This is a genomic window from Herbihabitans rhizosphaerae, assembly GCF_004216555.1.
Classification (GTDB): domain Bacteria; phylum Actinomycetota; class Actinomycetes; order Mycobacteriales; family Pseudonocardiaceae; genus Herbihabitans; species Herbihabitans rhizosphaerae.
This window is the reverse complement of sequence record NZ_SGWQ01000008.1, coordinates 226665-283999: the sequence shown is the minus strand read 5'-3', so window position 1 is coordinate 283999 and position 57335 is coordinate 226665. Positions and strand designations below refer to the sequence as shown.

General features: G+C 69.5%; 55 protein-coding genes (2 of these 55 cut by a window edge). 21 read left to right on the top strand and 34 right to left on the bottom strand.

Annotated features, from left to right (window positions below; all coding sequences use genetic code 11):
- Positions 1-1245: the 5' portion of an amino acid permease gene (locus EV193_RS23455; protein ID WP_165401473.1), read on the bottom strand. 279 nt of this gene lie to the left of the window's left edge; 1245 of the gene's 1524 nt are visible here — the first part of the coding sequence; its start codon is at positions 1243-1245; its stop codon lies off the left edge, out of view.
- A 242-nt stretch (positions 1246-1487) separates the two neighbouring features.
- Between EV193_RS23455 and EV193_RS23450 the strand changes: the two genes are divergently transcribed.
- The 5 genes from EV193_RS23450 to EV193_RS23430 are packed head-to-tail and all read left to right on the top strand — an operon-like array spanning position 1488 to position 6405.
- The gene (locus EV193_RS23450) at positions 1488-2864 is read left to right on the top strand and encodes a glutamine synthetase family protein (RefSeq protein ID WP_130346411.1); all 1377 of its coding nucleotides are present in this window, start codon (positions 1488-1490) and stop codon (positions 2862-2864) included.
- A complete protein-coding gene (locus EV193_RS23445) occupies positions 2845-3570 on the top strand; it encodes a gamma-glutamyl-gamma-aminobutyrate hydrolase family protein (RefSeq protein WP_130346409.1) in 726 nt (241 codons plus the stop codon). The genes EV193_RS23450 and EV193_RS23445 overlap by 20 nt, the downstream gene beginning before the upstream one ends.
- Positions 3567-4922 carry an aldehyde dehydrogenase family protein gene (locus EV193_RS23440; protein ID WP_130346407.1) on the top strand — a complete coding sequence of 452 codons (1356 nt, stop codon included), beginning with the start codon at positions 3567-3569 and terminating at the stop codon, positions 4920-4922. Before EV193_RS23445 ends, EV193_RS23440 begins: the two co-directional genes overlap by 4 nt.
- Before the next feature lie 3 nt (positions 4923-4925).
- Positions 4926-5690 carry a 3-oxoacyl-ACP reductase gene (locus EV193_RS23435; RefSeq protein WP_130346405.1) on the top strand — a complete coding sequence of 255 codons (765 nt, stop codon included), beginning with the start codon at positions 4926-4928 and terminating at the stop codon, positions 5688-5690.
- On the top strand, positions 5668-6405 hold the full coding sequence (locus tag EV193_RS23430) for a FadR/GntR family transcriptional regulator (protein ID WP_242613602.1): 738 nt from the start codon (positions 5668-5670) through the stop codon (positions 6403-6405). Before EV193_RS23435 ends, EV193_RS23430 begins: the two co-directional genes overlap by 23 nt.
- A 73-nt stretch (positions 6406-6478) precedes the next feature.
- On the opposite strand, the gene EV193_RS23425 is transcribed toward EV193_RS23430, so the two are convergent.
- On the bottom strand, positions 6479-7000 hold the full coding sequence (locus EV193_RS23425) for an NUDIX domain-containing protein (RefSeq protein WP_130346403.1): 522 nt from the start codon (positions 6998-7000) through the stop codon (positions 6479-6481).
- 68 nt (positions 7001-7068) lie between these two features.
- Positions 7069-8568 carry a 30S ribosomal protein S1 gene (rpsA, locus tag EV193_RS23420; protein ID WP_130346401.1) on the bottom strand — a complete coding sequence of 500 codons (1500 nt, stop codon included), beginning with the start codon at positions 8566-8568 and terminating at the stop codon, positions 7069-7071.
- 316 nt (positions 8569-8884) lie between these two features.
- Here rpsA and EV193_RS23415 point away from each other — a divergent pair, with 316 nt between their 5' ends.
- The 7 genes from EV193_RS23415 (at position 8885) to EV193_RS23380 (ending at position 16838) form a co-directional block, all read left to right on the top strand.
- Positions 8885-9682 (top strand): class I SAM-dependent methyltransferase, encoded by a 798-nt coding sequence (locus EV193_RS23415; protein ID WP_242613612.1) that lies wholly within the window; start codon positions 8885-8887, stop codon positions 9680-9682.
- The gene (locus EV193_RS23410; protein ID WP_341273189.1) at positions 9613-10602 is read left to right on the top strand and encodes a GNAT family N-acetyltransferase; all 990 of its coding nucleotides are present in this window, start codon (positions 9613-9615) and stop codon (positions 10600-10602) included. Before EV193_RS23415 ends, EV193_RS23410 begins: the two co-directional genes overlap by 70 nt.
- A gap of 183 nt (positions 10603-10785) precedes the next feature.
- Positions 10786-11424: a hypothetical protein gene (locus EV193_RS23405; RefSeq protein WP_130346397.1), complete on the top strand. Its 639-nt coding sequence runs from the start codon at positions 10786-10788 to the stop codon at positions 11422-11424.
- Positions 11421-13415, top strand: a complete 1995-nt coding sequence (locus EV193_RS23400; RefSeq protein ID WP_130346395.1) for a YhgE/Pip domain-containing protein — start codon at positions 11421-11423, stop codon at positions 13413-13415. Before EV193_RS23405 ends, EV193_RS23400 begins: the two co-directional genes overlap by 4 nt.
- Positions 13412-14005, top strand: a complete 594-nt coding sequence (locus EV193_RS23395; protein WP_242613601.1) for a TetR/AcrR family transcriptional regulator — start codon at positions 13412-13414, stop codon at positions 14003-14005. Before EV193_RS23400 ends, EV193_RS23395 begins: the two co-directional genes overlap by 4 nt.
- A 54-nt stretch (positions 14006-14059) precedes the next feature.
- The gene (locus tag EV193_RS23390; protein ID WP_130346391.1) at positions 14060-15730 is read left to right on the top strand and encodes a sigma factor-like helix-turn-helix DNA-binding protein; all 1671 of its coding nucleotides are present in this window, start codon (positions 14060-14062) and stop codon (positions 15728-15730) included.
- A 382-nt stretch (positions 15731-16112) separates the two neighbouring features.
- Entirely contained in the window at positions 16113-16838 is a 726-nt protein-coding gene (locus tag EV193_RS23380) for a hypothetical protein (RefSeq protein ID WP_130346389.1), read from the top strand.
- 1 nt (position 16839) lies between these two features.
- On the opposite strand, the gene EV193_RS23375 is transcribed toward EV193_RS23380, so the two are convergent.
- The 8 genes from EV193_RS23375 to polA all read right to left on the bottom strand — a co-directional run bounded on the left by EV193_RS23375 (position 16840) and on the right by polA (position 23993).
- On the bottom strand, positions 16840-17388 hold the full coding sequence (locus EV193_RS23375; RefSeq protein WP_242613600.1) for a Rossmann-fold NAD(P)-binding domain-containing protein: 549 nt from the start codon (positions 17386-17388) through the stop codon (positions 16840-16842).
- Positions 17389-17427: 39 nt separating this feature from the next.
- A complete protein-coding gene (gene bluB, locus EV193_RS23370) occupies positions 17428-18063 on the bottom strand; it encodes a 5,6-dimethylbenzimidazole synthase (RefSeq protein WP_130346496.1) in 636 nt (211 codons plus the stop codon).
- Positions 18064-18083: 20 nt separating this feature from the next.
- Positions 18084-18500, bottom strand: coding sequence for a rhodanese-like domain-containing protein (locus tag EV193_RS23365; protein WP_242613599.1), 417 nt, complete (start codon positions 18498-18500; stop codon positions 18084-18086).
- A 39-nt stretch (positions 18501-18539) separates the two neighbouring features.
- Entirely contained in the window at positions 18540-19040 is a 501-nt protein-coding gene (locus EV193_RS23360) for a cysteine dioxygenase family protein (RefSeq protein ID WP_130346387.1), read from the bottom strand.
- Between the two features lie 80 nt (positions 19041-19120).
- A complete protein-coding gene (locus EV193_RS23355; protein WP_130346385.1) occupies positions 19121-19693 on the bottom strand; it encodes an SMI1/KNR4 family protein in 573 nt (190 codons plus the stop codon).
- Positions 19690-20271 (bottom strand): hypothetical protein, encoded by a 582-nt coding sequence (locus tag EV193_RS23350; protein WP_130346383.1) that lies wholly within the window; start codon positions 20269-20271, stop codon positions 19690-19692. The genes EV193_RS23355 and EV193_RS23350 overlap by 4 nt, the downstream gene beginning before the upstream one ends.
- Positions 20272-20340: 69 nt before the next feature.
- The gene (locus EV193_RS23345) at positions 20341-21237 is read right to left on the bottom strand and encodes a helix-turn-helix domain-containing protein (RefSeq protein ID WP_130346381.1); all 897 of its coding nucleotides are present in this window, start codon (positions 21235-21237) and stop codon (positions 20341-20343) included.
- Positions 21238-21338: 101 nt separating this feature from the next.
- Complete coding sequence (gene polA / locus EV193_RS23340) at positions 21339-23993, bottom strand: DNA polymerase I (protein ID WP_242613611.1); 2655 nt, start codon at positions 23991-23993, stop codon at positions 21339-21341.
- Positions 23994-24097: 104 nt separating this feature from the next.
- Between polA and EV193_RS23335 the strand changes: the two genes are divergently transcribed.
- A complete protein-coding gene (locus EV193_RS23335; protein ID WP_242613598.1) occupies positions 24098-24523 on the top strand; it encodes a hotdog fold thioesterase in 426 nt (141 codons plus the stop codon).
- Between the two features lie 7 nt (positions 24524-24530).
- On the opposite strand, the gene EV193_RS23330 is transcribed toward EV193_RS23335, so the two are convergent.
- Both EV193_RS23330 and EV193_RS23325 read right to left on the bottom strand, forming a co-directional pair.
- On the bottom strand, positions 24531-25763 hold the full coding sequence (locus EV193_RS23330) for a hypothetical protein (RefSeq protein WP_130346377.1): 1233 nt from the start codon (positions 25761-25763) through the stop codon (positions 24531-24533).
- A 14-nt stretch (positions 25764-25777) separates the two neighbouring features.
- The gene (locus tag EV193_RS23325; RefSeq protein ID WP_130346375.1) at positions 25778-26917 is read right to left on the bottom strand and encodes a hypothetical protein; all 1140 of its coding nucleotides are present in this window, start codon (positions 26915-26917) and stop codon (positions 25778-25780) included.
- A 147-nt stretch (positions 26918-27064) separates the two neighbouring features.
- Between EV193_RS23325 and EV193_RS23320 the strand changes: the two genes are divergently transcribed.
- Positions 27065-27601: a hypothetical protein gene (locus tag EV193_RS23320; RefSeq protein WP_242613597.1), complete on the top strand. Its 537-nt coding sequence runs from the start codon at positions 27065-27067 to the stop codon at positions 27599-27601.
- A gap of 130 nt (positions 27602-27731) precedes the next feature.
- Here the strand turns inward: EV193_RS23320 and EV193_RS23315 are convergent, their stop codons facing one another.
- The 17 genes from EV193_RS23315 to EV193_RS23240 all read right to left on the bottom strand — a co-directional run bounded on the left by EV193_RS23315 (position 27732) and on the right by EV193_RS23240 (position 46739).
- Positions 27732-28448: an ABC transporter ATP-binding protein gene (locus EV193_RS23315; RefSeq protein ID WP_130346373.1), complete on the bottom strand. Its 717-nt coding sequence runs from the start codon at positions 28446-28448 to the stop codon at positions 27732-27734.
- A complete protein-coding gene (locus EV193_RS23310; protein WP_130346371.1) occupies positions 28438-29262 on the bottom strand; it encodes an ABC transporter ATP-binding protein in 825 nt (274 codons plus the stop codon). Before EV193_RS23310 ends, EV193_RS23315 begins: the two co-directional genes overlap by 11 nt.
- Entirely contained in the window at positions 29259-30383 is a 1125-nt protein-coding gene (locus EV193_RS23305) for a branched-chain amino acid ABC transporter permease (protein ID WP_130346369.1), read from the bottom strand. Before EV193_RS23305 ends, EV193_RS23310 begins: the two co-directional genes overlap by 4 nt.
- Before the next feature lie 10 nt (positions 30384-30393).
- Entirely contained in the window at positions 30394-31359 is a 966-nt protein-coding gene (locus EV193_RS23300) for a branched-chain amino acid ABC transporter permease (RefSeq protein ID WP_130346367.1), read from the bottom strand.
- Positions 31360-31472: 113 nt separating this feature from the next.
- Entirely contained in the window at positions 31473-32678 is a 1206-nt protein-coding gene (locus EV193_RS23295; protein WP_130346365.1) for a branched-chain amino acid ABC transporter substrate-binding protein, read from the bottom strand.
- Between the two features lie 268 nt (positions 32679-32946).
- Positions 32947-33564 (bottom strand): ANTAR domain-containing response regulator, encoded by a 618-nt coding sequence (locus tag EV193_RS23290; RefSeq protein ID WP_130346363.1) that lies wholly within the window; start codon positions 33562-33564, stop codon positions 32947-32949.
- Positions 33565-33673: 109 nt separating this feature from the next.
- Positions 33674-33832, bottom strand: coding sequence for a hypothetical protein (locus EV193_RS33480; RefSeq protein ID WP_165401472.1), 159 nt, complete (start codon positions 33830-33832; stop codon positions 33674-33676).
- A gap of 467 nt (positions 33833-34299) precedes the next feature.
- Positions 34300-35022 carry a sirohydrochlorin chelatase gene (locus tag EV193_RS23285; RefSeq protein WP_130346361.1) on the bottom strand — a complete coding sequence of 241 codons (723 nt, stop codon included), beginning with the start codon at positions 35020-35022 and terminating at the stop codon, positions 34300-34302.
- A 5-nt stretch (positions 35023-35027) separates the two neighbouring features.
- Positions 35028-36149, bottom strand: coding sequence for a uroporphyrinogen-III synthase (locus EV193_RS23280; RefSeq protein WP_130346359.1), 1122 nt, complete (start codon positions 36147-36149; stop codon positions 35028-35030).
- Positions 36146-36487: a nitrite reductase small subunit NirD gene (gene nirD / locus EV193_RS23275; RefSeq protein ID WP_130346357.1), complete on the bottom strand. Its 342-nt coding sequence runs from the start codon at positions 36485-36487 to the stop codon at positions 36146-36148. Before nirD ends, EV193_RS23280 begins: the two co-directional genes overlap by 4 nt.
- A gap of 5 nt (positions 36488-36492) precedes the next feature.
- On the bottom strand, positions 36493-39012 hold the full coding sequence (gene nirB / locus EV193_RS23270; protein WP_130346355.1) for a nitrite reductase large subunit NirB: 2520 nt from the start codon (positions 39010-39012) through the stop codon (positions 36493-36495).
- A gap of 128 nt (positions 39013-39140) precedes the next feature.
- Complete coding sequence (locus tag EV193_RS23265) at positions 39141-40298, bottom strand: GDSL-type esterase/lipase family protein (protein ID WP_130346353.1); 1158 nt, start codon at positions 40296-40298, stop codon at positions 39141-39143.
- Between the two features lie 94 nt (positions 40299-40392).
- On the bottom strand, positions 40393-40821 hold the full coding sequence (locus tag EV193_RS23260; RefSeq protein ID WP_130346351.1) for a peptidase inhibitor family I36 protein: 429 nt from the start codon (positions 40819-40821) through the stop codon (positions 40393-40395).
- Between the two features lie 223 nt (positions 40822-41044).
- Positions 41045-41548 carry an SRPBCC family protein gene (locus tag EV193_RS23255; RefSeq protein ID WP_242613596.1) on the bottom strand — a complete coding sequence of 168 codons (504 nt, stop codon included), beginning with the start codon at positions 41546-41548 and terminating at the stop codon, positions 41045-41047.
- A gap of 46 nt (positions 41549-41594) precedes the next feature.
- Positions 41595-43106, bottom strand: a complete 1512-nt coding sequence (locus EV193_RS23250; RefSeq protein WP_130346347.1) for an MFS transporter — start codon at positions 43104-43106, stop codon at positions 41595-41597.
- Between the two features lie 115 nt (positions 43107-43221).
- Positions 43222-44664 (bottom strand): FAD-dependent oxidoreductase, encoded by a 1443-nt coding sequence (locus tag EV193_RS23245; protein WP_130346345.1) that lies wholly within the window; start codon positions 44662-44664, stop codon positions 43222-43224.
- Positions 44661-46739, bottom strand: coding sequence for a molybdopterin oxidoreductase family protein (locus EV193_RS23240; protein ID WP_130346343.1), 2079 nt, complete (start codon positions 46737-46739; stop codon positions 44661-44663). Before EV193_RS23240 ends, EV193_RS23245 begins: the two co-directional genes overlap by 4 nt.
- 138 nt (positions 46740-46877) lie before the next feature.
- Here EV193_RS23240 and EV193_RS23235 point away from each other — a divergent pair, with 138 nt between their 5' ends.
- A complete protein-coding gene (locus EV193_RS23235) occupies positions 46878-47684 on the top strand; it encodes a pentapeptide repeat-containing protein (RefSeq protein ID WP_207222762.1) in 807 nt (268 codons plus the stop codon).
- A 306-nt stretch (positions 47685-47990) separates the two neighbouring features.
- Positions 47991-48185 (top strand): hypothetical protein, encoded by a 195-nt coding sequence (locus tag EV193_RS23230; RefSeq protein WP_130346339.1) that lies wholly within the window; start codon positions 47991-47993, stop codon positions 48183-48185.
- A gap of 9 nt (positions 48186-48194) precedes the next feature.
- Here EV193_RS23230 and priA read toward each other — a convergent pair whose 3' ends face one another.
- Both priA and hisH read right to left on the bottom strand, forming a co-directional pair.
- Entirely contained in the window at positions 48195-48926 is a 732-nt protein-coding gene (gene priA / locus EV193_RS23225) for a bifunctional 1-(5-phosphoribosyl)-5-((5-phosphoribosylamino)methylideneamino)imidazole-4-carboxamide isomerase/phosphoribosylanthranilate isomerase PriA (RefSeq protein ID WP_130346337.1), read from the bottom strand.
- Between the two features lie 10 nt (positions 48927-48936).
- Entirely contained in the window at positions 48937-49569 is a 633-nt protein-coding gene (gene hisH / locus EV193_RS23220; protein WP_130346335.1) for an imidazole glycerol phosphate synthase subunit HisH, read from the bottom strand.
- Positions 49570-49621: 52 nt separating this feature from the next.
- On the opposite strand from hisH, the gene EV193_RS23215 reads away from it, so the two are divergent.
- The 5 genes from EV193_RS23215 to soxR all read left to right on the top strand — a co-directional run bounded on the left by EV193_RS23215 (position 49622) and on the right by soxR (position 54050).
- On the top strand, positions 49622-50167 hold the full coding sequence (locus EV193_RS23215) for an RNA 2'-phosphotransferase (RefSeq protein ID WP_130346333.1): 546 nt from the start codon (positions 49622-49624) through the stop codon (positions 50165-50167).
- A gap of 108 nt (positions 50168-50275) precedes the next feature.
- Positions 50276-51967 carry a glycosyl transferase gene (locus EV193_RS23210; RefSeq protein WP_242613595.1) on the top strand — a complete coding sequence of 564 codons (1692 nt, stop codon included), beginning with the start codon at positions 50276-50278 and terminating at the stop codon, positions 51965-51967.
- 32 nt (positions 51968-51999) lie between these two features.
- On the top strand, positions 52000-52554 hold the full coding sequence (locus tag EV193_RS23205; protein ID WP_242613594.1) for a SigE family RNA polymerase sigma factor: 555 nt from the start codon (positions 52000-52002) through the stop codon (positions 52552-52554).
- Entirely contained in the window at positions 52551-53543 is a 993-nt protein-coding gene (locus EV193_RS23200; RefSeq protein WP_130346329.1) for a hypothetical protein, read from the top strand. The genes EV193_RS23205 and EV193_RS23200 overlap by 4 nt, the downstream gene beginning before the upstream one ends.
- A gap of 45 nt (positions 53544-53588) precedes the next feature.
- Positions 53589-54050, top strand: a complete 462-nt coding sequence (gene soxR, locus EV193_RS23195; protein ID WP_130346327.1) for a redox-sensitive transcriptional activator SoxR — start codon at positions 53589-53591, stop codon at positions 54048-54050.
- A gap of 34 nt (positions 54051-54084) precedes the next feature.
- On the opposite strand, the gene EV193_RS23190 is transcribed toward soxR, so the two are convergent.
- Together EV193_RS23190 and EV193_RS23185 are read right to left on the bottom strand one after the other, a co-directional pair.
- Positions 54085-56169, bottom strand: a complete 2085-nt coding sequence (locus EV193_RS23190) for an ArnT family glycosyltransferase (RefSeq protein ID WP_130346325.1) — start codon at positions 56167-56169, stop codon at positions 54085-54087.
- A gap of 219 nt (positions 56170-56388) precedes the next feature.
- Positions 56389-57335, bottom strand: the 3' portion of a protein-coding gene (locus EV193_RS23185; RefSeq protein WP_130346323.1) for a bifunctional glycosyltransferase family 2/GtrA family protein. Its footprint extends 274 nt past the window's final position; only the last 947 of its 1221 coding nucleotides appear in the window; its start codon lies off the right edge, out of view; the stop codon is at positions 56389-56391.

Genomic DNA, 57335 nt, shown 5'->3' with positions numbered 1-57335 from the left:
ACCCCGCCGCACCCGCAGGAAGACCGGGATCACGTAGGCGACGTACAGCCCGACCACGGCGATCGAGGTGACGGCCGCGTAGGCGGTGCTGCTCCACAGGTACGGCAGCGCCAGCAGGAACGCGCCGCCGGCGGCGAGCCACACCGAGTTGGTCGGCGTCCTGGTCCGCTTGTTGATCCGGTGCCAGAAGCTCGATCCCGGCAGGGCGCCGTCCCTGGCGAAGGCGTAGATCATCCGCGAGTTCGCGGTCACCGAGGCCATGCCGCAGAACAGTTGCGCGCCGATGCAGATCAGCAGCAGGAGCTTGCCGGTGGTGGCACCGGTCGCGTCGATGAAGATCTGCGCGGGTGGCACGCCGGTCTCCGAGCCGACCGTGCCGTCGTAGTCCTGGATGGCGAACGTCAAGCCCAGCAACAGGATCCAGCCCGCGACGAGCGACACCACGATCGACCGGACGATGCCGCGCGGGCCGGCGATCGCCGCGTTGCGGGTCTCCTCGGTCATGTGCGCCGAGGCGTCGTAGCCGGTGAGCGTGTACTGCGCGAGCAGCAGACCGAGCGCGAACACGTACACCGACGAGCCCCAGCCGGTGTTGTTCACGAACTCGCCGAACACGAACGACGCGTCCTGGTGCTTGTCCGGCACGACCGCCAGCACCGTCACGATCAGCGCCACGCCGATCAGGTGCCACCACACGCTGATCGAGTTGAGCAGCGCGACCAGCCGCACGCCGAAGGTGTTCAGCAGCCCGTGCAGCACCAGGATCGCGCCGAGCAGCATGATCGTGTTGCCCGGTGTGGCCGCCATGCCGAACTGCAGGTTGAGGAACGCGTTCAGGAACAGCGCCGCGCCGAAGTCGATGCCGGCGGTCACCGCGACCTGGCCGATCAGGTTGAACCAGCCGGTGAACCAGGACCAGGCGGCCCCGTTGCGCCTGGCGAGCTTGGCCGCCCAGTAGTACAGCCCGCCGGCCGTCGGATAGCTGGAGCACACCTCGGCCATGCCGAGCCCGACGAGCACCACGAACACACCGACCAGCGGCCAACCCCAGATCATCGCGGCCGGGCCGCCGGTGGCCAGCCCGAACCCGTACAGCGTGAGGCAGCCGGACAGGATCGAGATGATCGTGAACGAGACGGCGAAGTTGGCGAAGCCGGACATCGACCTCCGCAACTCCTGGGCGTAGCCGAGGGCGTGCAGGCGGGCTTCGTCGTCGTCCGGGCGCTCGGTGGTCTCGGCTGCCATGCTCAGCTCCTCAAAGGTCTGAATGGGATCCTTTGAACCCGTAGAGTCTGCTCGGGTCCACAAAGCTCCGTCTATCCACCATTCGAGGTAACCCCAAAGTCGCACGACCGGACGATCGACACCTCCAGCCAATGGGACTAGTTTGACCCTTTGAATCCGCCGCGCCGGACTTTAGCGGGCTAAAGTACGCGAAACATGAACGAAGCGATCGATAAGTTTCGGCCACTGAAAGGGAGCGCCAGATGCCGGACGCCGAAGGCCCGCTCACCGTCGAGCGGCTCCGGGAGCTGGTCGACGCCGGCACGGTGGACACCGTGCTGATCGCCCTCACCGACATGCAGGGCCGGCTGCAGGGCAAGCGCTGCTCGGCACGGTACTTCCTCAACGAGGTGCTCGACCACGCCGCCGAGGCGTGCAACTACCTGCTCGCGGTGGACGTCGAGATGAATACCGTCGGCGGGTACCGCATGTCCTCCTGGGACACCGGCTACGGCGACTTCGTGCTGCGCCCCGACCTCGCCACGCTGCGCCTGGTCCCCTGGCACGACGGGACCGCGCTGGTGCTGGCCGACCTGGAGCGGACCGACGGCGGCCCGGTCCTCGCCTCACCCCGCCAGGTGCTGCGCGCCCAACTCGACCGGCTCACCGACCGGGGGCTCGGCGCGTTCGTCGGCACCGAGCTGGAGTTCATCGTGTTCGACGACAGCTACGAGCAGGGCTGGCGGCGGGCCTACCACGAGCTGACCCCGGCCAACCAGTACAACGTGGACTACTCCCTGCTCGGCACCGCGCGGATCGAGCCGTTATTGCGCGACATCCGCAACGGCATGGAGGGCGCCGGGCTGTACGTCGAGTCGGCCAAGGGCGAGTGTGCGCCCGGCCAGCACGAGATCGCGTTCCGGTACGCCGACGCACTGTCCACATGCGACAACCACAGCGTGTACAAGACCGGCTCGAAGGAGATCGCCGCCAAGCACGGCAAGAGCATCACGTTCATGGCGAAGTTCAACGAGCGTGAGGGCAACTCCTGCCACATCCACCTCAGCCTGCGCGGCACCGACGGCTCGCTGGTGCTCGCCGGCGACCGGCCGGGCGGCTTCTCCACCATGATGGAGCACTTCCTGGCCGGCCAGATCGCCTGCATGCGAGAGCTGACCTACTTCTTCGCGCCGAACATCAACTCCTACAAGCGTTACGTGCCAGGGAGTTTCGCGCCGACGGCGATCGCGTGGGGCGTGGACAACCGCACCTGCGCGCTGCGCACCGTCGGGCACGGCGAGTCACTGCGGCTGGAGAACCGCACACCAGGCGGCGACGTGAACCCGTACCTCGCGGTGGCCGCGATGATCGCCGCCGGCCTGCACGGGATCGACAACGAGCTGCCGCTGGAGCCCGAGTTCACCGGCAACGCGTACGCGGCCGGGGAAAGCGGGGACAAGCCGACCGTGCCGACCACGCTGCGCGAGGCCGCCGAGCTGTTCGAGGCGAGCACGGTGGCGCGCACGGCGTTCGGCGACGAGGTGGTCGACCACTACGCCAACGCGGCACGGGTCGAGCTGGCCGCCTTCGACGCGGCGGTGACCGACTGGGAGCGGATCCGTGGTTTCGAACGGCTCTGAACGCCCGGTCATCGGCGTCACCACGTACCTGGAGCGGGCCCGGTTCGGGCTCTGGGACACCGACGCGGCCGTACTGCACAAGTCCTATGTGGACTGTGTGTACGCGGCGGGCGGGAACCCGGTGCTGCTGTCCCCGGTGGGTGACTGGCGCGCGGAGACGATCGGCTGGCTGGACGGCCTGGTGCTGGCCGGCGGCGCCGACATCGACCCCGTCCGGTACGGACAACTCCCCCATCCGACGACCGGAAACCCCAGTACGGCAAGGGATTCCGCCGAGTTGGCGCTGATCGACGCGGCACGGCGACTGGATCTGCCGGTGCTCGCCGTGTGTCGCGGCGCGCAGCTGCTCAACGTCGCACTCGGCGGCACGCTGCACCAGCACACCCCGGACGTGGTGGGCACCGTGGAGCATCTCCCCTCTCTCGGTGTGTTCGGCGACGTCGAGATCACGGTGGAGCCCGGCAGCCGGCTCGCGGAGATCGTCGGCGAGTCCGCGGTCGTGCGCTGTCACCACCACCAGTCGCTCGACCAACTCGGCGACGGGCTGCGCGTCACCGCACGAGCCGCCGACGGAACCGTGGAGGGCGTCGAGCTGGACGGCGCCCGGTTCTGCCTCGGCGTGCAGGCACATCCGGAACAGAACACCGACGACGTCCGGCTGTTCGCCGCCCTGGTGCGCGCGGCCGGTCAGGGAGGAACACCGTGACCACCTTCCAGGTGATCAACCCGGCGACCGAGCAGCCGGTGGGCGAGGTCGAGTCGGCCGACGTCGAGCGGACCGACGAGGCGATCGCCCGTGCGGAAGCCGCCCTGCCGGCGTGGCGGGACGTCGCGCCAAGCGACCGGGCTCGGCTGCTGCGCCGGTTCGCCGACGCGGTGGACGCCGATCTGGAGAACCTCGCCCAACTGGAGGTGGCCAACTCCGGCCACACGATCGGCAACGCGCGCTGGGAAGCGGGCAACGTCCGGGACGTGCTGCACTACTACGCCGCCGCGCCGGAACGCCTTCACGGCAAGCAGATCCCGGTCCCCGGCGGGGTGAATCTCACCTTCGCCGAGCCGCTCGGTGTGGTGGGCGTGATCGTGCCGTGGAACTTCCCGATGCCGATCGCCGGCTGGGGGTTCGCACCGGCGCTGGCCACCGGCAACACCGTGGTGGTCAAGCCGGCCGAGCTGACCCCGCTGACCGCGATCCGGCTCGGCGAGCTGGCCAGGGACGCCGGCATCCCCGAGGACGTATTCCAGGTGCTGCCGGGCAAGGGATCCGTTGTGGGACAACGGTTCGTCACCCATCCGGCGGTGCGCAAGGTCGTGTTCACCGGGTCCACCGAGGTCGGCAAGCAGATCATGGCCGGGTGCGCCGAGCAGGTGAAGCGGGTGACCCTGGAGCTGGGCGGCAACAACGCCAACATCGTGTTCGCCGACGCCGATCTGGAACGCGCCGCGGCCACCGCGCCGTACGGCGTGTTCGACAACGCCGGGCAGGACTGCTGCGCCCGCTCGCGGATCCTGGTGCAGCGCGAGGTGTTCGACCGTTTCATGGAGCTGCTCGAACCGGCCGTGCGCGGAGTGGTCGTCGGCGACCCGGCGGACGAGCGGACCGAGATGGGTCCGCTGATCTCCGCGGCGCACCGGGAGCACGTCGAGTCCTATGTGGACGGCGATGTGGCATTCCGTGGAAGCGCGCCGGACGGGCCGGGTTTCTGGTTCCCGCCAACGGTTCTGACCCCGCCGGCGAATCACCCGGCGGTGACCGACGAGGTGTTCGGACCGGTCGTCGCGGTGCTGCCGTTCGACGACGAGGCCGACGCAGTCCGACTCGCCAACGACACCGAGTACGGGCTGTCCGGCTCGATCTGGACCCGCGACGTCGGACGCGCGCTGCGGGTGTCCCGCGGTGTCGAGGCCGGCAACCTGTCGGTCAACTCGCACTCGTCGGTCCGCTACTGGACCCCGTTCGGCGGGTTCAAGCAGTCCGGGCTCGGCCGCGAGCTCGGCCCGGACGCCGTCGATGCCTTCACCGAAACCAAGAACGTCTTCATCAGCACGGAGGAGTAGCACATGCAGCGCTTGCAGGACCGGGTCGCCGTGATCACCGGCGGTGCCAGCGGAATCGGGCTCGCCTCAGCGCGCCGCCTGGCCAGTGAGGGCGCGCGCGTGGTGATCGCCGACATCGACCCGGAGGCGGGCCAGGCGGCGGCCGACGAGGTGGACGGGCTGTTCACTCGCGCCGACGTCACCAGCGAGGCCGACGTCACCGCGCTGTTCCAGTCCACAGTGGACACCTACGGGCGGCTGGACATCGCGTTCAACAACGCCGGTATCTCGCCACCCGAGGACGACTCGATCCTCACCACCGGGATCGACGTGTGGCAGAAACTGCAGCAGGTGAACCTCACCTCGGTGTACCTGTGCTGCCGGGCGGCCCTGCCACACATGCGCGCCGCCGGCCGCGGCTCGATCATCAACACCGCGTCGTTCGTGGCCGTCATGGGTGCCGCCACGTCCCAGATCGCTTACACCGCAAGCAAAGGCGGCGTGCTGGCGATGTCCCGTGAGCTGGGCGTGCAGTTCGCGCGCGAAGGCATCCGGGTCAACGCGCTGTGCCCCGGCCCGGTGAACACTCCCCTGCTGCGGGAGCTGTTCGCGGCCGACTCGGAACGCGCCAACCGCCGGCTCGTGCACGTGCCGATGGGACGGTTCGCCGAGCCGGAGGAGATCGCCGGCGCGGTGGCCTTCCTCGCCTCCGACGACTCCTCGTACATCACCGCGTCGCAGTTCCTGGTGGACGGCGGGATCTCCGGTGCCTACGTCACTCCCCTCTGACGGTATCGACAAAGGGGGCGCCGACGCCGCGTTGTTCCGCCCGGTACGGGCGGGCAACGCGTTCGAGGAGACCGTCGAGCGGGTGCTGCAGGCGATCCGGCTCGGCGTGGTCCGCGCCGGTGAGCGGCTGCCGTCCGAGCGGGAGCTGGCGGTGCGGCTCGGCGTCAGCCGGATGACGCTGCGCGAGGCGATCAGGTCGCTGCAGGAGGCCGGGTACGTCGAGTCGAGGCGCGGGCGTTACGGCGGGACGTTCGTCAGCGAGCCGGCGCGGTCGGCGCGACCGGTCGGTGCGGCACCGTCCGCTGAGGAGTTGGACGACGTGCTGTGCCTGCGCACCGTCCTGGAGACGGGCGCCGCCGAAGCCGCCGCGAACCGCACGCTCGCCCCGCAGGCGCGCCGGCACCTGCGGGCGTGTCTGGACGAGTGCGCCGGCAGCCCGGGCGACGCCTACCGGCGCACGGACTCCCGGCTGCACCTGGCCATCGCGGAGGCGACCGCCGCGCCGTCACTGATCGCCGCGGTCGCCGACGTGCGCACCCGGCTGAACGCGATGCTCGACGCGATCCCTTTGCTGCCACCGAATATCGAGCACTCGAACGCGCAGCACACCATGATCGTGAACGCCATCCTGGACGGCGATCCGACCGTGGCCCGGCGCGCGATGGCCGAGCACGTGGACGGCACGGCGGCGCTCCTGCGAGGATTCCTCCGCTGATCGCGCGAGTCCCACCCTCAGCGCCCCGAGTTCCACCCTGACGCAGACACGCGTGTCTACACGAGGGTGGGACTCACCGTCCTGGGGGTGGGACTCGCGATCGGACCGCGAGCGTGATCAGGTCCGGGTACCAGTCGGCGTTGGTGAGCAACAACTTTCCTGCCTCTGCCGGCTCGACGGCGCGCACCTCCAACACGGTCTCGCCGTCCTCGGGTGCCGCGGGCGGACCGTCGATCACCACGTCGGCGGCGCACCACAGCCACGCCTTCTCCGGGTGCGGCTGGTGCGGGCGGTACGGCTCGGGATGGTCGGTCACCGTGTGGTGCGCGCCGAGCGGGCGCACCGGGCCGGCCAGCCGCGCGCCCGCCTCCTCGTGCAGCTCGCGGGCGAGGCACTGCTCGACGGTCTCCCCCGGCTCGCGGGTCCCGCCAGGCAGGAACCACACGTCGCGGTCGTCGCGGCACACCACGACCCGATCACCGGCGAACCCGACCACGTGCACGTTGGTCACCAACTCGTCGGGCGGCAGCACGGTGGAGAACCGCGCATCGATGCCGCCCCACTCCCACCGCTGCGGCTCGAACAGCTTCTCCATCACTACCTCCCCAATGAGAAAGCCCCGCACCACAAGGGGTGCGGGGCTTCCACGTTGTTGCTAGGCGATCACGCGCCGCCGGACAGCTTCTCGCGGAGCGCCGCGAGCTGCTCGTCGCTGGCCAGCGTGCCACCGCTCTTGGCCGGGGTGTCCGGAGTCGACTTGTACTCCTTCTCGCCACCGCCACCCTCGGCTTCGGCACCCTCGCCGTTGGCGGCGGCCTCGGCCTCCGCCTCCGCGGCCTTGGTGACCTGCTTCATGTGAGCCTCGTAGCGGGTGTGCGCCTCGGCGTACTGGCGCTCCCACTCCTCGCGCTGCGTGTCGAAGCCGTCCTGCCACTCCTGGGTCTCCGGGTCGAAGCCCTCGGGGTAGATGTAGTTGCCCTCGGCGTCGTACTCGGCGGCCATGCCGTACTGCGTCGGGTCGAACTCCGTGTCCGGGGTGACGCCCTCGTTGGCCTGCTTGAGCGACAGCGAGATCCGCCGGCGCTCCAGGTCGATGTCGATCACCTTGACCAGGACCTCGGTACCGACCTGCACGACCTGCTCCGGGATCTCCACGTGCCGCTCGGCCAGCTCGGAGATGTGCACCAGGCCCTCGATGCCCTCGTCCACGCGGACGAACGCGCCGAACGGAACCAGCTTGGTGACCTTGCCCGGCACGATCTGGCCGATCGCGTGGGTGCGGGCGAACTGGCGCCACGGGTCTTCCTGCGTCGCCTTGAGCGACAGGGACACGCGCTCGCGGTCCATCTCCACGGAGAGGACCTCGACGGTGACCTCCTGGCCGACCTCGACGACCTCGGACGGGTGGTCGATGTGCTTCCAGGACAGCTCGGACACGTGCACGAGGCCGTCGACGCCGCCGAGGTCCACGAACGCACCGAAGTTGACGATGCTGGACACGACGCCCTTGCGGACCTGGCCCTGCTGCAGCTTGGTGAGGAACTCGGTGCGCACCTCGGACTGCGTCTGCTCCAGCCAGGCGCGGCGGGACAGGACCACGTTGTTGCGGTTCTTGTCCAGCTCGATGATCTTCGCCTCGAGCTCGCGGCCGACGTAGGGCTGCAGGTCGCGCACGCGGCGCATCTCGACCAGCGAGGCCGGGAGGAAGCCGCGCAACCCGATGTCCAGGATCAGACCACCCTTGACCACCTCGATCACGGTGCCCTTGACCGGCTCGTCGGACTCCTTGAGCGCCTCGATCGTGCCCCAGGCGCGCTCGTACTGAGCACGCTTCTTGGACAGGATCAGCCGGCCCTCCTTGTCCTCCTTCTGGAGAACGAGGGCTTCGACCTCATCGCCGACGGTGACGACCTCGTTGGGGTCGACGTCGTGCTTGATCGACAGCTCACGCGAGGGGATGACACCCTCGGTCTTGTAGCCGATGTCGAGCAGGACCTCGTCCCGGTCGACCTTGACGATGGTTCCCTCAACGATGTCGCCGTCGTTGAAGTACTTGATCGTCGCGTCGATGGCGGCGAGGAAGTCCTCCTCCGTCCCGATATCGTTGATCGCGACCTGCTGCGCCTTGGCTGGCGTCGGGACGGTGGTGGTGTCGGTGGACATTAGGTAGGTGGCTCCGGTACGGATTGGGGTTAGTTGGGTGTGTAGTTCTGGCGCGCGTGGCGAGGACGCGCGCGACCCGTTCCGCCTTCTAGCATCGAGCTCAGAGCCAGGATGAACAGCGGGCAGCGCTAATCCACTGCGCGGGCGGTATCCTACGCGGCCGCGCGATCGTCGGGCAAACCCGGGGCCCCATATCGGGCGCGAAAGGACCAGCATGCACGCCGAGTCCGAAGCTGACAATACCGAGCAGACTCGGTCGAACACTCCTGATCACGTCAGCGATCAACGGCACGCGGCCACCGAGGCGGCGCTCGGCATGGTCGGCACGGCCCAACGCGAGGTCGGCTCGCTGGAGGCACAGGCGGCGAGTATTACCTGGTGGGACGCGGATGCCGACGCCTATCACGGCGAGCACGGCGAGTTCCTGGGCACGGCCGACTTCGTCTGGTGCCCGGAGGCGCTGCGCGAGCAGGACGCGCGCCTGCTCGGCGAGGTGCGCGGGCGGGACGTGCTGGAGGTCGGCTGCGGCTCGGCGCCGTGCTCGCGATGGCTGGCCGGCCAGGGCGCGCGGCCGGTGGCGTTCGACCTGTCGGCTGGCATGCTGCGCTACGCCCGCGCCGGCAACGCGAGCAGCGGGATCGAGGTGCCCCTGGTGCGCGCGAACGCGGAGCGGATCCCGTTCGCCGACGCGTCGTTCGACCTCGCGTGCTCGGCGTTCGGCGCGGTGCCGTTCGTGTCGGACCTGCACCGGCTGCACCGCGAGGTGGCGCGCGTGCTGCGGCCGGGCGGAACCTGGACCTTCGCCGTGAATCACCCGATGCGGTGGATTTTCCCGGACGTACCCGGCCCGGTCGGGATGACCGTCACCTCGTCGTACTTCGACCGCACGCCCTATCTGGAGGTCGACGCCGACGGGCGGGCCACCTACGTGGAGTACCACCGCACGATGGGCGACCACGTCGAGGCGATCACCTCGGCCGGCCTCGCGCTGGAGCGGCTGATCGAACCGGAGTGGCCCGACGGCCTCACCCGGGAGTGGGGACAGTGGACGCCGGAACGCGGCGCGATGTTTCCTGGCACGGTGATCTTCTTGTGCCGCAAGGGAAGGACGTGACCAGGCTCGCCTCGCTGACCGCGGCGCAGACCGCGCGGCTGACCGGCATGGACCCGTTGCTGCCGCCGGTCGCGCACCCGCCCGACGGTGAGGTGATCACGGCGGCGTTGCCGTCCGGCGAGCGGGTGGCCGGCGTGCTGGCGCGCACCCACCTCACGCCGGAACTGCCGCCGAGCCTGTGGTCCGCGCTGGACGTGTTCGAGCTGCATCCGCTGCTCGGCGCGCACGGCGGTGACGCGTTCGACGCGCTGGTCCCCCGCTGGCGCAACCTGGTCGAGATGATGCGACCGGGGGCCGACTCGTCGTGCGTGGTGTTCTGGCCGAGCCGGGACGCCGAGGTCACGAAGTCGTTGCTGCACCACGGTTTCGTGCCACTGTCGGTGATCGCGGTGCGCGGCCGCGAACCCGGTGACGAGCCGCCGCCGGGCGTGACGATCAGGCGGGCGACCGAGCGCGACATCGACACGGTCCTCCACCTGGCGATGGTGGAGCTGGCGTACTCCGCGCAGGTCGGCGGCACGGTGCTGCGTCCCGGGGCGGCGCGGATCAAGCGTGACGCCCTGATCCCCCGGCTGGCCGCGGGCGATCCGATGTGGCTGGCCGAGCGGGACGGCGTGGCCATCGGGCTGGCCGAGTGCTGGCTGACCGAATCCGAGCCGGGATCGTGGACCGCGACCCGGTTGCCGGTGGGCAGCTGGGGCTATGTGAACTGCCTGTCGGTGCTGCCCGACGCGCGTGGCGCGGGTGTCGGGCAGGCGCTGATGTCGGTGGCGCACAACGAGATGCACCGCCGCGGCGTGCGCGGCACGTTCCTGTACTACAACCCGCCGAACCCGCTGTCCTCGGTGTTCTGGGCGCGTCAGGGCTACCGTCCACTGTGGACTGTCTGGGAGGTCCGGCCGGCCACGGCGTTGCGCTGAAGCCGGCCCGTCCAACGTTTGCCGGTCTTCAAGACCCACAAACCCGGGGCACGGGTGTCCGTAAGAGCCGCAAACCGGTGCGGCGGGCGACGCTGAGTGGCGGATCACAAGGGTGTGCGGTTGCGTTTGGGCAGTCGTCGGACGACTATTTGTACTGACCAGTCAGTTTAAAGGAGTACACGAATGCGGATCGACGCCGAGCGGGTGGCGGTGGACTGCGCGCACGGGCCGCTGCTCGAGCCCACGTCGCTGCGGATCGCGGCCGGTCAGCTCGCCGTGGTCGCCGGAGAGCCGGCACACGCCCGCACCGCGTTCGGGCTGGCGCTGACCGGGCGCATCAAGCCCGCGTCCGGGACGGTGGACCGGGACGCCAAGACCTTGCGGGCGGCGAGCACACTGGTCGACTCCCCCGAGGTCACCGCACCCGAGGACGGCCTGCGCACCGCCGACGTGATCGCCGAGCAACTCGTCCTCAGTGGACAGCGGGCCGGGCGCGCCGCCGTGCGGGACTGGCTCGACGGGCTGGACGGCCGGACGCGGTTCGAGTCCGTACCGGGCGGCACCCGGACGCGACTGCTCACCGACATCGCCGCGGCCCGGCCGGCCGTGCGGCTGCTGGTGATCGACTCACCGGACCGGCACTCCCCCGATGCCGGCGCCTGGTGGCCACTCGCGCGGACGCACGCCCTACGCAACCGCGCGGTCGTCGTGCTGTGCGGGCTCGCCACCGCGCGCGCCCTGCCGGTCGAGGCCGCCCGGCTCGGCGCGCACCAGCAACCTGATCCCCTGGATCTCCTTGCCCCACAAGAGGAATCGTCATGAGCACGGTCCGACTCGCGATCACCGAGCTGCGCCGGGTCACCTCCGGCACGTTGCCCAAGCTGGCCGTACTGGCACTGGTGATCGTCCCGCTGCTGTACGGCTCGCTGTACCTGTACGCCAACGCCGACCCGTACGGCCGGCTGGACAAGATCCCCGCCGCCGTGGTCGTCGCCGACACCGGCGACAACGGGCGACAGGTGGCCGACAAGCTGCGCGAATCGGGCGCGTTCGAGTGGCACGAGGTGGACGCCGCCGAGGCCGAGTCGGGCGTTCGGGACGGGCGCTACACCTTCTCGCTGACGCTCCCCCAAGACTTCTCCGCCGCACTGGCTTCCAGCGGGAACTTCCAGCCGCGCCAAGGGTTTCTCACCGTCACCACGAACGACGCGAACAACTACCTGGTCGGCACGATCGCCGACAAGGTGATCTCCGAGGTGCGCAAGTCGATCACCTCCGAGGTGGGCTCCGAGGCCGCGGAGCGCTTCCTGGTCGGGTTCGCCACGATCTACGACAAGACCCGCGAGGCCGCCGACGGCGCGACCAAGCTCGCCGACGGTGCCGTCAAGGCTCGTGACGGCGCCGGCCAACTCGCCGGCGGCGGGCACGAACTGGCCGCCGGACAACGTCAGCTCTACGACGGGTCGAAGCGGCTCGCGGACGGCGCGACCCGTGCCGCTGCCGGCGCCGGCGAACTGTCCGGCGGGCTGAACACGTTGCGGGACAAGACGAAGCCGCTGCCCGAGCAGACCGCCAAGCTCGCCGACGGCGCACGGCAGGTGGCCGCCGGCAACGAGCGGGTCGCCCAGACCGGCGAGCAGGTGGCCGGCGCGGCACAGACGTTCGTGGACCACATCGGCGTACTCGACGCGAAGATCGCCGACGCACTGCGCAAGGCCGGGCTGCCCGAGGCCGAGGTGCAGCGGGTGCTCGCCCAGATCCGGCCGCTGCGCGGACCCGTGGACGAGGCCAACGGCAAGGTGCAGGGCGTGGCGAAGGATCTGCGCAAGCTGGCCGACGGGGCACACCAGGTGTCCGACGGCGCCGGCAAGCTGGCCGCCGCGACACCCGCGCTGACCGGCGGCATCGGCCAGGCCGCGGACGGCGCGCGGCAGCTCGGGTCCGGCACGGTCGAGCTGCGCGACGGTGCGGTGAAACTGCGTGACGGCGAGAAGGACGCGGTCACCGGCGCGGACAAGCTGGCCGGCGGTGCGGACGCGCTGCGCGACGGCACGGTACAGCTCGCCGGTGGCTCCACACAGTTGCGCGACGGGCTCGCCGGCGGGCTCGACCAGATCCCGCACCCGGACCCGGCCGCCCGCGACGCCACCGCCAAGACGATCGCCGATCCCGTTGCGGTGCAACAGGTCTCCGACGCCAAGGCCGGCTCGTACGGCGCCGGGCTCGCCCCGTTCTTCCTCGGCCTTGCCACCTGGATCGGCGCGTTCGTGCTGTTTCTGCTGCTGCGGCCGCTCTCCGCGCGGGCACTCGCGGCCGGCCACTCGGCGGTGCGCACCGCGATCGCCGGCTGGCTGCCCCCTGCCGTGCTCGGGCTCGCCCAGGTGACGATCATGTACGCCGTGGTGACACTCGTGGTCGGCGTGGACGTGGCGCACCCGGTCGCCACGCTCGGGTTCCTGGCGCTCACCTCATTGGCGTTCGTGGCGATCGTGCAGGCGCTCGGCGCGGCACTCGGCTCGGTCGGCAAGTTCGTCGCGCTGGTGGTGCTGATCCTGCAGTTGATCAGCGCCGGCGGCACGTTCCCGTGGCAGACGCTGCCCGATCCGCTGTACCCGCTGCACGCCGTGCTGCCCATGGGCTACGTCGTGGACGGGCTGCGGCACCTGCTCTACGGCGGCTCGCTGTCGAGCCTCGGGCTGGACGTCGGTGTGCTGCTCGCCTGGCTCGTCGGCGCGCTCGCGGTCACCGTGCTGGCCGCCCGCCGCGACCGGGTGTGGACGCCGTCGCGGCTCAAGCCGGAGCTGGTCCTGTGAACGGCGCGCCAAGACCGTCCCGCACGTCGGTCACCAAGCAGAAGCTGTTCGACGCCACGCTGCGGCTGGTCGCCACGCGCGGGTTGGCCGGGCTCACCGTGGACGACATCGCGGCCGAGGCCGGTGTCGCCAAGGGCACCGTGTACTACAACTTCGGCAGCAAGGACGCGTTGATCGAGGCGCTGTTCCGGTACGGCGTTTCCCTTCTAGCACAACAGATCCGGCCGCGCGAGACGGTCGACCCGAGGCAGGCCGTCGAGCAGCTCGTGGACGGGATGCTGGTGTTCCTCGGCGAGTACCCGTCGTTCGCGCAGTTGCTCGTCAGCGAGATGTGGCGCACTCCCGGCCAGTGGCACCAGACGCTGTCGGTGCTGCGCGAGGACATCACGTCGATCTTCCGCGAGCAGGTGGCACTGGCGGCCGACGCCGGCCTGCTGCCGGACGGTGTGGACGTCCCGACCGCGTCCGCCGGCCTGTTCGGCACGGTGCTCGTGGTGACGCTGGACTGGCAGGTGTTCCACCCCGAGCGCTCGCGCGCCGAGGTGCGCGAGTCGGTGCTGGCGCTCGTGCGAGGGCTGATCCACCGCTGACGGTGGTTTCCGGCCCCGCCACGTGGGAGCCTGGATGGTGGACGGGAGCCCACCGTGACCGACCAGGACGCCTACGAAGTGCTGTACCGGGCCAGTTATCGAAGACTGGTCCTGGTCGCGTTCGCGTTCACCGACGACCTGCATGCCGCCGAGACGGTGGTCAGCAAGGCGTTCGTCGAGCACTACCGGGCGCGCGACGGGCTCACCGAGGGTGATCTTGTGCGCGCGGTCGCCGGCCGGGCACGCCCCACGGCCGAGCCCGAGCCGCTCGACGAGATCCACGCGCTGCTGCTGGCGCTCCCCCGCGACCAGCGATCCACGCTGCTGCTCGCCCGGCTGGCCGGCCTCGCCCCCGAGGAGATCGCGTCCATTGTGGACAGTCCACTCGAGACGGTGGACGCGCTGATCGCCGACGCGGAGCTGACCCTCGCGGTGCGCGGCACGCCTCCAGGTGACGTCGTCGCGCTGCGCGACCGGATCTACCGCGAGGCGCACCGGCCGGACCTCGCGCCGCTGCTGCTGCACCACCGCCAGCGCGCCGCCCGCCGCCGGGTGCGGATCGGCGCCGCGCTCGCCGTCCTCACGGTGCTCGCCGTGGTCCCGGCCCTGCGCCCGGGTGACACCGGCGAGGACGAGTACCAGGCGCGCGCCGACTCCGGCCCGACCACCACGACGACGACGCCGTACCGCCCGTACTACCCGCGCTCCCGGGTGTTCACCGCGGAATTCGTCGACGCCGACCACGGGTTCGCCCTGCGCGCCCGCTGCGACGCAACACCCCGGTGCAGCCGGACCCTGCTGGTGACCGAGGACGGCGAACACTGGAGCGCGCGGGCGGTGCCGTCACCGTCGGGACTGGCCAGCGACGGCCAGTCGGCCACCCTGCACGTACTCGGACCGACCCGGCTCGTCGTCGGCGACGTGTATCTGAACCGGCCGGACACCATCCGGTACTTCAGCGACGACTCCGGCGTGTCGTGGCACAAGGTCACCATGGCAGTCGAGCGGATCGTGACCGCGATCCCGCCGGACGCGCTGCTGGAGGCCGGGTGTGGCGACGTGACCAGGGACGCGCGGTGCGAGCAGCGGCACGTCACCGTGCTGCTGCCGGAGACCGGCACCCGGGCCGCCCTGGCCAACCCGCCGCCGCTGGACCAGCCCGCGCCGGAGACCTACCCCGCGCCGGACGGCTCGTGGTGGGTGTCCGGCCGGCAGCACGGCACCGGGCGCTGGGCCACCGCGGTGAGCCGGGACGCCGGCCGCACCTGGCAGGTCGCCGTACTGCCCGAGTTCAGCGGTGTCGCGTACAGCCCGCTGCGGATCACCGCGGCGCACGGCGTGACCTACCTGACCGCGGTCGGCGCGCGGCCGGACAGTCGCAACGGGCTGCTCGCCGTGTTCCGCAGCGACAACGGCGGGCGTTCGTGGCGGCGCACCTGGCACGCGCAGCAGGCCGGCGTGACACTGCCCGTACTCGGCTACCCGATCGTCGCGGTGGACGGCAGCGTGACGGTCACCGGCAGCCAGTCCGGCGACGTGTACCGCAGCGTCGATCGTGGTGTCTCCTTCAACCGCGTGGACTCCAGCCAGGTGCGCGCGCCGGCCCGCCCGACCCGGATCGGCTACGTCACCACGACCACGCCGTCCTACCGCCCGCGCGGCTCCAACGTGGTGCGGCTGTCCACCGACGGCCTCACCTGGTGGGACCTGATCGTCCGGGAGTGATCAGTACGGGCGCCGCTCGGTGAGCTGAACCAGTTGCCGGAGTCGTCACGGAACACCACTCCGCGCTCGGACAGTTCCTCGAACGTCGTGCGGCAGTCGTCGGTCTCGTACGCCCCGCGCCGAGCGCGCCCTTGGCGACCAGCCGGCGTAGTTCCTCGGCGGTCTCCTCGTCGTGGCCCATACGGCAGTCGGCCAGAATGATCTCGATGCCCGGCTGTCCCGGTGGGCCGACGGTGAGCCACCGGGAACCCTTGCCGGCACCCTCGAATCCGGCACCTATTGCGCAACTGGATCAGAACGCCGGTCGACACCATGAGAAGGTTCGGTCCTTAGACGGTGGTCGTAGCAGGAACGACATGACCTGGAAGGGTGTCCAAGCAGCATGACCGAGATGCCGAACGCCCCGCAGTACGCCCCGGAACAGTTCACAGTGCCGCCGAAGAAGCGGCGCACCGCGCTGTGGATCTCCATCGCCGCGGTGGTGGTCGTCGCGGCGGTGGTCACCACCATCCTTCTGATCAGCAACAGCTCCAGCGCCACGCTCACCGTCGACAAGGCGCTCGAGAAGGCGCTGCTGACCAGTAGCGACTTTCCGAGTGGCTACGACGTGTCGGTCCTGACGCAGGACGAGATCGACAAGCTCAACCAGCAGCAGCAACTGCCGGACGACATCCAGCCGGCCGAATGCTCCGATCTGATGCGCTCGCAGCCGAAGCCGACCGGGGACTACTCGGTCGGCGGGATGAAGGCGACGAACGCCGGCGAGCGGACCGGCTACTCCGAGATCGTCACCCCGGTCGGCGGGTACGGCGAGTGGAACCCGTCACGGATCGACGAGGTCATCGGCAAGTGCGGCACGACGACCTTCAGTCAGGACGGACAGTCCGGCACGGTCAGCTTCGCGAAGCTCACCGGGGTCAACGGTGACGGGTTCGCGCTGCGGACCAGGATCGAAGGCGGCGGCGTCAAGCTCACCCTGGGTGTGGCCATCACCAAGGTCGGCGAGCACGTCGTCGTGTTCACCGGCGCCTACGGCCGCACGTTCGACGAAGCCTCGTTCGTTCGGCTCGCCAACGCGGCCAACGAGAAAGCGCGTGCCACGCTGTAGCTCACTGGTGCGTGGACCAGGGGCGCGGTTCACCGACCTGGTGCACGGCGGGTTGCCGTCCGTCGAGCGCGCGGCGGACGGCGGACAGCACACCCTCGGCGATCTCGTCGTGGGTGAGCCAGCGGGCCCGTCCGCCGTGGTGCACGAACCCGAGCACCACCTGCTGGGTCGGATGGTCGGCGAGCACCGGCTCCGGGCAGCCGCCGACCGGATCGGCGGACGCGCTGCCGTGCACCTCGACGACCGGCGCGCCCTCGGCCAGCAGGGGCGCGATCGTGTCGAGCACCGCCGGCCGCGCCTCGGAGTACACCCACGCGACGAGCAGATCCGCCCGACCGCCGAGTGCCTTCTTCGCCCGGGTGGCAAGGGTTTCCGGATCGGACCAGTCCGCGGCCACCCAGAGCACCCGGCCATTGGGATCGGCCTTGTCGGACACCGGGATCGGCGCGTAGCGACGACTGGGCAACACCACGTGCCAACCGTCGTCGACGAGCGCGCCGACGCACCCGGCGAGCATTCCGGTGCCGCCGAGAACCAGCGCCCGTCTCACCGTCGGACCTCCTCCGCCATACCCGACCCGTCAGCCAGGCTACCGCCGTTCGGCCGAGAACCGCTCGTTGTGGATCACCGCGTCCAGCGGCATCCGTGATCTCCAACCGTGTCGTTCCAGATCCGGCGTTCGTTGCAGCCCTGCCACCGGACCAACGCACAACCACGCGATCGGGCGAATCTTGTCCGGAATACCCAGCAGATCGCGGAGATACTCCTCGCGGTAGAAGCTGACCCAGCCGACGCCGAGATCCTCGGCGGTCGCGGCCAGCCACAGGTTCTGGATCGCCAGGCACACCGAGTACAGCCCGGCGTCGGCGATCGCATGCCGGCCGAGCACGGCGGGCGATCCCCGCTCCGGGTCGTAGGTGACCACGACCGACAGCGTGGAGTCGAGCACGCCGTCGATCTTGATGCGGCTGAACGTGTCCGCCCGCTCACCGTCCAATGTGGACGCGAACGTGTCCCGCTCCTCCTGGACGTGCGCGTGGAATCTCTTGCGGGTCAACGGATCCCGCACGATCACGAAGTCCCACGGCTGGCTCATTCCGACACTGGGGGCGGCGTGCGCGGCGGCCAGGACGCGGCGCAGCACCTCGTCGTCCACCGGTTCGCCGGTGAACTCGGCCCGCACGTCGCGCCGGCGGTTGATGACCTCGTACAACCCAGGATCGATCACCCGCCGAGGGTAACCGCTCAGCCCTTCTCGGTCGGGAGTCCGTTCCGCGCCCAGTCCTGGATGCCCTCGGCGTACTTGTACACGTTCTTGTAGCCGAGCCTGATCAGTTGCCGGCCGACGTACTCGCTGTTCCGGCAGGGCACGTTGATGCAGTACAGGGCGATCTTCGCGGACTTGTCCGGCAGCAGCTTCGGCGCGGCCTCGCCGGTGCGCGCGGTCGCCTCCTCGTACGGGAAGCCGACGATGCTCAGCGAGCCGGGCAGGTGCTGCCGGACGTGCATGTCCACGGGCAGCGTGTCCACGACCGTGACGGTCTTGTTCTGTATGCCCTGCAACAGATCCGTGCGACTGATGTGCGGCACCGCGTCGGTGGTCATCGGGTCGGTGCCGTCCAGGTCGGTCACCTTCGGATAGGCCGGCTCCTGCTGGGCCACGGGTGCCTTCCGAGAACCAGCCGTAAGTAGGGACCGTCGTCAGTCGTAGTAGCGGCGGGCGCTCGAGCCGATGCGGGTGACGTCGGTTCCGTAGATGTGGATGGTGATCGCCGTCGTCTCGCTGTCGTTGCGCACCCGGTGGATGTCGCCGGGTGGCGCGAAACCGCTGACATCGCCGACCTGGTTCTCGTTGCGGCAGAGCAGGTTCAGGTCGGCGTCGAACAGCTCCTCCTGCTCGACACCGTGGATGACGCCGAGCACGCACCAGGTGACGTGGTCGTGGATCCGGGTGATCCGCCCCGGTAGCCAGACCAGGGCGACGATCGAGAACGAGCCGTCCGGCTCGACGTGCAAGGTGTGGCTACCCGAGTCGAGGCGCTGCTCGGCGGTCAGCACATCCGGGCCGGGCAGGTGTGCGCGCAGTTGCTCGGCGACGAGCTGAGCGGTGTCGGCCCAGTCGGCGTGCGCGGCGACGGCGGTGCGGACGCCGTCGATCAAGTCGGTCAGGTTGTCAACGCGGTGCGGCAGTGTCGTGGTCATGCCACTGAGCGTGGGCCGGATTGACTCATACGTCCAATGTCAATACGCATGCAGTCTCATAGAGAGAGTTGATGCATGCCTCAGAGATCCGCGCTCCACGCGCCTTCGGCGAGGTCGGTCCAGAACGGGATGCGGGCCAGCTCCCCGCCCAGCGGCGTAGACTTGTCGCCGAGTGTGCGCTCCAGAAAGTTCGCGATGTCCGAGCCCCGGTACTCCACCGTCTGGAACGCCTTGACCACCGGCGCGCCCGGCTCGGCCCACCCGGCAGGGACGCAGCCCTCCATGTAGAACGGCACCAGCGTCGGCACCGACTGCAGGTTCTTCCGCGCCAGGATCAGCTTCTCGTCGAGGTCCTCCGGCTTCGCCACGCCCCAGGATTTCGGCCAGAAGTCGTTGCGCTCCACGTCGTACAGCACACCGTCGATCGCCCAGCCGAGCGCCGCTTTCAGGTGATCATCGGTGTCCAGCCGCCAGTCCATCCACCCCGGGCCGACCGGCAGAACCATGGTCAACAGGGCGCGGTGATCGGCGGCGAAGGTGAACCCGAGCCGCTTCTCCACGTGGTCCAACTCGTCGTCGGACATGCCGCCCCGCAGTTCGACACCCGCCTTGCGAAGCACGCGCACGGCACGGCGCGCGAGGAACGACGTCACTCGTCGTCCTCCCCCAAGTTGTCCCACGTGCCTTCGGCGAGATCGGACCAGAACGGAACCCACTCCTGGGTCTGCCCGTGCGCCGGCGAGTTGGCGAACTCGCGCGCGACGTAGTTCTCCAGATCGAAGCCGTAATAGATCACGTCGGTCTGGTACACCGAGAACACCGGCGAGCCCGGGTTCGTGCTGCCGGCCGGCATGTACCGGTGCGCGTAGAGCGGCACCAGAGTCGGCGCCGCCTCCAGCTTGCGCCGCGCCACGGCGAGCCGTTCGGCAAGATCAGCGGGCCGTTCACCCCACGGCGGCGCCCAGAAATCGTTGGTGTCCACGTCGAACAGCGCGCTCTCGATCGGCCACGCCAGCGCGCCACGAAGCGATTGCTCGTCGTCGCGCCGCCAGTCGTGCCAGCGCTCGCCGACCGGAACGGCGGTCGCCAGCAGCTCGCGGTGATCACGGCAAAACCGGAAGCCGAACTTTTCCTGTACGGCGTCCAACTCGGCATCGCTCATGCCGGAGTCGAGCCGCACTCCGGCCTGTTCGAGCGTGTGCAGCGCGTTCGTGATGATCGAAGAACTCACACGCCACCCAAGAAACGACGCCAGTCGCACACAGCGAAGGTCAACATCGACCCAGGATAGCCCGCCGGTTCATCGGCGTGGTCGACCTTCCTCCCGATGGCGCGGCGCGGCTCGAACGCCGAGGTCGGCGGCACCTTCCGGTCGGTCGTACTCATTGGCCATGTGCGCGAGGAACGCGCGCGATTGCGTCTCGCTGAGCGCGTCCTCCTCGACCCGAGTGAACTGTGTCCGGCTGTCACCGACGTCCTGTGGCTTCTCCATGAACACCCAGGCCTTGAACGCCTCCGTATAGGCGACCGGCCCGAATTTCTCGAAATCCAGGAGCTGGAGGTGACCTACAGATGCCACGCGCCTGCCCGACTCGAACGGCACCACTCTGATGCTGATGTGCGGGTCGTTCGCGGCGAACAGCAGATGCAGCATCTGTTCGTGCATCATCCGTGCACTACCCATCGGGCAACGCAAGGCCGCCTCGTACAAGTAGAAGCTGAACCGCTGCTCGGCGGCACTGTTCAGTACAGCTTGACGACACAGACGCTCACGGGTACGAAGTTCCACCTGCTCGCCGGAAAGCCTCCCGCTCTCTGTCATCACCGCGCGGATGTAGTCCTCGGTCTGGAGTTGGCCGGGCACAAGCGTCGCGTGCATGCAGTTCATGTGCGACGCCCTTCCTTCGTGATATGTCAGCGTGGCGACCGCTTCCGTGCGGACCAGGTAGCCGTCCTCACCGTCATGGTGGCGGCGGTTCACCTCGTGCACCTGCGGCAAAGTGGCGCCGCAGGAGGCCATGTAGGCGGCGACGTCCGCACTGGACGGCAGCCGCGTGCCAAGCTCCATGAAGGTGATCTTGGTTCGGTGCCAGGCCAGTTGGTTGGCCAGTTGCGCGGCGGTCAGGCGCGCTCGCTTACGCCACCCGAGCAGCACTTGGCCCAGTTCGCGGCTGTTCACTGTGGACGTATCCGCCATGGGAGTGACGCTAACCCGATCGGACACCGCGTCCACACTCGAACGCGCGGAGTCCACTACAACGGACGATCCTCCGGCGAAATGTTCGGGGTGCGCACCACTCAGTGGGCGGCGTCGTTCCAGGATCGGCCGAACCCAACGGACACGTCCAGAGGCACCGCCAGGTCGTAGGCGCCGCCCATTTCCTTGCGCACCAACGCTTCCACGTCCTGGTGCTCGCCGTCGGACACCTCGAGCACCAGTTCGTCGTGCACCTGGAGCAGCATGCGGCTGCGCGACCCGGCCTTCTTCAATCCATTGTGGACACCAAGCATCGCGACCTTGATGATGTCCGCCGCACTCCCCTGGATCGGCGCGTTGAGCGCCATCCGCTCGGCCATCTCGCGGCGTTGACGGTTGCTGCTGCCGAGGTCGGGCAGGTACCGCCGGCGGCCGAAGATCGTCTCCGTGTAGCCGGACTTGCGCGCCTCGTCGACCACCGCGTGCAGGTAGTCGCGCACCCCGCCGAACCGGGCGAAGTACTCGTCCATCAGCTCGCGCGCCTCGTCGGTGCCGATGCGCAACTGCTGGGACAGCCCGTACGCGGAAAGCCCGTACGCCAGGCCGTAGTTCATCGCCTTGATCTTGGCGCGCTGCTCCGGGGTGACCTCGGTCGGCTCGACCGAGAACACCCGCGACGCGGTCGCCGCGTGGAAGTCGAAGCCGGACTGGAACGCCTCGATCAGCGCCGCGTCCTCGGACAGGTGCGCCATGATCCGCATCTCGATCTGGCTGTAGTCCGCGGTCATCAGCTCCGAGTAGTCCGGACCCACGATGAACGCGTCGCGGATCCGCCTGCCCTCGTCGGTGCGGATCGGGATGTTCTGCAGGTTCGGCTCGGTGGACGACAGCCGCCCGGTCGCCGCGATCGTCTGGTTGAACGTGGTGTGGATGCGGCCGTCCTCGGCCACCGACTTGATCAACCCGTCCACGGTGACCTTGAGCCGGGTGGCGTCCCGGTGCTCGAGCAGGTGCTGCAGGAATGGGTGCTCGGTCTGGGCGTACAAGCTGGTCAGCGCGTCGGCGTCGGTGGTGTAGCCGGTCTTGGTGCGCTTGGTCTTCGGCATGTCCAGCTCCTCGAACAGCACCACCTGGAGCTGCTTCGGCGAGCCGAGGTTGATCTCCTTGCCGATCACCGCGAACGCCTCCTGCGCGGCCTGCTTCACCCGGCCGCCGTAGTGCGCCTCCAGCGAGGCGAGCAGGTCGGTGTCCGCGTGGATGCCGATCCCCTCGGCCTCGGCGAGCACCTCCAGCAGCGGCAGCTCGATCTTGCCGAGCAGGTCGGCTCCACCCAGCTTGGCGAGTTCTTGTTGCAGCGCCTCGGTCAATTCGGCGATCGCGGCCGCGCGCAGGATCTCCGAATCGGCGAGCTTGGCGTCGTCGCCCTCCGCACCGTCCAACAGGGACAGTTGACGCTCCTCGGGCTGGTCCTCCACCCGCAGTTCGCGCTTGAGATAGCGCAGCACCAGATCGTCCAGACTGAACGAGCGCTGGCCGGGGCGCGCCAGGTAGGCGGCCAATTCGGTGTCGATGGCCAGGCCGCGCAGCGTCCAGCCCCGGTGCCGCAGCGCGTGCAGCGACCGCTTCACGTCGTGGGTGAGCTTCGGGACGTCCGGGTCGGCCAGCCAGGCGGTGAGGGCCTTCTCGTCCGCCTCGGTGATCGTGGTGACGTCGATGAACACGCCGTGCCCGCCCGCCGTGGCGAGCGTGAGCGTACGCAACTCGACCGCCTCACGAGCCACGCCGGTCGGGGTGTACCGACAGGCGATGCCGAGCCGACTCCCTTGTCCCCCATGGGTTTCCAGCCACTCGGCGAGCGTGCCCGGCTCCAGCGCGCCGCCGCTGATCTCGAAGCCGGACTCGGCCTCCGGCTCGGCCGCGGACAGCTCGGAGAACAGACGGTCGCGCAGTACCCGGAACTCCAGCTCGTCGAACAGCCGGTGCACCGCGTCGCGGTCCCACTGCTGCACGACCAGCTCGCCGGGCGTGACGTCCAGCGCGACGTCCCGCACGAGTTCGGTGAGCTGCCGGTTGAGCAGCACGTTGGACAGGTTGTCGCGCAACGCGTTGCCCGCCTTGCCCTTCACCTCATCCACCCGGTCCACGATGTCGTTGAGCGAGCCGAACTCCTGCAGCCACTTGGTGATCGTCTTCTCGCCGACGCCCGGGATCTTCGGCAGGTTGTCCGACGGGTCGCCCCGCAGCGCGGCGAAATCCGGGTACTGGGTCGGCGTGACGCCGTACTTCGTCAGCACGGTCGCCGGGTCCAGCCGCCACATCTCCGACACGCCGCGGCTCGGGTACAGCAGCATCACCTGGTCGTTGACGAGCTGGATCGCGTCCCGGTCACCGGTACAGATCATCACCTCGTAGCCCTCGGCGGCGGCCTGTGTGGTGAGCGTGGCGATCAGGTCGTCGGCCTCGAAGTTCTCCTTGGCGAAGAACGGGATCTTGAGCGCGCGCAGCACCTCTTCGATGAGGCTGACCTGGCCCTTGAACTCGTCCGGGCTCTTGCTGCGGTTCGCCTTGTAGTCGGCGAAGGCCTCGCTGCGGAACGTCTTGCGTGAGACGTCGAAGGCGACCGCGACGTGCGTCGGCTTCTCGTCACGCAGGAGGTTGATGAGCATGGACGTGAAGCCGTACACGGCGTTGGTGTGCTGCCCGGTCTGGGTGGCGAAGTTCTCCTTCGGCAGCGCGTAGAACGCGCGGTAGGCCATGGAGTGGCCGTCGATCAGCAGCAGCCTGTTCGTACCGGTAGTGCTCACGTCCTCAGTCACGTGCCGAGTCTAGGGTGGAGCACCGACACCACCATGGAGGTACCGTGAGTGACACACCGCAGCCGTTTCCGGGGATCGATCCCGCCATCGCCGATCAGGTGCTGCCCGATCGGATGGGCATCGAGGTCACCGACTGGAATCCGCAGCGGATGGTCGCCACCATGCCGGTGAAGGGCAACCTGCAGCCGTACGGTCTGCTGCACGGCGGGGCGAACGCGGTGCTGGCCGAGACGGTCGGCTCCATGGCCGCGGTGCTGAACGCGCCGGAGGGCAAGATCGCCGTCGGGCTGGAGATCTCGTGCACGCATCACCGCGCCGCGCGCACCGGGACCGTCACGGCGGTGTGCACTCCCCTGCACGTCGGCCGCAGCACGTCGACCTTCGAGATCGTGATCACCGACGACGAGGGCAAGCGCACCTGCACGTCCCGCCTCACCTGCCTCACCCGCGACCAACCCCCCGGCGCGTAGCGGGCGCTTAGCACACACCCCGCCTTCGGCAGAAGTCGCGAAGCCCGTCGACCACGTCTCTGATCACGGCATCCGCGTCCCACACCGCGCGGGCGGTGACCTCACCATCGGCCCGAATGACCTGGGGCACCTTGGCCGACTTGGCGATCTCGGACAGGTAGTAGACAGCCGACCACTTGTCGCCCTTGTGCTCGCAGGTCATCGGCGCGGAACCGGGCGCGGGCAGTCGAGCTGACGCCCGGCAGGTACCAGCGTCAGATCCGTTGATGCTCATCTCCAGCCGAAGGTCGGCCCCCACCGTGCCGCCCGCCACCTTGCCTGGCGGCGCGAACGTGCTGACCTGCACCCGCACCGGGCACTTCGAGGCGCCGCAGTCGATCGGATCGATCATGCCGGCGGCATCCACCTCGAACCAGAGGCTGACATCGATCGCCTCCCGGAGCCCGCCGGCCTCGGTGATCAAGACGCGGATCGTCTCCTCTGCTTGCGATCGCGTCACGTACGACACGTCGATGCGGATCGACGCCGTCGGAGAGTCGCGAACGCCCGGCATTTCCGGAATCGGCGGGAGGCTGGGCATGCTGGGCATCGACGGCATGCTTGGCAGCTTCGGCATCGACGGGAGCGGTGGTACCGCGGGCGAGCCCGTGGAAACGGCGCCGCCGAATCGGAGCACCCTGTGCGGCGCGTCCTTGGTGATGAACAGATCGCCGTCCGGGGTGGTCACCTTCAACGCCGCCGCGCCGTTGACCGGCTCCTCGCTGTCCGGGAATTCCGACGTGCGATCCAGCGCGGCACGAATTCGATCGGCCAGCTTGCCCGGCGACATCACGTCACCCAACGCCGCGCCGAGCGGGCCCTCGGTGCCCGTGATCCACTTGCCGCGCAGGTCGGCCGGCGACTGCTTGGGCGCCACCGTCTCGAGCATGAAGTCCGGCACTCGGAGGTAGGACTTGCCCCCGACGGACATCAGTTTGGCGCGCTGGCCGGCGAGCGTGATGCCGCCGAGGGCCGCGCCATCGGCCGTCGCCTCGACGTCCAGTTCGGCGCCGGCGAGCGATGCCTTGTAGTGGACCATCGGCTGACCGGCGAGATCGGCGACCGCAGCGTAGAACTTGTCGCGGTGATCGGACTCGCCTGTCACCACCAACACGGTGATCAGTCCGGCGACCAGCACCACGACCAATCCGCCGATCGCGATGAACAGCCGGATTCGCTTGCGCCCCTTGGGGTTCTCCATGATCACGCTTCCATTCAGCTCAGGTTGATCGGGATCTCGACCGGCGCGGGACCGGACGACCAGCGGGCCGGGACCTTCGCATCGCGAAACTCGGCGACGAGGGCGCCGGTGCCGAGACGGATGACGTAGGCGCCCGTGCGGAAGTCGGCCGGCACGTCGAAGGTCAGGTCCGGACCGGGCTCGGCCACATCGGCGAGAAACAACCCCACCTCGTGGCTCCCCGGCAACGCGGCGAGCTCGGATCCGTCCGGGAGCCGTAGCCGAAACGCCGCCTGATCGCTGGTCCTGAGAGTCAGAGAGGGAGACAAGGGACCACCGGAGACCGTTGGTCGCGGCAGCTTGAGCCAAGCCCGTCCGGGTGCCGCCCAACCGTTCTTCGCGCTGTACGGCGCAAGCAACGCGATCGCGTCGGACATGACCCGCGACGGGGCCAGGCTCTTGAACCCGATGTCCAGCGTGCTCCGGTACGACCGTCCCTCGGCCGGCACCGAGAAGCCGATCGGCACGTCTTCTCGCTGCCAGTCCACCTTCTGCGAGGTCTTCCGGTAGTAGCCGCCGATCGCGTCAGCCGCACGTCGGCCGGTACGTAGGTCCAGCGTTTGCGCACGGCCGGTATCAGTCACCCTGATCGAGACCGGCGCGCCGGTCGGCACACTGGCCACCGCAACGGCGCCATCAAGCGATGGGGTGTACGAACCGCCGCGCGATCGCAGCGGCGATTTCTCCAGCTTCACCGCCACGCCGGCGACCACCAGTTCGGCCACCGGGGCCGGCTGGTCGTCCCGGAGCACCCAGTCGCCGCCACGCACCGACGGGTCGACCTGGAACACCAGCAGCTCCTGGCCAGGGGCGGCTCGTCTCGGCTCCTCGTACACGTGTCGGTTCATCGGATGGTCCGTGATCGCCGGACCGGTCGCCACCCAAGCCACCTTCAGACTGAAATACGGGCCGGCGAGGAAGCCCCCGCCGTCCTCGACGGACATCGTGTCCATGCCCTGCGGCGGCGACTTCGTAAGGCCGCCGGTCAGGGCGATCTCTCGAACCGTGCCAGGCGGTTGTGTCGGCAGCGACGAGAGCGTGCTGCTCTCCTCACTCTCCGCGGATTCCGGTGCGGTGCCTCCGGTGCACGAGGTCAGTACCAGGAGGCCGCCCACTGCGGCCACTACGTGTCGGACACGCCATCGATGCGTCATCGTCACTCCTCAACTCGCCTGCGCATGAGGTGGCGTCGGAAGGCGGACCGGTTAGTAACGAATGAATAACGCCGCCGGACGGGCGGCCTGAGCTGCGAGAATCGCGAGGTGATCAACAGAAGGGTGCTCTGCGTGCTGGTGGCCGGACTGGCGACTGGGTGCTCGTCGGCCGAGCAGCCGGCTCCCCCACCGGTGACGACCTACGAGTTGCCCGCGCGCACAGTCCGGCCGGACGAGAAGCCGCTGCGCGTTCCGCCAATGCGTGAGGGCGAGACCGAGTTCACCCTGATCGGGCTGACCACCGGCATCGAGACGCTCATCGGCAGTCACGCGGAATGGAAAGCCAAGGGCCGGTATACGCGGGCGCGGCTGGTGATCGTGAACAACGGCCGCACCAACATCGAATTCGACGCGCGGCGCCAACTGCTGGTGCTGTCCACCGGCGGCACCGCCGTGCCGGACGACCAGGCCATGCAGATCAAGCGGCAGCCGAGCGCGATCCCGCTGGGTGCGGTCGTGCGCGTGGAGTTCGATCTTTACTACGACATCCCGGTCGACGCGAAGCCGACCGCGCTGCGGGTGTTCGGCGGCCCCACGCTGACCGACATGAAGGACGCCGAGTCGATCGACATCCCCCTGCCGTAGCCAGCGCGGGCCACCCCACACCTCGTACTACAGGGTCGAGCCCGCTGAACCTTTTAGCTGGGCTAACGGGTTCAGCGGGCTCGACCCGTTAGCGTTGCTAACGATACGCCCGGCGTGAGATTGTGCGGTACTAGTCGACGCCGAGGTCACCGCCGAGATACGCGGCGCGCACCTCCGGGTCGTCCAGAAGACCGCTCGCGTCGGCCGCCTTCACGACTCGGCCGCTCTCCAGCACGTACGCCCGGTGCGCCAGTTGCAGCGCCTGCATGGCGTTCTGCTCCACCAGAAGGACGGTCGTGCCGCGCTGGTTGATCTCCCTGACGATCTCGAAGATCTGCGCCACCAGCATCGGCGCGAGCCCCATCGACGGCTCGTCGAGCAACAGCACCTTCGGGTTGGTCATCAGCGCGCGGCCGATGGCCAGCATCTGCTGCTCACCGCCGGACATCGTGCCGCCGAACTGAGTACGCCGCTCGGACAGCCGCGGGAACAGCTCGTAGACCTCGTCCAGCTCCTCGCGGAACGTGCCCTTGCGCGCGTAGGCGCCCATGAGCAGGTTCTCCTGCACGGTCATGCCGGGGAAGATCCCCCGGCCCTCGGGCGCCTGCCCGATGCCGGCGAGCACCCGCTTGTGCCCCTGCAGCTTGGAGATGTCCGTACCGTCGAAGACGATCCGGCCGCTGGTGAGCGGGCGCAGGCCGGAGATCGATTTCAGCGTGGTCGTCTTGCCGGCGCCGTTGGCCCCGATCAGCGTGACGATCTCGCCTTCCTCGACCTCGAGGGTCACACCCTTGAGCGCGGCGATCTTGCCGTAGTGGACATGAATGTCCCTGACTTCAAGAAGCATCGGCTGCTCCCAAGTAGGCCTCGATCACCTTCGGGTTGTTCTGCACCTCGCGCGGCAGCCCCTCGGCGATCTTCTGACCGAAGTCGATCACCGCGATGCGGTCGCTGATGTGCATCACCAGGCCCATGTCGTGCTCGATCAGCAGGACGGTGCGTCCGTCGTCGCGGATCTTGCGGATCAGGCCCTGCAACGCGACCTTCTCGTTCGGGTTCATGCCGGCGGCCGGCTCGTCCAGCAGGAGCAGCTGGGGATTCGTCGCCAGCGCACGCGCGATCTCCAGCCTGCGCTGGTCGCCGTACGGCAGGTTCTTCGACGTCTCGTGCGCCCGGTGGGCGATCCCGACGAAGTCGAGCAACTCCATGCCGAGGTCGCGCCCGTGCTTCTCCTCCCGGTAGTGCCGGCTGTTGAACGGCAGGAACGGCGTGCGCACGCCGAGCGCGGCACCGAGAGCGCCGGTCTTGTGGTGCGCGTCCGCGCCGACCATCACGTTCTCCAGCGCCGACATGTTGTGGAACAGGCGGATGTTCTGGAACGTCCGCGCGATTCCACCCTTGGTGACCTGGAATCGCTTCATTCCGTCGATTCGCTTGCCGGTGAATCGAACCTGGCCACTGGTCGGCTTGTACACGCCGGTCACGACGTTGAACGCGGTGGTCTTTCCGGCGCCGTTCGGCCCGATCAGGGCGAAGATCTCGCCCTTGTTGACCGTCAGGTTGACTTCCTTCATGGCCGTCACGCCACCGAACCGCATGGTGATGCCGGACAGTTCGAGCAATGGCTCGTCGGTCGGCCCGTTCACGGTGTCCTCACTCATTTCGACACCTCCGAAGGTTCAACCGTTGTCTGGGTCGCGACTTCCGCGCCCATCGAGCCCATTCCACCTGTTCCTTCCGCCAATTCGGCTCGCCGCCTCCTCGACGGCAGCAGACCCTCGGGACGGAACGCCATCATGAGAACGAGCGCCGCACCGAAGATGAGAATTCGATACTCGTTGATGAACCGCAGCCGTTCCGGCAACCAGGCGATCAGGAACGCCCCGACAATGACACCGGGCAGGTTTCCGGAGCCGCCGAGCACGACCGCGGCGAGAATCGTCGCGGACAGGATGAACGGGAAGTTCCCCGGCTCGATGAAGCTGACCTTGCTGGCCCAGATCGCACCGCCGAAGCCACCGATGACCGCGCCCATCGCGAAGGCGAGCAGCTTGAACTTGAACGTCGGCACGCCCATCAGCTCGGCCGCGTCCTCGTCCTCGCGAATCGCCGCCCACGCGCGTCCGACCCGGCTCTTCTCCACTCGCCGGGACAGGATGATCACCAGCACGATCGCGCCGACCATCAGATAGTAGTACGGCGCCGCGTCGCGCAGCGTGAACTCCACGCCGGGCAGGGTCGGGTGCGGCACGCCGGTGATCCCGCGCGCGCCACCGATCTCGTCGGTGTTGTTCGCGGTGATCCTGACGATCTCACCGAAGCCGAGTGTGACGATGGCCAGATAGTCACCGCGCAATCGCAGGGTCGGTGCGCCGAGAATGATTCCGGAGACACCGGTCAGGAGAATCCCGACGACGACGGTCGCCCAGAAGTTCCAGCCGTACTTCGTGCCGAAGTACGCCAGCGAATACCCGCCGATGGCGAAGAACGCGACATATCCGAGGTCGAGCAGGCCGGCCTGACCAACCACGACGTTCAGCCCGATGGCGAGCAGGATGAACGTGCCGATCGGGTGGATCAGCGTGCTCACCCAGTCGCTTCCCGGCATCATGAACGTCGCGAACTGCGGCGATGGCAGCAAGGTCAGCGCGAAAATGATGAGCAACAGATAGACGGCCCAGCGAACCCACAGGTTCGCGCCTTCCCACCAGTCGCGCATCTTGTCGTTGAAAGCTCCGATCGGCGCGAACGCTCGGCGGAGTGGACTCTTGTTTCCAGTCATTGCCAACTCCTCACGCTCGCGCCCGCTGCAACGACTCACCGAGAATGCCGGTGGGCCGGAACATCAGCACCAGGACCAGGACGACGAACGCGGTCACTTCGCTCCACTCAGCACCGAGGAAGATCGAGCTCCAACTCTCGACAAGGCCGAGCACGAAACCACCGAGCAACGCACCGCGCAGATTGCCGATGCCGCCGAGGACCGCTGCGGTGAACGCCTTGATGCCGACGACGAACCCGACTCGATAGTCGAGGTTCTCGAAGTAGAGCAGGTACAGCACGCCGGCCACACCGGCCATCGCACCGCCGAGCAGGAACGTCGTGCGCACCACCTTGTCGATGTTCACGCCCATCAGTACGGCGGCCTCGGGGTCCTGCGCCGTGGCGCGGATACCTCGGCCGACGCGGGTGCCGTTCACCAACCGGTCCAGCAGCACCATCATGATCACCGCGGCGACCACGATGATCACGTGGTCCAGGCGGATGGGGGCGTTGCCGATGGAGAACAACGGCGTCTTGTCGATCACGCGCGGCATGTTCTGCAGCTGAATGGCGCCGTTGGACTGGCCGAAGACGTGCGGGATGATCACGAGCTTGATCAGCTCCTGCAGGAACAGCGAGGCGCCGATCGCCGAGATCAGTGCCGCGAGCCGTGAGGAGCCGTGCTTGCGCAGCGGTCTGTATGCCACTTGTTCGAGCAGCAACGCCGTTCCGCCGGAGGCCGCCATGGCCACCAGCACGGTGAGTAACAACAGGCCGATAAGCGCGAAACCGCCGACCGGGGCGGACACGCCGACCATGAGGAAGACCCCCACGGCGGCGAATCCGCCGATCGTGAAGACCTCGGAGTGCGCGAAGTTGATCAGTCGGAGTACGCCGTAGACCATCGTGTAGCCCAGGGCGACGAGGGCGTAGATCGAGCCGATGGCCAGTCCGCCAACTGTGGCTGGACCGAACTGGCCGAGGAAGTTGTCCATGGGATTGCCTTACCGAGTTCGGGGCGGGAAACGGGTGGCCGTATGACGGGGCGAGAGCGCCGCAGGCGCTCTCGCCCCGTCCGGTTGCACGTTCCCTCGCGCGGGAACGGGTCTCAGCCCTCGAGCTTCGCCTGTGTCGAGTCGCCGAGCAGACCGATCTGCCCAGCCTTGACCTGGTACACGAAGATCGAGTTCGCCTGAGGCTCGCCGTTGTCCTTGAACTTGATCGGCTTGGACACGCCCTCGAAGGACAGTGTCTTCAGGAACTCGTTGATGTCGTCGCCGGAGGTCTTGCCGGCCTCGACCGCCTTGATGAAGGCCGTCGCGGCGTCGTAGCCCTCAGCGGCGTAGATCTGCGGGTCGGTGTTGAACCGCGCCTTGTACTTGTCCTTGAAGTCCTTCAGCGGACCGGTCACCGAACCGAACGGGATCTTGCACGGGCAGCCGATGACGGCACCCTCGGCGTTCTGCGCGCCGGCGCCACTGACCAGGCCGGCGTCCAGCGAGCCGTCACCGGTGACGAACGGAGCCTTCACACCGGCGTCGCGGAGCTGCTTGAGCAGCTTGCCGCCCTGGGCGTAGTAGCCACCGAAGGCGATCAGGTCCGGCTGGAACGCCGTGGCCTTGTTCGCGGTCGGGTTGTAGTTCGGCGAGTCCTTGGAGAACTTGTCGGTCTCGACCGTGGTGCCCTTGTCCTTGAAGGCCTTCGCCAGCGCCTCGGCCAGACCGATGCTGTACTCCTGGTCGTCGGAGACCACGAGGACCTTCTTCGGGCTCTTGGCGCGCATCATGAAGTCGGCGATGCCCGGGCCCTGGTCGTTGTCGTTGGCGACGACCCGGTGCCAGTATTTCCACCCGTTCTGGGCGAGGCCGGGGTTGGTCGCGGACGGCGAGACGCTCGGGATCTTGTTCTCGTCGAGCTGCTTGCCGACGGACTTGGACTCACCGGAGAACGCCGGGCCGATCAGGCCGGTGACCTTGTCCTGGCTGATCGCCTTGGTCACCAGGTTGGGCGCGATGTCCGACTTGCCCTGGCTGTCGTAGTGGAGGTCCTTGTTGAAATCGATCTTGACCTTGGGGTTCTTGGCGTTGTACTCCTCGAAGGCGAGGATCGCGCCGTTGAGCGGCGGGATCACGATGCCGGAGTTCTCACCGGTGAGGTCGCCCATGAAGCCGATCTTGATGGACGAGGCGTTCCCGCCGGTACCACCGCCGCCATCAGACGAGTTCCCGGCGCAGCCGGCAAGGGCCAGAGACAACGCCATGCCGGTTGCGAGCACACCGGTGAGGCGAGTGATCTTGGGACGCAACGCTGCCATCCTTTCGACATGCCCGTAACAACGGGTATGCAACTACATCGGACGAGTAATCCCCATCCGAATGACGTGACCGTAGTACAGCGCGGACGAACATTGGTCGACATGCCCTGCACCAGTGTTACTGCTTCGTTATTGCATTTCTGCCAGGCAGGCATCATGTCATCCGGGCGTACTCCGGAGGTCACGGGCCGGCAATGGTTTGGGCGCGGCTGTGAATCTCAAAACGGTACGACCGTGCCATGTGAACGACCCACATGATCGGTGTGGACTACGTCAGACCTTCCACGACGGCGTCGGCGACGGCCTTCATCGTGGTCCTGCGGTCCATCGCGGTGCGCTGGATCCAGCGGAACGCCTCCGGCTCGGACAGGCCCTGCTTGCTCATCAGCAGCCCCTTGGCCCGCTCGACGGCCTTGCGCGTCTCCAGCCGGTCGGTCAGCCCCGCGACCTCCAGCTCCAGCGCCTGGACCTCGGCGAACCGGCTCACCGCCACCTCGATCGCCGGCACCAGGTCCGGCTTGCCGAACGGCTTGACCAGGTACGCCATCGCGCCGGCTTCGCGCGCGCGTTCGACCAGGTCACGCTGGCTGAACGCGGTCAGGATCACCACCGGCGCGATCCGCTCACCGGCGATCTCGGACGCCGCCTCGATGCCGTCCTTGCGCGGCATCTTGACGTCCAGGATGACCAGGTCCGGCCGGAGCTCACGGGCGAGTTGGACGGCCTGTTCACCGTCCGACGCCTCGCCGGCCACCTCGTACCCCTCTTCGCGGAGCATCTCCACGAGATCAAGCCTGATCAGCGCCTCGTCCTCAGCGACAAGCACGCTTCTGCGGCTCTCGCTAGGCCCGGCGGCAGCTCCTGCCTCGGCAGCCTCGTCGGTCACCGGGCCTCCTGAGAGTCGTCTGCGACATGAAAACCGATGCCGAAGCCTACCCGGGAGTCACTTCCGATGCGCGACGCCGATCGTGTGACGGCGCTCGCCCTACCGGCGGCTAGTCGATGCTGCGCAGAATGTGCCGGTCTTCGGCGTCGACGTCGCCCACCCGCTGCGCGCCGCGCTCCCACGCCTCGAGGTACACCGCGCGATCCTGGTCCCGCCCGTCGGCCGGTCCCCTGGTGTCGATCCAGCCCCAGATTCTGCGCTGCCTCATGGCTTCTCCTCGTCACGACTTCCCGAACACTCGCCGCGGTTTTCCGCGCAGTGCCGATTAGCCGGTTTTGTGAGCCGGTTCGCAACGAAGAGACGCAGATCACCGTGGATTCCGCCATTCAGGAGGGGTTGACCGAAGCGATTCCTAGGGGTATTCGACCGCCCCTAGGGAATACACCGAGAATCTGCGGTGACGCAGTTCACACCCGCTTTCACCGGCTGTCCACTGTGGACCAGGCGGCCTGCGTGGGGCACGGGTCCCCTAGGCCGAGGGTCCGCGCCCTTAGGTTCCGGCGGCGACCCCCTAACCAGCCGGGACGGCGTGACGTAATGCGCCCCGCCGACCGTCCGGCCCGTCTCCGTATCCCTGTCCGGGGCGCCGATAACGTTCCGGAATGGCGTGTTCGCCCGATGGTCGCGTTCAGTCATCCTGTCCGTAACCCACGCCGCAGCTATCCCACATGATGGTCACCGGGAAATGCACGGGTGCGCATGTGTGCCGGCCAAGGCCAGCGGTGCGTGACCGCCCGCGTAACGGCTGACCACCGCGTCCACCACGGCCGGATGCGCGCCGAGCGGGTCCGCCACCAGGTCGGCGCCGCTGGCCGCCACGACCCGCTGGAACTGGCCGGGAGCGAGCAACCAGCTCGCCACGGCGACCCGTTGCCGCCGCGCCCGCAGTTCGCTCACCACGTCCGCCACCTTCGGCGTGGCGGTGGCGGCATAGGCGATCCGGACATCGGCGCCGGTGCGCGCGGCGAGCCCAGCCGCGGCGAGCCGCACGTCGGCCAGCGCGCCCTCGTCCGAGGACCCGGCGGCGGCGAACACCACGGCGTCACCGGGCCGCGCGCCGGCGGCGAGCAGCCGGTCGTGCGCGGCGGCCACCAGCCGGCGATCGGTGCCGATCGCGTCGGTCAACCGTGTGTCACCGGATGACCGGCCGGCCGCGACCAGTTGCGCCGGCACGTCCGCGCGCACGTGGTAGCCCCGGGCGAGGAACATCGGCACCACCACCGCTGGACCGGGTACCTCGCGCAGGACGGCCGTCACGTCGGGCGCGCGCACGTCGGCGTAGGCGACCCGCACGGTGACGCCGCGCAGCCGGTGCCGCACCGCGTCGGTGATCGAGTCCACGGTGGACGCGCCGGCGGGATCGCGTGTCCCGTGCGCGACGAGAACCAGTGTCCCCATAGGCGTCACCGCGGCACCGCCAGCCGGTAGCCGCGTTTCACCACAGTCTGCACCAGCTCGGGCTCGCGCAGCGAGGTGCGCAGCCGCCCGATCGCGGTCTCCACCGCGTGGGCGTCGATCCGTTCGGCGCGTCCCGAGTTGCGCCGCAGCGCGCCCTGCAATGCCGGCCGGGACAGTACCCGGCCGGGATCCTCGGCGAGTGCGCGCAGTACGGCCATCTGCGCCGGCGCGACCGGGAGCAGCTCGCCGTCCAGCAGGACCGCCTGGCCGCGCAACTGCATCTCCCGGCCGTCGAAGCGCACCCTCGGCGCACGGGCGGGCAGCTCCTCCACCACCTCGCGCACCAGCGCGCCGATCCGCGCGCGCTCCGGCTGCACGACCGGGATTCCCTTGCGCGTCAACGGTCCCGCGGTGATCGAGCCGACGCAGACGGTCAGCACGCGCCGCCGCAGGGCGGACACCAGATCGTCGATCCGGTCGCTGTCCTCGGCGGTGCGCAGCACGCTCGCGGCGGCCGGTGCGCTGGTGAAGGTGAGCGCGTCGACCGTTCCGGTGAGCACCGCGTCCAGCAGGCGGTCCAGCGGTGCCGGATCGGCCGGCCCGGTCCATCGGTACACCGGGATGGTCACCACGTCGGCGCCCGCGTCACGCAACGTGTCGGTGAACTCGCGCAGCGGCTCCCCGTGCAGTTGCACGGCGACCCGCTTGCCGGCCACGCCCTCGGCGAGCAGATGCTCCAGCAGCTCGAAACTGGCCTCCGAGTCCGGCGACCAGTGCTCGACCAGGCCGGCCGCGCGCACCGCGCCCTTGGCCTTCGGGCCGCGCGCCAGCACTCGCGCGCCGGCGAGCGCGTCCAGCAGCGGCTTGCCGAGGTCCCAGCCCTCCGCCGCCTCGATCCAGCCGCGAAAGCCGATCCCGGTCGTGGCGACGGCGTAGTCGACCGGGCCCTCGAGCAGTCCTCGGGTGGCGGTCAGCAGCTCGGTGTCGTCGGCGAGCGGGATGATCCGGATCGCCGGGCCGTGCACCACGGTGGCACCGCGGCGCTCCAGCAGGGCGCTCAGCTCGTCGGCACGCCGGGCGGCGGTGACGCCGACGGTGAACCCGGCGAGCGGCAGGACATCGGTCATGGGCTACCGACCATGATCATGCCGCCTTCGATCCGGACCGGGTACACCCGCACGGACACCTCGGGGTCCTCCAGGCACACGCCGGTGCGCAGGTCGAAGTGCTGCTTGTGCATGGGCGAGGCGACCATCGGCACGCCGGCCAGATCGCCGACGATCCCGCGCGCCAGCACCGCGGCACCGCTGAACGGGTCCACATTGGACAGTGCGTGCAGGTCGCCGTCGTGTGTGCGGAACACGGCGGCCTGCTCGCCGCCGGGCAGCAGCACGGCGACTCCGTGCTCCGGCGCGAGCACCTCGTCGCGACACACCGGCAGCCACGCGATATCAATGGATGTCATCGCTGTCACGTCCTTACCCCCGGGGTTCCGAGCATCACGGGTACCTTCTGGCCGCGCTCCGGCCGGAAGGAGATCGTCGGGTCCGGCGTGCCGGGCGCGTTGACGAACGAGGTGAACTTGGCGAGCTTCACCGGGTCGTCCAGCACGGCCGCCCACTCGTCGGTGTAGTCCTGAATGTGTTGCGCCATCTGCCTTTCCAGCTCGTCGCAGATGCCGAGACTGTCCTCGACCACGACGTCGCGGACGTGGTCGAGCCCGCCGTCCAGCGACTCCAGCCAGGTCGAGGTGCGCTGCAGCCGGTCGGCGGTGCGGATGTAGAACATCAGGAACCGGTCGATGGTGCGGATGAGCGTGTCCTTGTCCACCTCGGACACCAGCAGGTCGGCGTGCCGGGGCATCATGCCGCCGTTGCCGCCCACGTACAGGTTCCAGCCGTTCTCGGTGGCGATCACGCCGAAGTCCTTGCCACGCGCCTCGGCACACTCGCGGGCGCACCCAGAGACGGCCGATTTCAACTTGTGCGGCGAGCGCAGGCCCCGGTAGCGAAGCTCCAGTTCGATCGCGAGCCCGACCGAGTCCTGCACGCCGTATCTGCACCAGGTCGACCCCACGCACGACTTCACCGTGCGCAGCGCCTTGCCGTAGGCGTGGCCGGACTCGAAACCCGCCTCCACGAGGCGCTTCCAGATCGCCGGCAGGTCCTCGACCGGCGCGCCGAACAGGTCGATCCGCTGCCCGCCGGTGATCTTGGTGTACAGCCCGTAGTCGCGTGCGACCTCGGCGATCACCATCAGCTTGTCCGGCGTGATCTCGCCGCCGGGCACTCGTGGCACGACCGAGTAGGTGCCGTTGCGCTGCAGGTTGGCCAGGAACTTGTCGTTGGTGTCCTGCAGGGTCGCCTGCTCGCCGTCCAGAATGTGCCCGTTGCCGAGGCTGGCCAGGATCGACGCGACCGCCGGCTTGCAGATGTCGCAGCCGCGGCCGGTGCCGTGCTTGGTGATCAGCTCGCCGAAGCTGGCGATCCCGGTGACCCTGGCGATCTCGAACAGCTCGGCACGCGAGTGGCTGAAGTGCTCGCACAGCGCCTTGGACTGCTCGACGCCGCACGCGTTCAGCAGTTGCTTGAGCACGGGAACGCAGGAGCCGCACGAGGTTCCGGCCTTGGTGCACTTCTTGACCGCGGCCACGTCGGCGCAGCCGTCCTCCACGATCGACTTGCGGATCGTGCCCTTGGTGACCGCGTTGCAGGAGCAGATCTGCGCGTCGTCGGGCAGCGCGTCCACCCCGACCCCGCCGCCGTCGGACACCGGCGCGATCAGCTTGGCCGGCTCGCCGGGCAGAGCGCGTCCGACCATCGGACGCAGCGAGGCGTACGGCGTGGCGTCGCCGACCAGCACGCCGCCAAGCAGCGTCTCGCCACCGGAGGAGACCACGAGCTTCTTGTAGGTGCCGGCCAGCGCGTCGGCGAACACGATCTCCCTGGCGCCTTCGGTGGCCGCGTGCGCGTCGCCGAAGCTGGCCACGTCCACGCCGAGGAGCTTGAGCTTGGTGGACATGTCCGCGCCGGTGAACTCGTCGGCGTGCGAGTCGGTCAGGGCGCCGGCCACCACGTCGGCCATCGCGTAGCCGGGCGCGACCAGGCCGTAGACCATGTCGCCAACGCGGGCGCACTCGCCGATCGCGTAGACGTCGGGATCGCCGGTGCGGCAGTTCGAGTCGACCACGATGCCGCCCCGCTCCCCGACTTCGAGTCCGGCGTCGCGGGCCAGATCGTCGCGCGGGCGGATGCCGGCGGAGAACACCACGAGGTCGAGGTCCAGTTCGACGCCGTTGGACAGGCGGGCGATCAGCCGGTCGCCGTCGGGCACGATCTTCTCGGTCGAGGTGCCGGTGTGCACGGTGACGTCGAGGTCCTCGATCAGACCGCGCAGCAGGCCGCCGCCTCCGTCGTCCACCTGCAGCGGCATCAGACGCGGCGCGAGTTCGACGACGTGCGGGGAAAGTCCCATGTCCCGCAGGGCTTTCGCCGCTTCGAGGCCGAGCAGACCGCCGCCGAGGACCATGGCGGATCGGCGTCCGCCTCGGGCGGCGACGGCCTGGGTGGCGCGTTCGCGGATGGCGTCCAGGTCGTCGATCGTGCGGTAGACGAAGCAGCCGTCCAGCTCACGGCCGGGGACCGGTGGGACGAAGGGGCGCGATCCGGTGGCGAGCACGAGTGCGTCGTAGTCGACGTGCCGTCCGGAGGCGGTGACCACCTCGCGGGCCTCGCGGTCGATCGATGTGACCGGATCGCCGAGGTGCAGGCTGACGGCGTCATCGTGGTCGAAGGTGTTGTCCGGCAAGGAGAGCACCGCCGGGTCCCATCCGTCCACATAGGACGTGAGGGCAACCCGGTCGTAGGCGGGGCGGTGCTCCTCGGCGAGCACGACCACCCGCCAGGCGCCGGCCTGGTCGCGTTCGCGCACCGCCTGCACGAGGCGGTGGCCGACCATGCCGTTGCCGACGACGACGAGCGTGCGTGGCATCGAACCTCCCTTGCGTCTCCGCGTGGTGCCATGCTCGCTTCGGACGATGACCTGGCCGGGTCACCGACGTTGCGCCGTTGTTACGGAAGATTCCCGCCGCAGGTCAGAAGCACGTGCGGTGGCATGGATCACTGCGCGAAAGCGCCGCCCCGACCGAAGACCAGGACTGCGAAGCGCTCACCCATACGGCGGTGCGCGGCGGGGCTCGGGTGGAGCCGGTCGGGCAGCGGGAGCTCGGTGAAGTCGGTCTCGCCGTACAGCTCGCGGCCGTCGAGGTGATGCAGGTTGGGGTCCTCGACCATCCGTTGGCGCACGATCCGGGCGAGTTCCTCCCGGACGACCTCGAGCGTCAGTTTCCCCGCGGCGCGGTCGGCGGGGTCGCCGGTCGCCTGGAACCGCACCGTCCCGGTCCGCAGCGCGTCGGGGTCGAACGCCCCAGGGCCCGGGGTGTCCTCGTGGATCGGACAGAGAATGGGCGACACCACCAGCAACGGCGTCGTGGCGTGCCCCTCGCGGATGGTGTCGAGAAAGCCGTGCACCGCCGGAGTGAACGCGCGCAGCCGCATCACGCCGTGATTGACCAGGTTGATGCCGATCTTGACGCTGATCAGGTCGGCCGGGGTGTCCCGCAACGTGCGGGCGGTGAACGGGTCGAGCAGCGCGCTGCCGCTGAACCCGAGGTTGATCAGCTCCGCCTCGCCGACGGCGGCGGCCAGCGCCGGCCAGGTGGTGGTCGGGCTCGCGGCGTTGGACCCTTGGCTGATCGAGCTGCCGTGATGCAGCCACACCCTGCGGCCCCGGTCCGGCAGCGGCTGGATCGGCGCGTCGGTACGCAGGGCGACCAACTCGGTGCGTTCGTTGTGCGGCAACCAGATCTCGACGTCCTTGGCGCCGGCCGGCAGCCCGGTGAACCGGAGTGTGTCGACCGGACCCGGCCGCGTCTCGATGGCTCCGGTGGCCATGTCCACGGTCAGCACATCGCCGCCGGCGGCACTGGCCTGGGCGCCCAGCCGGCCGTCCACGACCAGGTCGTACACGCCGTCGGGACGAGGCGGGACGCCCCGGTAGCCCATCTTGGTGCGGAACGTGTCCAGCTCGACGGCGGTGGCCTCGGTGCGGAACGCCAGCCGCACGCCGGAGGGCTGGGACTCCGCGCCGGCCAGCCGCGGGTCGTCGCACCGCGCACGGGCCTTGGCGGGCAACCGGTGTGGCAGCACGCCGCGTCCGGTGCGCTCCAGGTCCTGGGCGCCGCGCAGGATGTCCGCGGTGATCGGCCGATCGAGCATGTACCCAGCCTGCTATACCGCCGCACCTTCCGCGATGTGTTTTCAAGCCGTCGGACGCGGCAACAATGTGCCGCGTCCGACGGCTGGAGAAATCTCAGGGCGATACGCTGCCCGTTGATGGGCAGACGTAGGTCGTGCTGATGCGCACTGAACTCACTTGATTCTTCAATCCGTAGTGATCGAGATCCTCAATGGCGCGGCCGGGCCCGACGGTCACACAGAGCCCGACGTAATAATGCTGATACAGCGTCACGGGCGAGTCAGTGTTGTTGAATACGGAATCAGGCTCGTCGCCAGCGGTCGGGGCCACGTGCAGGTTGGGCTGTGAACTCTTGAGCTGCCACATCCAGGCCGAGCCGGCCGGAGCGTTCTCGTTGTACCGCGGCGAGGTGTACAGGCAGACACGGTTGGCGTCGCACTCGTCGAGGCCGCTGCCCTGGGCCTCACTGAACGGTGGCACATCGGCCGATGCCTGACCGGCCCCGGCGATGACACCAGCAGCGGCCACCACCGTCATGGCCATCAGAACTACCCGACTGGTCACAGTCAATCTCCCGTCCAACGCGGTTGATTAAGACGACACAATCGTCACAACAGCGTGAGCCATCGCCAAGCTTTCAACGACGTGAACACCCGGTTGGTGGAAGTGATGTACACGACGGTGTGCGCGACTTGACCTGAGACTTATTCGGCTTGATCTCGCGAGATAAACGAAAACAATTATTCAATCGGTGCGAAGCAGCAGGCTAGTGGGCCGCGCCTTCCGCGATACGTTTCAGCCCCGTGAGTGTGGCCTCCATACCGCCGCGCAGGTCGGCGAGCCGGTACTCGATGATCTGCTCCTCGGGATACGGCAGCGTCTCGATCGCCAGTTTCAGCCCGGACCGCCCCGGACCCAGGCGTGCCGCCAACCGCACCCGCGTGCTGCCTCCGGACGGCTCCAACGTGAACCGCCACAACGCCATCGACTGCTCGGATTCCGTGGTGCCAGAACCGAAACGGCTGTCGGGGTCGAACACAGCCCAGGCGAATACCTGCTCAGCCTCCAGCTCCACGACACGTGACACAGTCCGCCAACCGCCGAGCCTCTCGTTCCGGTTGTGACCCACGAAGGACGCGCCGAGCGCCGCCGAGGTCGCCCCGTCAAGCCACTCCACCCGCTTCAGCTCGGGGCTGAAGCGGGTGGGCAGCTCGATATCCGTGACCAGCGGCCACACGCGCGACGGCGACGCATCGATCTCGATGTCCACGTCGACCTCGGGGCCATCCACATACTTCACGCGATCAGTCTGGCAGTCACACGCCCGCGTAGGCGAGGCTGGGCGCGCGCTGCACGAGCAGGCTCTTGCGCAGGTACACCCACCACGTGATCCCGGCGAACACCACGTACGACCCGATGAACACCCACAACGCCGGCAGCGACCAACTCGCGTAGTCCTCCGCGATCCGTGCCGCCTCCGCGCCCGTTTTGCCCTTCAACGCCGTCGCCGCGTCCGTGCTCGCCACCCGGAACGCCTGCTGCACGAGGAAACCACCGAACGCGCCGATCGCACCGGCGACACCGATCACCGCCGCCGCCTGCCGTTTGAACGCCACCGCGGTCGCCGACGGATCCAGTCCCTTCTCCGACGCCTCCTTGCGGCCGAGCGCGCCGAAGATCACCGGGATCATCCGGTAGGTCGAGCCGTTCCCGATACCGGACAACGCGAACACCACCATGTACGAGCCGAAGAACAGCGCGAAACTGCGCTCCGTCACGCCGAACGCGGCCATGCCGGTCGCCGCCACCATCCCGACGAACACCCACAGCGTCACCTTCGCGCCGCCGATCCGGTCCGACAACCAGCCACCGAACGGCCGCGACACCGAACCGACGAGCGCGCCGACGAATCCCAGGCCGGCCAGGTAGTCCCGAATGAACGTGTTCTGCGCCAGGAACTCGGGGAACGTCGTCTTGATCACCAGCGGCAGCGCGAACGAGAACCCGATGAACGAGCCGAACGTTCCGATGTACAGCACCGACATCACCCAGGTCTGCCCGTGCTTCAACGCCTTCACATATGACCGGGTGTCCGCTTTCGCCTCGCTGATCGAGTCCATGAACAGCCACGCGCAGACCGCCGCGATGACGATGAACGGCATCCACATGAGACCCGCGTAGGCCAGGTGGACTTCCTTGCCCACCAACGCCTTCGGCACACCGATGATCACCACCAGCGGCACCACGATCTGCACGACGGCCACGCCGAGGTTCCCGCCCGCCGCGTTCAGTCCGAGCGCGAAGCCCTTGCGCTTCTCCGGGTAGAAGAACGAGATGTTGGCCATCGACGACGAGAAGTTGCCACCACCGAAGCCGGCCACGGCCGCACACCCGAGCAACAGCCAGAACTGCGTGTCGTGCGACTGGCTGTGCATCCAGTCGCTCGGCACCAGGAAGGCGAGCAGCGACACCGGGATCAGCAGCAGCGACGCGGAAATCGTCGTCCACAGCCGCCCGCCGAACTTCGGCACGGCGAACGTGTACGGAATCCGCATCGCGGCCCCGACCAGGTTCGGCAGTGACACCAGCCAGAACGACTCCGAGACGCTCATCGGCAGCCCGGCCGCCGGCAGGCTCAGCACCACCACCGACCACAGCACCCACACGGCGAACCCGAGGTGCTCGGCGAAGATCGAGAAGGCCAGGTTCCGCCTGGCGACCTTCTTGCCGGTCGTCTCCCAGAACTGCTCGTCCTCCGGATCCCAGTGCTCGATCCACCTCCGTCCCTTGTGGACGGTGGGTTGTTCTTCGGCGACCGCAAGGCTCATCGCAAGACCTCCTCGTTGGTTGGCCAGACCCTAGTAACGCTCGATTTCCCTTGTGTGCCAACGAATGACGTGCACGCATCGAACTCCGCACGACAGCGGCGCGGCCGCTGTGAGATCACGTCGTGGACGCCAGCCACTCGGCGATCCCGCACACCGTGTCCCGGCACCCGCCGCAACCCGTGGTCGCACGGGTGGCCGACGCCAGCTCGCTCACGTCCCGCGCGCCGGCCCGCCACGCGGACACCAGCTGCGCCTTGCTGACCGTGTTGCACCGGCACACCACACTGGCGCCCGGCAGGTCGGCGGGACTCGCCGCCGGCGAGGCACCGGACGGCATCGCGCGTCCCAGCAGCAACGCCAGCCGGTCGGTCGGCACCGGTGCGCCCCGGTCGAACAACTGCGTGATGCTCGCCGCCGCGTCCGGCGCGCCGACCAGGATCGCGCCGGCCACCTTGTCCTCGCGCACCACGAGCTTCGCGTACCGCCCGCGCGCCGGGTCGGTCAGACACACCACCTCGGCGGTCTCGTCGTCCGGCTCGGCGTGCACGTCGCCGAGCGCGGCCAGGTCCACGTCCCGCGCCTTCAACCGGGTCACCACCGGCGTGCCGCGATAGCGCGCCGCCACGTCCGCGCCGGTGAGCAGGTCGGCCAGCACGGCGGCCTGCTCCCACGCCGGTTGCACCAGGCCCGACACGGTGCCCGGGTGCTGGGCGCAGTCGCCGATCGCGTGCACGCGCGCGTCGCTGGTGCGCAGCGCGTCGTCCACCACGATCCCGCGGTCGACGGTCAGCCCGGCCGCGGCGGCGAGCGTGGTCTCCGGCTTCACACCCGCCGAGACGACCACCAGATCGGCCTCGAGGTGCCCGCCGTCGTCCAGCTTCAACCCGTCGCCCTCGAGGTACCTCGATGCCGTGATGCCAAGGCGCACATGGATTCCCAGGCCGCGCAGGGTGCGCGCGAGCACTCCGCCGGCGCCCGGGTCGAGTTGCCGCTCCATCAGGTGCCCGACCGGGTGCACGACGGTCACCTGGCAGCCCCGGCCGGCCAGTCCGCGCGCCGCCTCCAGCCCGAGCAGCCCGCCGCCGAGCACCGCGACCGGCGCACCGGCCCGCGCCGAGGACACGATCCGCTCGCAGTCGTCCAGCGTGCGGAACGTGGCCACACCGGGCGCGAGCTGCCCGTCCACGAGCAGCCCCTCCACCGGCGGTACCCAGGCGCGCGATCCGGTGGCGAGCACCAGCGCGTCGTAGCCCAGCACCGACCCGTCGTCCAGCGTGACCGTCCTCATGCGACGGTCCACAGTGGACACGGCGACGCCCAGCCGGAGATCCACGTTGTGCTCGGCCGCCCAGTCGGATCCCTGCAGCCGCACGGCGTCCGGCGTCATCGAGCCGGCGACGACCGTGGACAGCAGCACCCGGTTGTACGGCTGCTGGTTCTCCTCACCGATCACGGTCAGCGATACGACCTCGCCGGCCGGATCGCGGCGGCGGATCTCCTCCGCCAGCCGAGCGCCGGCCATGCCGTAGCCGACGATCACCACCTCGCGCGGGCTCATGTGCCAGCCACCTCCAGCCGCACCGCGCACACCTTGAACTCCGGCATCCGGCTCACCGGGTCCAGCGCGGGGTTGGTCACCAGGTTCGCCCGGCCGTCACCGGGAAAATGGAACGGCAGGAACACCACGTCGGGGCGCATCGACGACACACACCGCACGGCGGCGCGCACCGTCCCCCTGCGGGACACCACGGCGGCATCGTCGCCGTTCGCGAGGCCCGCGCGCTCCGCCGTGTCGGGGTGCACCTCCACGTACACCGCCGGCACCGCCGCGGTCAGTTCGTCGACCAGCCGGGTCTGCGCGCCGGACTGGTAGTGCTGCAGTACCCGGCCCGTCGTGGCGTAGAGCGGGTACTCCTCGTCCGGCGGCTCGGCCGGCCCACGCACGTCGACCGGCACGAACCTCGCCCGGCCGTCGGGGTGCGCGAACTCGTCGAGAAACATGTGCGGCGTGCCGGGGTGATCGACCGACGGCACCGGCCAGTACAGCGCCTCGCCGGCGCGCAGCCGGTCGTAGCTCACTCCCGCGTAGTCGGCCGCTCCCCCGGCGGACGCGGCCCGCAGTTCGTCGAACACGGTCTCCGCGTCGATTGGGAACCGCGCCGGCGGCTGGCCCAGCCGAGCCGCCAGCGCGGAGATCACCTCGAGGTCGGTGCGCACCCCGTCCGGCGGGCTGATCGCCTTGCGGCGCAACAGGACCCGCCCTTCGAGATTCGTCAGCGTGCCGTCCTCCTCGGCCCACTGAGTCACCGGCAGCACCACGTCGGCGGCGCGCCCGGTCTCCGACAGCACCAGGTCCGCGACCACCAGCAGGTCCAGAGTGGACAGACGGTCGGCCACCCGGCCGGAGTTCGGCGCGGACACCGTCACGTTGCTGCCGAACACCAGCAGGCCGTGCGGCCCGCCGTCGGTGCCGAGCGCGTCGAGCAGCTCGTAGGCGGACCGCCCCGGGCCGGGCAGCGAGTCGGGGTCCACACCCCACACGCCGGCCACGTGGGCGCGCGCCGCCGGGTCGTCGATCTTGCGGTAACCGGGGAGCTGATCGGCCTTCTGCCCGTGCTCCCGCCCGCCCTGACCGTTGCCCTGGCCGGTCAGGCAGCCCCAGCCGGAGCCGGCGCGCCCCGGCAGGCCGAGCGCCAGCGCCACGTTGATCCACGCGTTGACCGTGTCCACCCCGGTGGCGTGCTGCTCGGCGCCGCGCGCGGTCAGCACGTAGGCGTTGCGGGACCGGGCGAGGATCCGGGCGGCGGCGCGCTGATCGGTCGCGGACACGCCGGTGACCCGCTCGGCCCGCTCCGGCCACCAGGCCGCCGCGATCCGCCACACCTCGTCGAAACCCGTTGTGCGAGAAGCGATGTAGTCGTGCGCCAGGTGCCCGTCGGCGACCACGGCGTGCAGGATCCCGAGCGCCAGCACCATGTCCGTGCCGGGCGCGGGCGCGAGGTGCAGTGCGGCCTGCTCGGCGGTCGGGGTGCGCCTCGGGTCGACCACGATCAGCCCGGCCGCGTCGGTCGCCTTGCGCAGGTGCGACAGGAACGGCGGCATCGTCTCCGCCGGGTTCGCGCCGACCAGCAGCACGGCGTCCGCGTCGTCCAGGTCAGTGATCGGGAACGGCATGCCCCGGTCGAGCCCGAACGCGCGCAGGCTCCCGGCGGCGGCCGAGGACATGCAGAACCGGCCGTTGTAGTCGATCTGGGAGGTGCCGAGCGCGACTCGGGCGAACTTGCCGAGCAGGTAGGCCTTCTCGTTGGTCAGCCCGCCGCCGCCGAACACCGCCATGCCGTCCGGCCCGTGCTCGGCGATGATCGCGGTGATCTTGTCGGCGATCAGGTCCAGCGCGGTGTCCCAGCTCGCCGGGCGCAGCTCGCCGTGTCGGTCGCGGATCAGCGGTGTGGTGAGCCTGGCGGGCGAGTCCAGCAGCGCGGCCGAGGTCCAGCCCTTCTGGCACAGGCCGCCACGGTTCGCCGGGAAGTCACGCGGCGCGACGGTCACCGAGGCACCAGCCGGCGACAGCGCCATCCCGCACTGCAGCGCGCAGTACGGGCAGTGCGTCTCGGTCGCGACGAGTGTCTCCACGGGGACAGACGCTAGGAAAGCCTTGTTACCCGGACGTGGCCGATTGTTTCAGGCAGACGACATTGCCTGCTCGTGGGCCACGTTGTGACGGTGAGACGTACGATGTGGAGACCGCCATAACTACGGACAGTGATCACTGTGCCCGAAAACGATCGCTCCACGCTGCGCGCCGACTGCGCCTCGTGCGTCGCGCTGTGCTGTGTGGCACCCGCGTTCTCCGCCTCGTCGGACTTCCCGGTGGACAAGCCGGCCGGCACGCCGTGCGGCAACCTGCTCGCCGATTTCCGCTGCGGCATCCACGACCGGCTCCGGCCGCGCGGGTTCGTCGGCTGCACGGTGTTCGACTGTTTCGGCGCCGGCCAGACCACGACCGCGAAGTTCGGCGGCCGGAACTGGCGGGCCGACCCCGAGATCGCGTCGACGATGTTCGCCAGCTTCGGCGTGCTGCGCGACCTGCGGGAGATCCTCTGGTATCTGGCCGACGCGCTGGACCGGCCGCTCGCCGCGCCGCTGCACGACCGGATCGGCTGGGCCTACCAGGAGACCGGCCGGCTGGCCGACGCCGACCCGGAATCGTTGGTGGCACTGGATGTTCGCGCGCATCGCGAGGGTGTCGGCGTGTTGCTCGGCGAGGTGAGCGACCTCGTCCGTGCGGGTGTGCGGCATCGGGAAACCGAGCTGCGCGGTGCCGATCTCGTTGGGCGCGCGATGCGCGGGCGGGACCTGAAGGGCGCGAACCTGCGCGGCGCGTTGCTGATCGGCGCGGACCTGTCGGGGTCCGATCTGCGGTCCGCGGACGTGCTGGGCGCGGACTTCCGCGGCGCCGATCTGTCCGGTGCCGATCTACGCACCAGCCTGTTCCTCACGCGATTCCAGGTGAACGCCGCGAACGGGAGCGCCGACACCGCGCTACCCGACGTGATCGACCGTCCGCCGCACTGGTGACACACGGTTAGAGGGCCGCCGACCGAGCAGGGGGTGGCTCGGCCGACGGCTGTGATCGTCACGAACGAGCCGGGGATCTCCGGCGGCCTGGGGGTCCGCCGCCGGGATCCGCACCGGCCAATGGCGTCTTCGCGCCGACCACACCGAGTTCAACGCGTACGCACCGCACACGGTTTCCCCGTCCTCAGGTGTTTCAGATCACCCTGAGTGAGCAGCACAAGCGTGTCCGGCGCGATCAAACGCCGTGTTTGTCGCGCGCGTCACCGTGGTAGCCGACGGTCACGGCCACCACTGGAGGTGAGGCAAGTGCGTGCCCATCACGAACTACACATCGATCATACGTTCGATGATCTGGCCATCCCCGACTGGCAGCAGGCGCGAGCGGTCAGAGCGGTCGCGGCGGCGGCCTCCGACGCGGACGACTGCCGTCTGATGCTCGAGGCACTGGGCCTCGTCGCGGAGGACGGGATCCCGGCGCAGCGCGACGGCTCCAGCCGCTGAGCCAGTGGCTCAGGCGACGGCGGCCAGCGCGTCCGGCAGGGTGAACGAGCCGGCGTAGAGCGCCTTGCCGATGATCGTGCCCTCGACGCCGTCACCGGACAGCTCGGCCAGCGCACGCAGATCGTCCACACTGGACACTCCGCCGGACGCGATGATCTTCGCGTCGGTGTGCGCGCAGACCTCCTTGAGCAGCCCCAGGTTCGGGCCGCGCAGCGTGCCGTCCTTGGTGACGTCGGTGACCACATAACGGACGCAGCCGTCGCGGTCCAGGCGCTCCATGGTCTCCCACAGGTCGCCGCCGTCCTGGGTCCAGCCGCGCGCGGCGAGCCGGTGCGCGCCGTCGGTGATCCGCACGTCGAGCCCGACCGCCACCCGGTCACCATGCTCGGCGATCGCGCGGGCGCACCACTCCGGGTCCTCCAGCGCGGCGGTGCCGATGTTGACTCTGGCGCACCCGGTGGCCAGCGCGGCGGTCAGCGAGTCGTCGTCGCGGATGCCGCCGGACAGCTCCACGTCGATGTCCAGCCGGCCGACCACCTCCGCGAGCATCTCCCGGTTGCTGCCGCGTCCGAACGCGGCGTCCAGGTCGACCAGATGGATCCACCGCGCGCCGCCGGACTGGAATTCCATCGCGGCATCGATGGGCGCGCCGTAGTAGGACTCGGTGCCGGCCTCGCCTTGGACGAGCCGGACGGCCATGCCGTTCGACACGTCCACGGCCGGAAGCAGGTGGAACGTCACGGCCCAAACCCTAGTCGAGCGTGCCGAGCCAGTTGCGCAGCAGGTGCGCTCCGGCATCACCCGACTTCTCGGGGTGGAATTGCGCCGCGACCAGCGGTCCGTTCTCCGCGGCGGCCACGAAGTCCTCGCCGTGTGTGGCCCATGTCACCAGCGGCTCGGGCATCGGCGGCCGCGGGTTTAGTTCCCACGTGCGCGCGGCGTAGGAGTGCACGAAGTAGAACCGTGTGTCGGCGTCCAGGCCGGCGAACAGTCGCGACCCGGCGGGCGCGCGCACGGTGTTCCAGCCCATGTGCGGCACGACGTCGGCCTTGAGCCGGTCCACCGTGCCGGGCCACTGCGCGCAGCCCTCGGTCTCCACCCCGTGCTCGACGCCGCGCTCGAACAGGATCTGCATGCCGACGCAGATGCCGAGAACCGGCCTGCCACCGGCGAGCCTGCGCCCGACGATGCGGTCGCCCCGCACCGAGGTCAGGCCCTCCATGCAGGCGGCGAACGCACCGACGCCCGGCACGACGAGCCCGTCACACTCCAGCGCGGCATGGAAGTCGGCCGTCACCTCTATGTCGGCGCCCACTCTCCGCAGGGCGCGCTCCACCGAACGCAGGTTGCCGGATCCGTAGTCCAGCACAACGACTCGAGCCACTTCCCCAGACTAGCCACCACGCGTGCCAGCACTCTGCTTGAATACCTGTGAAATGAACGACGAACGAATCAAGCGAGTATCGAAACGCCTCTCGCTGCACTTGCGGCACGCGCCGGACAAGATCGGCATCGAGCTGGACCCGGCGGGCTGGGTGAGCGTCGAGGAACTACTGAAAGCCTTGCAAGACAACGGCTTTCCTGTCACGCGCGCCGAGCTGGACATCGTGGTGACGACGAACGACAAGCAGCGGTTCGCGCTCGACGAGACCGGTACCCGCATCCGCGCGAACCAAGGGCACAGCGTGTCGGTCGACCTGGGACTGCCGACCGTGGATCCGCCCGACGTGCTGTATCACGGCACCGTCGAGCACGCGCTGCCCGCGATCGAGCGCGAGGGACTGCGCCCGATGAAGCGGCATCACGTGCACCTCTCGGCGACCGTGGACACCGCACGCACGGTCGGCGCCCGACGTGGCCGGCCGATCGTGCTCGCCGTGGATGCCGCCGCGATGGCCGCCGACGGCGCCGTGTTCCGGCTCTCGGAGAACGGGGTATGGCTCGCCGACACCGTGCCACCCCGCCACCTGAAACGTATGTGACACAGCTCACACGGCCTGCGCGGCGGCTCGCCGTGTCAGGACAGTGTGAGCACCCAGCAGATCGCAGCGCCCGCGCCAGTCCGGGATCGCTTGCGCACCAACGCATCCGTGGCCGACGTCGCGATCGTCGCCTGCTACGTGGTCGTCGCGTTCGCCGTCGTTGGTCCACTGTGGACAGACCTGGCCGACGGCTACCTGACCAACAGCGGCCAGGACCAGAACATGTGGGAGTGGTTCTTCGCGGTGGCCGCCGACGGGCTCGCGCGCGGCGAGATCCCGCTGTCCACCGTGCTGCAGAACCACCCGGACGGCGTGAACCTGATGGCCAACACGTCGATGCTCGGGCTCGGCATCCCGCTCGCGCCGATCACCTGGATCTTCGGCCCGACGGTGACCTTCGCGCTCGCGCTCACCGGCGGCCTGGCCGGCACCGCGGCCGCCTGGTACGTCGTGGCGCGCCGGCACTTCCTGACCACCCGCGCCGGTGCCGCCGTGTGCGGCGCGCTCTGCGGTTTCGCCCCGGCGATGATCTCGCACGCCAACGCGCACCCGAACTTCGTCGGCCTGTTCGTGCTGCCGTTCATCGTGTCCCGGGTGATCACGATGGCGCACCGGGACCGCCCGGTACGCGACGGCGTCGTGCTCGGGCTGCTGGTGGCCTACCAGGTGTTCCTCGGCGAGGAGCCGCTGCTGATCACCGCCACCGGGCTGGCCGTGTTCGGCGCGTGCCACCTGGCCGGGCACGGCGATCCGCTGCCCGTGCTGCGCCGGCTCGCCCGCGGCCTCGGCCTGGCCGCGGCGGTGGCTCTCCCGCTGCTGGCCTACCCGCTGTGGTGGCAGTTCTTCGGACCGCGGAGCTACCTGACGCTGCCGCACGGCTACACCGGTAACGACGTGCACGCGTTCACCGCGTTCGCCACCGAGTCGGTCGCCGGTGATCCCGAACGCGCCGCCGCGCTGTCGGCCAACCGCACCGAGGAGAACGCGTTCTTCGGCGCGCCCCTGGTCCTGCTCACCCTGGCCGCGCTCGCCTGGCTGTGGCGCGACCGGACGGCCCGCGCGCTCGGTGTCGCGGCACTGCTCCTGGCGTGGCTGTCCACCGGCATCCTGCTGACCGTCGACGGCACCTCCTCGGCGATCCCCGGCCCGTGGATGCTGCTGGCCGAGGCACCGCTGTTCGACTCGGTGCTGGCGTCCCGGTTCGCCATGGCGTGCCTGCCGATGATCGGCCTGCTGCTCGGCCTGGCCACCGACCGGGTGCTCGCCACGCCCCGGCTTTCCTTGCGCCCCTTGTGGTTCGCGGCACTGGCGGTCGCGTTGCTGCCGATCGCGCCGACCCCGCTGGAGGCGTCCGAGCGCACCCCGGTCCCCCGATTCTTCGCCGACGGCACGTGGCGCGGGTACGTGTCGGGCGGCTCGGTGGTCGTGGTGCCGCTGCCCGATGCCGGCAACGCCGACGCGCTGCACTGGCAGACGAAGGCCGGCCTCGAGGTGCCGATCGCCGAGGGCTACTTCGTCGGGCCGGACGGCGGACCGGAACGCCAGGGCACCTACGGCGCCGCGCGACGGCCCACGTCGAGCCTGTTGCACCGGGTCTCCGAGCAGGGCACCTGCCCCGCGATCACCCCGTCCGACCAGGCGCGAACACGTGCGGACCTGCGACAATGGCGGGCGGATGTCGTGGTGCTGGGCTCGCACCAGTACGTCGACGAGCTCCGGTCCTGCGTGGACGCGCTGCTCGGACAATCCGCCCGCGCGGTCGGCGGGATGTGGGTGTGGGACGTGCGAGGTCGACTGTGACCACCATCACACAACCCACGACAGTGTCGGCGGTGTCCACGATCGGAGAGGCCGGGAGGTGGACAGTGCGGCGAGACGAGCAGTACTCGGAGTACGTCTCCGAACGGCTGCCCACCCTGCGCAGGACGGCGTACCTGCTGTGCGGCGACAGCCACCGCGCCGACGACATCGTGCAGGCCGCGATCACCCGGCTCTATCTGCACTGGCGCAAGGCGCAGGCGGCGGACAACCTGGACGCCTACGTGCGCAGGATCCTGGTGCGCACCTTCCTCAACGAGCAGCGGCGCGCCTGGATCTCGCGCGTGCGACTGACCGGGCGGCCCGCCGAGACGCCCACACCGCCGGCGCCACCAGGGCCGGACATCGAGACGCAGGAGCTGCTGCGCGCCGCGCTGCAACGGGTCTCACCCCGGCAGCGGGCCGCGCTGGTGCTGCGGTTCCTGTGCGACCTGCCCGTCGCGGAGGTCGCGGCACAGCTCGGCTGCTCGGAGGGCAACGTGAAAAGCCTGACCGCCAACGGGTTGACCGCGCTGCGCCGGCAGCTCGGCGACCGCCACCCCGCGCTGGCCGGAGGGAGCGAGTCATGAACGAGTCCGATGTGGACGGTGCGAAACTGCTCGCGCCCCTGCGTGGTACGACGCCCGACGGCGAATCCGCCGTGTCGGTCGAGAAGGCCATCGCCACCGGCAAGCGGCGGCGCGCGGTGCGCGGCGCGCTCGGCGCCGCGGCGGTCGCGGTGGTGACCGTGCTCGCCGTGATCCTGGTGCCGGCGGCGCTGAACACCAACCGCGACGAGCAGGTGCGTGTGGCGACCGCGCCCACCGAGTTCAACGTGCTGCGCCAGGAGTTCACGGTCGGGTCGGCCGGCGGGTTCACCCCGTACGCGTACCGGACCGGCCGGTTCGCCCAGCGCATCGACCTCAAGCGCGCGGGCACGCCGGATCCCACCGAGCCGACCGCCATGGTGACGATCTACCCGAGCGGCCCCTATTCGAGCGAGCCCGACGGCGAGCCGGCGCCCGCGGTGAACGACCGGCGAGCGAAGTACGTGCCGTCCGCGGGCCCTCGGTCGACACGGATCGCCTGGGAATGGGCGGACGGCGCGTGGGCGTACGCCGAGGTGCCGCCCGGACCGGACGCACAGGCGATCGCCCACCGGGTCGCGCAGAGCGTCGGCCGGGGCGGCACCGCGCCGGCCCGCGTCCCGTTCACCATCGGCGCCCTCGGCGAGGATCGGGTACTCGGCGTGGTCAACTCGATGCCCGCGTCAAACCACGGCCCGACCGCGCAACTGTTGATCGGCAGGACCGACCCGAGCGGGGCCTCCGGCGAGATGGTCGGCATCGTCGTCGGGCTGACCACCGCGAGCGGCCAGCAAAACACGTCGCTCGACGGCCGGCCGGCGATCGAGTCACCGGGACGGGTGACCATGCTGGACGGCGGACCCGGACGGGCCGCCACCGCGAGCGCACTGATCAGCGCGGAACCGTTGCGGCTCAAGGAGATCGCCGCCTCGGTGCAGATCTCCGGCGACCCCGCGAACCCGTCGACCTGGCCGGTGAACCCCGTGCGCTGACCTGCTACTTCGACCATAGTCGAGGTGTCAGGTAGGGTCGGCGGGGTGTCCAAGTTGCCCGATTCACTCACCATCGGTCAGGTCTCCGACCGCAGCGGCGTTCCGCACACGGCACTGCGGTTCTACGAGGAGCGGGGGCTGATCGCCTCTCGGCGGTCGGCGGGGAACCAGCGCCGCTACGAGCGGGCGATCCTGCGCAGGCTCGCTTTCATCCGGGCCGCCCAGCGAGTCGGCCTGAGCCTGGAGGAGATCCGGTCGGCGCTGTCCTCGCTGCCCGACGACCACGCGCCGACCAAGGCCGACTGGGTGCGGCTGTCCCGGAACTGGCGGCAGGAGTTGGACACCAGGATCGACCAGTTGCACCGCCTGCGCGACCGGCTCACCGGCTGCATCGGCTGCGGCTGTTTGTCACTGCGTACCTGCACGCTGAGCAACCCGGACGACGTGGTCGCCGACATCGGTCCCGGCGCGCCGCTGCTCAAGCCGGCGGCCGAGGGCGGCGTCTGACCGCCCTCGGCCGCACTCCCACACCCCCGTGGAATTACTTGTGTGCGCGCAGGTCGTACACCGTGCGACCGTCCACAGTGGACGAATTGAAGTTCGCCGCCACCCATTCGGCGATCTCGCCGGCCGAGCCGCCGTCGGGGCCGCCGTTGGGGCCGCCCTTGCCACCGCCGACCGGTCGAGTGCCGGCAGGTCCGTAGGTGATCAGCCCACCCTGGCCGCCCGCGATGTAGTAGCTGATCTGCCCGTCCGCGACGTACTGCTGGAACTGCGCCAGCGTCGGCGCGTCGTCCCGGCCGCTGAACCCGCCGATCGCCATCACCGGACGGCCACTGGCGATCTGCGGACCGCCCGAACTGTTCGCTCCGTTGACCGCGGCCGCCCACCTCGTCGTGGTGTTGCGCAACATGTCGACCAGCGCCGGCGACGTCTCGGCTCGGTCCGGCCCACCGGTACGCCGCATCGGTCCGTTGCCCTGCCCGTTCGGCGGTGGCCCGTCGCCAGGACCGGTGATCGTGCCCTGTGCGGCACCCGGCGGCGGCGCGCCACCCACCCGCTGGCCGTCCAGCATCATCGCCGGCCCGCGTCCGGCGTTCACCGAACTCGGGCCGGACGTCGGTGTCGGCCCGCCGTCGTTGCGCGTCGCCGTCGCCACGCCGTAGGTCGCACCGCCGAGCAGGACAGCCACGATCGCCGGCACCAGCAGCAGCCGGCCCAACCGCCGCCCGCCGCCGACCGCGACCGTCGCGGCCACCAGCAGTCCGCCGATCAGCACGATCCAGCGCAGCGGCGGCAGCCACCCGTCGGCCCGGCCGAGCAGCACGAAGTCCCACACCGCCGTGACACCGATCATCGCGGCGAGGAACAGTCGCATGTGGACAGTCGCGCGCCGGCGCCACAGCTCGACGCCGACCACGGCCACCAGTGCGGTGATCGCCGGTGCGAGCGCCACCGCGTAGTACTCGTGCGTGATGCCGCTCATGAAGCTGAACACCACGGCGGTCACCAGCAGCCAGCCGCCCCACAGCAGCACGGCGGCGCGGGTGCGGTCGGTGCGCGGCGCGCGTCGGGTGATCCACAATCCGGCGGCCAGCGCGACCAGCGCGGCCGGCAGCAACCAGGAGATCTCGCCGCCGAACGCCTGGTCGAACATCCTGGTGATGCCGGTTTCGCCGCCGAACCCGACGTTGACCATGTTGCCGCCACCACCGGGTGGGCCGCCCATCGCCGTGCCGCTCGGGTTGCCGTCGCCGCCGAAGATCCGGCCGAGCCCGTTGTACCCGAACGTCAACTCCCACAACGAGTTCGTGGTGGACCCGCCGATGTACGGGCGGCTGGACGCCGGCCACAGCTCGACCAGCGCGATGTACCAGCCGGTCGACACCACCACCGCGCCGGCCGCGGCCGCCACGTGCGCCAGCCGCCGCCCGATGCCGATGGGCGCCGCGATCAGGTACACCAGCGCGAACGCCGGCAGCACCAGGAACGCCTGCAACATCTTGGTGAGGAACGCGAAACCGACCGCCGTCCCGGCCAGCATCAGCCAGCGCGGGCTCCCCTTCTCCAGCGCGCGCACCACGCAATACGCACCGAGCACGAGCAGCAGGGTGAGCAACGCGTCCGGGTTGTTGTAGCGGAACATCGACACGGCGACCGGGGTGAGCGCGAGGCCCGCACCCGCGAGCAGTCCGGCCGCCGGGCCCGACGTCCGCCGGACCGTGGCGTACAGCACGCCGACCGCGGCCACGCCGGCGAACGCCTGCGGTGCGAGCACGCTCCAGCTCGAGAAGCCGAAGATCCTGGCGAACAGGCCGGACAGCCACAGCGCGGCCGGCGGCTTGTCAACGGTGATCGCGTTGCCCGCGTCCAGCGAGCCGAACAGCCACGCCTGCCAGCTCTGCGTGGCGGCCTGGGTGGCGGTGGCGTAGTACATGTTGCCGTAGCCGTTGGCGGTCAGGTTCCACAGATACAGCACGGCCGTGCCGGCGAGCAGCACGAGCAGCGCCGGCCGGGCCCAGGTCGGCTGGTCCACCGGCCCGGTGAGCAGCCGGCGCAGGCGGCTCCTCGGCGGTGCCGCTGGGGAACCGTCCGGGACCGGCGGCTCGGCGGTGATGGTGGTCATCTCGTTGTCTCCCAATGGTTTCAGCTTGTGTCTGATAGCTCGGGCAAGGCCGCCGCTCGTTCGGCTCCGCCGAAACGGGCTTGTGGTCGTTTTGGTTGGGTGGTTGCGTCCGGAGGTGGTGGGCTGGGTTTGGTGAGTGGTCGCTAGAGACGCCTTCGGCGTGGCGGCGGTCGCCCTCGCCTTCTCAGGCCGACCTCGGCGCAGTTCTCAGACATGTTCTTAGCGATGTTTCCGGAACACCCAGCCGCGCAGCAGCACGAACCGCAGCACTGTCGCCGCGAGGTTCGCCGCGACCAGCACGGCGATCTCCAGCACGCGGCCGGGTGAGGTGGTGAGGTGGAGCAGGGCGAGTGAGCCGCTGGTGAGCCCGAGGCCGAGCCCGAACACGACCAGGCCCTGGAACTGGTGTCGCGCGGCGGATTCCCGCCCGCGCACGCCGAAGGTGAACCTCCGGTTGGCCGCGGTGTTGCCGATCGCGGTGACCAGCAGCGCGACCAGGTTCGCCGCCTGTGCGCCCAGCCCGTCGCGCATCACCGTGAACAGCAGCAGGTAGGCCAGCGTGCTGAGCACACCCACCACGGCGAACCGGGCGGCGTGTCTGGTCAGCCGACCGTCCGATGTGGACACCGGCTTCCTTCCCAACTGAGTGCGCAGGTGCGCGACCGGCACCGCTCCGGTGACGATTCCCCGTGCCAGGCGGGCGATTCCGCGCAGGTCGGCGAGCGCGGTGGCGACGATGTCCACCCGGCTGTCCGGGTCGTCCACCCAGTCCACCGGCACCTCGTGGATGCGCAGCCCTGAGCGCTCGGCCAGCACGAGCAGCTCGGTGTCGAAGAACCAGCCGTCGTCGCGCACGTGCGGCAGCAGCTCGGCGGCGATGTCGGCCCTGATCGCCTTGAAGCCGCACTGCGCGTCGGAGAACCGGGTGGCCAGCGTGCCGCGCAGCAGCAGGTTGTAGCAGCGGGAGATCAGCTCCCGCTTCGGTCCGCGCGCGACCCGGGCTCCCCGCGCCAGCCTGCTGCCGATCGCCAGATCGGAGTGGCCGGACAGCAGTGGCGCGACGAGCGGGTACAGGCCGGCGAGGTCGGTGGACAGGTCGACGTCCATGTAGGCCAGTACGGCGGCGTCCGAGGCGGACCAGACCTCGCGCAGCGCACCGCCCCTTC

Excerpts from the sequence above, each read along its gene's own strand:
- EV193_RS23450 (WP_130346411.1), top strand. The coding sequence starts at position 1,488 with ATGCCGGACGCCGAAGGCCCGCTCACCGTCGAGCGGCTCCGGGAGCTG.
- EV193_RS23435 (WP_130346405.1), top strand. The coding sequence starts at position 4,926 with ATGCAGCGCTTGCAGGACCGGGTCGCCGTGATCACCGGCGGTGCCAGC.
- EV193_RS23425 (WP_130346403.1), bottom strand. The coding sequence starts at position 7,000 with ATGGAGAAGCTGTTCGAGCCGCAGCGGTGGGAGTGGGGCGGCATCGAT.
- rpsA (WP_130346401.1), bottom strand. The coding sequence starts at position 8,568 with ATGTCCACCGACACCACCACCGTCCCGACGCCAGCCAAGGCGCAGCAG.
- EV193_RS23415 (WP_242613612.1), top strand. The coding sequence starts at position 8,885 with ATGGTCGGCACGGCCCAACGCGAGGTCGGCTCGCTGGAGGCACAGGCG.
- EV193_RS23405 (WP_130346397.1), top strand. The coding sequence starts at position 10,786 with ATGCGGATCGACGCCGAGCGGGTGGCGGTGGACTGCGCGCACGGGCCG.
- EV193_RS23400 (WP_130346395.1), top strand. The coding sequence starts at position 11,421 with ATGAGCACGGTCCGACTCGCGATCACCGAGCTGCGCCGGGTCACCTCC.
- EV193_RS23380 (WP_130346389.1), top strand. The coding sequence starts at position 16,113 with ATGACCGAGATGCCGAACGCCCCGCAGTACGCCCCGGAACAGTTCACA.
- EV193_RS23360 (WP_130346387.1), bottom strand. The coding sequence starts at position 19,040 with ATGACCACGACACTGCCGCACCGCGTTGACAACCTGACCGACTTGATC.
- EV193_RS23345 (WP_130346381.1), bottom strand. The coding sequence starts at position 21,237 with ATGGCGGATACGTCCACAGTGAACAGCCGCGAACTGGGCCAAGTGCTG.
- polA (WP_242613611.1), bottom strand. The coding sequence starts at position 23,993 with ATGGCCTACCGCGCGTTCTACGCGCTGCCGAAGGAGAACTTCGCCACC.
- EV193_RS23330 (WP_130346377.1), bottom strand. The coding sequence starts at position 25,763 with ATGGAGAACCCCAAGGGGCGCAAGCGAATCCGGCTGTTCATCGCGATC.
- EV193_RS23315 (WP_130346373.1), bottom strand. The coding sequence starts at position 28,448 with ATGCTTCTTGAAGTCAGGGACATTCATGTCCACTACGGCAAGATCGCC.
- EV193_RS23310 (WP_130346371.1), bottom strand. The coding sequence starts at position 29,262 with ATGAGTGAGGACACCGTGAACGGGCCGACCGACGAGCCATTGCTCGAA.
- EV193_RS23305 (WP_130346369.1), bottom strand. The coding sequence starts at position 30,383 with ATGACTGGAAACAAGAGTCCACTCCGCCGAGCGTTCGCGCCGATCGGA.
- EV193_RS23300 (WP_130346367.1), bottom strand. The coding sequence starts at position 31,359 with ATGGACAACTTCCTCGGCCAGTTCGGTCCAGCCACAGTTGGCGGACTG.
- EV193_RS23295 (WP_130346365.1), bottom strand. The coding sequence starts at position 32,678 with ATGGCAGCGTTGCGTCCCAAGATCACTCGCCTCACCGGTGTGCTCGCA.
- EV193_RS33480 (WP_165401472.1), bottom strand. The coding sequence starts at position 33,832 with ATGAGGCAGCGCAGAATCTGGGGCTGGATCGACACCAGGGGACCGGCC.
- EV193_RS23285 (WP_130346361.1), bottom strand. The coding sequence starts at position 35,022 with ATGGGGACACTGGTTCTCGTCGCGCACGGGACACGCGATCCCGCCGGC.
- EV193_RS23280 (WP_130346359.1), bottom strand. The coding sequence starts at position 36,149 with ATGACCGATGTCCTGCCGCTCGCCGGGTTCACCGTCGGCGTCACCGCC.
- nirD (WP_130346357.1), bottom strand. The coding sequence starts at position 36,487 with ATGACATCCATTGATATCGCGTGGCTGCCGGTGTGTCGCGACGAGGTG.
- nirB (WP_130346355.1), bottom strand. The coding sequence starts at position 39,012 with ATGCCACGCACGCTCGTCGTCGTCGGCAACGGCATGGTCGGCCACCGC.
- EV193_RS23265 (WP_130346353.1), bottom strand. The coding sequence starts at position 40,298 with ATGCTCGATCGGCCGATCACCGCGGACATCCTGCGCGGCGCCCAGGAC.
- EV193_RS23260 (WP_130346351.1), bottom strand. The coding sequence starts at position 40,821 with ATGGCCATGACGGTGGTGGCCGCTGCTGGTGTCATCGCCGGGGCCGGT.
- EV193_RS23250 (WP_130346347.1), bottom strand. The coding sequence starts at position 43,106 with ATGAGCCTTGCGGTCGCCGAAGAACAACCCACCGTCCACAAGGGACGG.
- EV193_RS23245 (WP_130346345.1), bottom strand. The coding sequence starts at position 44,664 with ATGAGCCCGCGCGAGGTGGTGATCGTCGGCTACGGCATGGCCGGCGCT.
- EV193_RS23215 (WP_130346333.1), top strand. The coding sequence starts at position 49,622 with ATGAACGACGAACGAATCAAGCGAGTATCGAAACGCCTCTCGCTGCAC.
- EV193_RS23200 (WP_130346329.1), top strand. The coding sequence starts at position 52,551 with ATGAACGAGTCCGATGTGGACGGTGCGAAACTGCTCGCGCCCCTGCGT.
- EV193_RS23190 (WP_130346325.1), bottom strand. The coding sequence starts at position 56,169 with ATGACCACCATCACCGCCGAGCCGCCGGTCCCGGACGGTTCCCCAGCG.